The organism is Microbacterium sp. SCN 71-21, assembly GCF_001725695.1.
GTDB lineage: Bacteria > Actinomycetota > Actinomycetes > Actinomycetales > Microbacteriaceae > Microbacterium > Microbacterium ginsengisoli.
Genome location: NZ_MEGA01000037.1, coordinates 1 through 51,259, shown reverse-complemented (window position 1 = coordinate 51,259; position 51,259 = coordinate 1). Strand labels below are relative to the sequence as shown.

Genomic DNA, 51,259 nt, shown 5'->3' with positions numbered 1-51,259 from the left:
CGGCCCGCCGACGTCCACCTCGGGCTCGCAAGCCCGACCATCCCCAACTTCGAAATCGAAGAAACCCTGCCAACTTCTTGACGCGGGACAGGGGGAGAGAGGGGGGAGAGGGGGAGAAGGGGGGATGCCGCGGCATCCGCCCGATCAGAGCGAGATCTCGGCGATCGTCTCGCCGAACTCGGTCTCGCCCACGGGGGTGAAGCCGACGCGGCGGAAGAAGGCCTCGGGGCCGCCGTCGCCCGGCTCGTAGATGACGGTGAGACGGCTCGAGCCGCGCGTGCGCGCCTCGGCGAGCAGGCCGTCGACGGCGAACCGCCCGATGCCCTTGCCCTGGTCGTCGGCGTCGACGTTGATGCGCCAGAGCACCGAGCGGAAGTGGTCCTGGAGGGCGTCCGGGTCGAAGTTGCCGCTCACGAAACCGACCACATCGTCACCCTCGAGCACGACGCGCTGCCAGGTGGTGGTGGGGTTCACGACGGTCGCGGCGATGCCGTAGCTCACCGGTGCGAGGAACTGCTCCTGCCCGGGTTTCAGCGACAGATTGTTCACGGCCACAATGGTGGCGGCGGAGAGCTCTTCCAGACGGAGGTCGGCCATGGTCACAGGCTAGCCCCTGTGCGGGTGCGTCCCAACGCCTGTGTGCGAACCTCACAAGAAGCCCATGGATGCCGCCGCCACCGGGGGTCGCGGCATCCATGAATTCTCTTGATATCGAGATACTTTCTCCGTGCGATAGGCTGGTCCGCGGTCTGAGAAGCGCACGAGAAGTGAGGATCCACCGGTGGAGAAGATCAAGGTCGAGGGAACGGTCGTCGAGCTCGATGGCGACGAGATGACCCGCATCATCTGGCAGTTCATCAAGGACTCCCTCATCCACCCGTACCTCGATGTGAACCTCGAGTACTACGACCTCGGCATCGAGCACCGCGATGCGACCGACGACCAGGTCACGATCGACGCGGCGCACGCGATCCAGAAGCACGGCGTGGGCGTCAAGTGCGCCACCATCACCCCCGACGAGGCCCGCGTCGAGGAGTTCGGCCTGAAGAAGATGTGGAAGTCGCCCAACGGCACGATCCGCAACATCCTCGGTGGCGTGATCTTCCGCGAGCCGATCATCATCTCCAACATCCCGCGTCTCGTTCCGGGCTGGAACAAGCCGATCATCATCGGCCGCCACGCCTTCGGCGACCAGTACCGCGCGACCGACTTCCGCTTCGCGGGCAAGGGCACGCTGACCGTCGAGTTCACCCCCGAGGACGGCAGCGAGCCGCTGAAGTTCGAGGTCTACCAGGCGCCCGGCGACGGCGTCGCCCAGGTGCAGTACAACCTCGACGCGTCGATCCGCGACTTCGCCCGCGCCTCGCTGAACTACGGTCTCGCGCGCAAGTTCCCGGTCTACCTCTCGACCAAGAACACGATCCTGAAGGCCTACGACGGCCGCTTCAAGGACCTGTTCCAGGAGGTCTACGACGCCGAGTTCAAGCAGGCGTTCGAGGCCGAGGGACTGCACTACGAGCACCGCCTCATCGACGACATGGTCGCCTCCTCGCTCAAGTGGGAGGGCGGCTACGTCTGGGCGTGCAAGAACTACGACGGTGACGTGCAGTCCGACACCGTCGCGCAGGGCTTCGGCTCGCTGGGCCTCATGACCTCCGTGCTCACCACCCCCGACGGCAAGATCGTCGAGGCGGAGGCCGCGCACGGCACCGTCACGCGTCACTACCGCCAGCACCAGCAGGGCAAGCCCACCTCCACCAACCCGATCGCCTCGATCTTCGCGTGGACGCGCGGCCTGCAGCACCGTGGCGTGCTCGACGGCAACCAGCCCCTCATCGAGTTCGCGGCCACCCTCGAGGACGTCGTGATCACCACGGTCGAGTCGGGCGCCATGACCAAGGACCTCGCGATGCTCGTCGGCCCTGAGCAGGCCTGGCAGACCACCGAGGACTTCCTCTCGACGATCGACGCGAACCTCAAGGCGCGCCTGGGCGCCTGAGACGTCACGACGAAGGGGGCGGATGCTGCGGCATCCGCCCCCTTCGTCGTGACAGGGGTCTACCCGGGCTCAGTAGTGCACGCTGACCTGCGTGCCGATCGGCGCCCAGGTGTAGACGAACTTCGCGTCGGGGATGCGCATGTTCACGCAGCCGTGGCTGACGCCGCGGATGCCGAACTCGTTGTGCCAGTAGGCGCCGTGCAGCGCCTCGTCCCCGTTGTAGTAGGAGACCCACGGCACGTTCTTGGTGCAATAGGTCGAGGTCGCCGTGCACCCCATGTCCTGCAGTGCGATGTGCGCGTAGATGCGGAAGTTGCCCGTCGAGGTCGGCGTGGACGGCTTGCCGGGGGAGACCGGGTAGCTCGCGACGACCTGCCCGTTCTCGTAGAGCGTCGTGGTGAGGGTGGTCAGGTTGACGTCGATGTTGCGGCTCACCGTCTCGGTCTGGAACGCGGTCTCGGCGACCTGGAGACGGTAGACGCCGGCGTCGGGGGATGTGGTGGCCGACCCGAGCTGCGACGCGAAGGCGGCGGCGATGCCGGTGGTGTCGCCGATCGAGCGGCCATTCGTGCCGTCGTTCTCGGTGCCCAGCTGCTTGCCCTGGAGGTCGGTGATGATCTTGGCGTTCACGGGCGCGGTGTCGACCGCCGCGGCGAGTCCGTCGACGGCCTTCTGGATGCCGGTGCGGTCGGCGGTCACCGTGAGGGCGCCGTTCGCGTCGCTGACCGTCAGCCACGAGGCGACCGTCGCGGCGTCGAGCGGGACCGTGCGCTCCTCGCCGACGTAGAAGCCGGCCGTGGAGAGCACATGGTTGAGGTTCGAGGCCACGGCGGTGGCGGCATCCGTGGTCACCGCGGGGCTGAGCGGCACGCGCTGGCCCGAGATCGTCGTCGCTGAGCGACCGTCGGTGAAGGCGCTCACGAGGGCGGCCGTCACGGCGGTCGCGTCGAGGCCGGAGCCTGCGACCGCCGGGGTCACGGTGTAGGCGCCGGATGCGCTGTCGAAGCCGACCGATGCATCGGTCGGCTCGGTGTTCTGGTCGGGGGCCGCGGCCGCGAGCACCTTGTGCACGGCTGCCGCGTCGACGGTCACGTTGACCGCGACCGGGGTGCCGTTCCACTGGGTGACGTTCCATGCCGGGCGGGTCTCGAACACCGACGAGGCGATCTCGGTGGCGTTCACCGTCGCACCCAGATCGGCACCGGTGACCGAGACGGTGCCCGCCGACGTCGTGATGTCGACCGTGGTCTCGGCGAGTCGCTGGGTGATGGCGGCGGCGGCGGACCCCGGCGTCATCCCGCCGACGGTGACACCGGCGACGGCGGTGCCCGGAGCGATGAGCACGAGCGATGCGGCGACGACCGCGACGACGGCGAGCGCGACGGCCGGCGCACCGATCCACCAGCCCAGGCGACGGCGCGCACGCGGCGGCTCGGCTGGCGCCCAGGCGTACTCGGGCTCCGGCGTGTGCGCGGACTCGTTGGACATCGGCAACCCCCTGCGATTCGTGCCTCCATGGTACGCGTGGGGCTGGAGGGGAAATGCCCGGTGAGGTCACATTCGCATCACACCGGGCAGGGGGTCAGGACACGCCGCAGACCTCGCCGAACCGCCCGAGCGCGCCCTGCATGTCGGCGGAGAGTCCGGCGAGGTCGTCGAGCTTGCTCGCGTCTCCGGCGGCCATCGCGGTCATGGCGTCGCCGACCGACGCGTAGAGCTCGATGAGTGGCACCACGGCCGCCGCGACCGCGTCGTTCGTGATCTGCGGCTGGGTGTCGCGCAGGCGCGCCGAGGCGTCGGCGAGAGCGGATGCCGCGGCCTGCGCGTCGCTCTGCTCGGAGACTCCGCTCCCCACGTCGGCGATCGTCGACGCGACGAGCGCGCAGGCCTCGGCGGTCGACTGGCCCGCGTCGCCGGGCTGGTCGACAGCGGTGCCGGAAGAGGCGGGCGCTGCGGCTCCGGTGCACCCGGTAGCGAGGAGGGCGACCACGAGGAGGAGTGCGGCGACCGCGCCGTTGCGGGCGCCGCGGCGGGGGGAAGCGGGCATGTCTCTGACCTCCAGACCGGGTCAGGCTACGGGCTGGCGCGGGAGCGTGTGCATCGTTCCCCACAGGACCGTGGCGCCGGCACGGCCACGTAACGGTTGTGTTAATCGTCGGCGGCGCGGGAAGGAAATGCTTGCGTCAAGTTTGTTCGTAAGGTGTACTAACAAACATGACGACGACGGATGTCCCGCGCAGCCCCTCCGGGCACGAGGGAGCAAGTGCTCTCGCCTTCGCCCCCGGTCGTGCCCTCCGGTCGGGCGTCAAGGTGCTCCCCGAGCACGCGCGCGCCCACAATCGATCCCTCGTCCTCCAGACGCTCTACCACCAGGGCGCGATGAGCCGGGCCGACCTCTCGCGGGAGACCGGCCTCACCCGCGTCACCATCTCCGACCTCGTCGCCGAGCTCATCGGCGACGGGCTCATGATCGAGAAGGGCGTGCGGGAGGACTCCCGGCCCGGAAAGCCCGCGATCCTCGTCGACATCCACCGCGACGGGCACCGCATCGTCGGCCTCGACCTCTCCGGTGCCGACGTCTTCCTCGGTGCGGTGCTCACCCTCGACGGCGACATCGTCGCGCGCGCCGAGCGGCCGCATCCGTCCGACCCCGCCGAGGTGCTCCCCACCGTCATCGACCTCGCCCGCCAGCTCGTCGGCGAGGCCCACGCCCCCGTGCTCGGCGTCGGCGTCGGCACCCCGGGCGTCGTCGACGACCGCGGCGTCGTGCTCACCGCCCCCAACCTCGGATGGGCCGGCTTCGACCTCGAGGGCGCCCTGAACGCCGCCCTCGACCTGCCCGTGCTCGTCGCCAACGACGCGAACGCCGCCGTGCTCGCCGAGTACACGTTCGGCGGCGCGGGCGACGACGTGCTGCTGGTCAAGGTCGGACGCGGTGTCGGCTCGGGACTGCTCGCGGGGGGCCAGCCCATGCGCGGCGCCCGCTTCGCCGCGGGCGAGCTCGGACACGTCACCGTCGGCACCGACGGCGGCCCCGTGTGCGCGTGCGGCAAGGTCGGCTGCCTCGAGGCGTGGCTTGCCGTGCCCGCGATCGAGGCGCGCATCGCCGCCGACCCGGCCGCGGGCGACACCGTGCTGCGTGAGGCGGGCGAACGGCTCGGCATCGCGCTCGCCCCCGTCGTCGGGGTGCTCGACCTGTCGGAGATCGTGCTCTCCGGCCCCACTGAACTCCTCGGCGGTGTGCTTGCGCAGGCCACCGCCGAGGCCCTCCGCACCCGAACGCTCGCGCCCTTCCATGAGGGCGTGCGGGTGCGGATGACGGCGCAAGGCGCGGACATCGTCCTGCGCGGCGCCGCCGTCATGGTGCTGACCGCCCGGCTCGGAGTCTCGTAGCCGGCGGTCGACCAGGAAGCAGGCGGCATCCGTCGCCACCACCCACCACACCAGAGAGAACACAGAAGGACACCCATGAAGAAGTCCCTCGGAGCGGTCGCCCTCCTCGGCGCCGCGGCCCTCGCGCTCAGCGGCTGCGCCGGCAGCGGCAGCGGCGGGTCGACCTCCAGCGGCCCTGCGCAGATCCGCGTCTGGCTCGTCGGAACGGACACCCCCCAGGAAGCCCGCGATTACCTCGTGAAGACGTTCGAGGCGCAGAACCCCGGTTCGACGCTCGTCATCGAACAGCAGCAGTGGACGGGCCTCGTCGACAAGCTCACCACGAGCCTGTCGTCGAACGACACCCCCGACATCGTCGAGATGGGCAACACCCAGGCCGCCGCCTTCACCTCGAGCGGCGCCCTCGCCTCGCTCGACGACATCAAGGACCAGCTGGGCGGCAGCGACCTGCTCCCCGGCTTCGTCGAGGCCGGGACGTACGACGGCACGCTCTACGCCGCCCCGTACTACTCCGGTGCCCGCGTCGTGTTCTACAACACGGCCCAGTACCAGCAGGCGGGCGTGTCAGTGCCGACGACGCTCGATCAGTACATCTCGAACGCGCAGACCCTCGCCCAGAAGCTCCCTGGCGTCTCGGGCGTGTACTTCCCCGGGAAGGACTGGTACAACGCGCTGCCGTTCATCTGGGCCAACGGCGGCGACATCGCCACGCAGGACTCGAGCGGCAAGTGGACCGCCCAGTTCGAGAGCGACGCGTCGGTGAAGGGCCTCCAGCAGGTGCAGGAGCTCATGAAGACCTCGCTCGCCCCCAAGGACGGCGACGAGACCGACGGCTGGGTGCCCTTCCGCACCGAGAAGGCCGCGACCTACTCCGCCCCCAGCTGGGCGTACTGGTCGATCGTCGCCGACGAGAACAAGGCGCCCACGGCTCTCGCCAACACGACCGGCTACTTCGCCCTCCCGGGCGCCGGCGGCGGTGTCGCCCCCGTCTTCGCGGGCGGCTCGAACATCGGCATCGCGGCGAAGTCGCAGCACCAGGACCTGGCCAAGAAGGCGCTCGAGATCATGCTCGGCACCGACTACCAGGGCCTGCTCGCCAAGGCCGGGCTCGTGCCGGCGCGCACCTCGCTCGGCGGCCAGGTCGCCGCGGCCACGCCCGAGCTCGCGAAGGTGATCGCCTCGGCGGCCGCCAACGCGAAGCTCACCCCGGCCTCGCCCAAGTGGGCGGATGTCGAGGCCAAGGGCATCCTGCAGGACTTCTTCGTGCAGCTGGCCAACGGCGGCGACGCGAAGACCCTGGCGACCGCGCTCGACCAGCAGATCGACAGCATCCTCAACGGATGACACACCCCGGGGCGCCCCGCATCGCGGGGCGCCCCGTTCCCTGCCCGGAATCCCCCCGACCCCCCGACGAGAGGAGGCGCGCGATGACCACCCAGCTCGCCCCGACGGCGACGGATGCCGCGCCCGGCCGCTCCGCCCGCCCCGCGCCGCCCGTCCGGCGCCGCCGTTCCCGCACCCCGTGGGTGCTGCTGCTGCCGGCGTTCATCATGCTGGCCGTGTTCATCGGCTGGCCGCTGGTGCAGCTGATCGTGATGTCGTTCCAGAAGTTCGGGCGCGAGCAGATCTTCGGGAAGCCCCCGCTGTTCGTGGGCCTCGAGAACTACGGGCGGGTGCTCAGCGACCCCGAGTTCTGGACCGTGCTCGCCCGCAGCGTCGTGCTGTGCGTCGTGAGCGTGACCGCCACCATGATCCTCGGCGTGCTGATCGCGGTGCTCATGACGAAGCTGCGCGCGGTCATGCGCACCGCCGTCTCGGTCGCACTGCTGCTCGCCTGGGCGATGCCGGCCCTCACCGCCACGATCGTGTGGGGCTGGATCTTCGACACCCAGTACGGTCTCGTGAACTGGGTGCTCACCCGGGTGACGGGCCAGGACTGGACGGGCCACAGCTGGCTGATCGACCCGGTGAGCTTCTTCACGGTCGCCGCCATCATCATCACGTGGGGCGCCGTGCCGTTCGTCGCCTTCACCGTCTACGCCGGTCTCACCCAGGTGCCCGATGAGGTGCTCGAGGCGGCCGCGCTCGACGGGGCCGGCGGGCTCCAGCGGTTCCGCCTCGTGGTCTTCCCCTACCTCCGCTCGATCCTCACGGTGCTGCTGATCCTGCAGATCATCTGGGATCTGCGCGTGTTCGCGCAGATCTACGCCCTGCAGACGGTGGGCGGCGTGCGCGCCGACACGAACACGATCGGCGTCTACATCTACAGCGTCTCGATGGCCTCGGGCGACCTCGGCGCGGGCGGGGCGATCAGCGTCATCCTCGTCGTCATCATGCTCGCCCTCTCGGCGTACTACATCCGCTCCATGCTCAAGGAGGACCGCGCGTGAGCGCCCTCGCCCGCCGACGCACCTCCCGCGTGCTGTTGAACGCCGCCGCGGTCGTCGTGATCGCGTTCTCGATCTTCCCGGTCTACTGGATGGTCAACACCTCGCTGCTGCCGGGGTCCGCCATCAAGAGCGACACCCCGCACCTGTGGCCCGACCTGTTCACGGTGCAGAACTACGTCACCGCGCTCGGCTCCAGCGGCTTCGGCGCGGCCCTGCTCACGAGCGTCGTCGTGACGGTCGTGACGGTCGCCGCCGCCCTCGTCTTCGCCTTCCTCGCGGCGATCGTGCTGTCGCGGTTCCGCTTCCGCGGGCGCACCGCGATCATCGTGACGGTGCTCGTCGTGCAGATGATCCCTGCGGAGTCGATGATCATCTCGACCTTCCGCGTGCTCGACGGCTGGCACCTCGTGAACACGATGATCGGGCTGTCGCTCGTCTACATCGCGCTCGTGCTGCCGTTCACGATCTGGACCCTGCGGGGGTTCGTCGCCGGCATCCCCGCCGACCTCGAGGAGGCGGCGATGATCGACGGCTGCAGCCGTACCGGCGCGTTCTGGCGGGTGACGTTCCCCCTGCTCGCCCCGGGACTCGTCGCCACCGGCGTGTTCGCGTTCATCCAGGCGTGGAACGAGTTCGTGTTCGCGCTCGTGATCATGACCCGCCCCGAATCGCAGACGCTGCCGATCTGGCTGCGCAGCTTCGTGCAGGCCACGAAGGCGACCGACTGGTCGGTCGTGATGGCCGCGTCCACCCTCATGGCTATCCCCGTGATCGTGTTCTTCCTGATCGTGCAGCGGCGCATGGCCGCGGGCCTCGTGTCGGGGGCGGTCAAGGGATGACCCGGATGCCGCGCAGCGCCCCTCCTCGCGGGGGAGGCGCCTCATGAGGGTGGGCCTCGACGTCGGCGGTACGAAGACCGACGCCGTCGCCGTCGACGACGCGACCGGGGAGGTGGTCGTGCGGGTGCGCCGCCCGACGCGAGTGGGCCCGGAGGGCGTCGTTCGCACGATCGTCGACACGGTGCACGACCTCGCCGGCGAGCTCGGCGTCGCCGTCGCGTCGTTCGCCTCGGTGGGGGTCGGGCTTCCGGGCCAGGTGGACGACCGCGGCGAGCGGGTCGCGCACGCGGTCAATCTGGGGCTCGAGCGGCTGGAGGTGGCATCCGTCGTCGCGTCTGTGCTCGGCACGCCGGTGCGGGTAGAGAACGACGTGAAGGCGGCCGCGCTCGGCGCCTACGCGATCGAACGGCTCGACCGCAGCATGGCCTACCTGAACCTCGGCACGGGCGTGGCCGCCGGCATCGTCGTCGACGGCGACCTGTGGCGCGGTGCACGGGGGGCGGCGGGCGAGGTGGGCCACGTGTCCATCGATCCGCGCGGGCCCGCGTGCCGTTGCGGCCAGCGCGGATGCATCGAGGCCCTCGCCGGAGGCGGGGCGATCGCCGAGAGGTGGGGGCGCGCGGCCGTGCTGCCGGTGCGCGACGTGTTCGACGCTGCCGACGCCGGCGATCCGCGGGCGGTCGAGCTGCGCGACGGCCTCGCGCGCGGCGTCGCCGCCGCCGTGCGCCTGCTGGTGCTGACGTGCGACGTCGACACCGTCGTGCTCGGCGGCGGGCTGACCGCCCTGCGCGAGCGCCTCACCGTGCCGGTGCAGGCGGCGCTCGACGAGGGCACCGCGGCATCCGGATTCCTCCGTTCCCTCGACGTGCCCGCCCGGCTGCGTCTGCTGCCCCCGGCCTCGCCGGCGCCCGCCTTCGGTGCGGCGCTCGTCGGCGCCGCCGCGACCCGGAGGGCGATGACCCATGGCTGAGATCGTGATCCTCCCCGACGCGGATGCCGCGGGCTCCCTCGTCGCCCGCGAGATCGCCGCCCTCATCGCCCGCACGCCCGACGCGGTGCTGGGGCTCGCGACCGGTTCCACGCCGCTGCCGGTCTACCGCGCCCTCGCGCGGCTCGTTGCCGACCTCGACGTGTCGCGGGTGCGCGGCTTCGCGCTCGACGAGTACGTCGGGCTCGAGCCGGGGCATCCCGAGTCGTACCGCGCGGTCATCACGCGCGAGGTGGTCGAGCCGCTGGGCCTCGACCCCGACCGGGTGCGCACGCCCGACGGGGCGCTCGAGGGCATCGCGCACGCCGGCGCCGACTACGAACGGGCGATCGCCGAGGCGGGCGGGGTGGATCTGCAGATCCTCGGCATCGGCTCCGACGGGCACATCGGCTTCAATGAGCCGGGCTCGTCGTTCGCCTCGCTCACGCGCGTGAAGACCCTGACGGCGCAGACGCGGCGCGACAACGCGCGCTTCTTCGCGTCCCCGGACGACGTGCCGATGCACTGCATCACGCAGGGACTCGGCACGATCCTGCGGGCGCGCCACCTGGTGCTCCTCGCGTTCGGCGAGGGCAAGGCGGCGGCGGTCGCCGGCGCGGTCGAGGGACCGCTGTCGGCCTCGGTGCCCGGGTCGGCGATCCAGCTGCACCCGCACGCCACGGTCGTGATCGACGAGGCCGCGGCGTCGGCGCTGGGCGACGCCGACTACTACCGCTACGCCTGGGCGAACAAGCCGGCCTGGCAGGGTCTGTGACCGGAGCCGCTCACTCCCACGCGAGTCGCAGCAGGTGATTGCGGCTGAGGTTCGCGAGCGGGGTGGATGCGGCATCCGCCGCGGTCAGCCAGCGCAGCTCCTCGATCTCCCCGCCGCGCGCGACGTCGGCATGGCGCACCCGCACCCGGAACGCGTCGGCCACGACCGTGTGGCCGGGCTCGTTCGCCGCTAGATCGCGGAACACTCCGAGCGGCTCGACCTGCGCCGGGTCGACGTGCACGCCGATCTCCTCCGCGATCTCCCGCACGAGCGCCGTCGTGGCGTCCTCGCCGGCCTCGGGCTTCCCGCCCGGCTGCTGGAACACGACCGCACCGGCCTTGCGCACCACGACCGCCCGGCCGTGCTCGTCGATCACGACGCCGGCGCTCACCCGGATCTCGGGGGCCGGCTCGAACACCTTCCCCGGGTTGAGGATGCCGGCCGGATCGAACGCCTGCCGCACGCGCTGCTGCAGCTGCCACTGGGCGTCGCCGAGCTCGTCGCGCAGCCACCGGCGCTTCAGCACTCCGACGCCGTGCTCGCCGGTGAGGGTGCCGCCGAGCCGCAGCGCCGCCTGGAACAGCGCGTCCGCCGCCTCCCAGACCGCCGGGGGCACCTCGGGTCCGTCGAAGATGAAGTTGGGGTGCAGGTTGCCGTCACCGGCATGCGCGACCGCGGGGATGCGCAGTCCGTAGCGCGCCTCGACGGCCGCGATCTCGTCGAACATCGCCGCCAGCTGCGAGCGGGGCACCGAGACATCCTCGATGAGGGTCGTGCCGAGCCGCGCCATCGCGGGGTGCATCGACCGGCGGATGCGCAGCAGCTCCTCGCCGCGGGCGGCGTCGGTGGTCACCTCGACCTCGCCGCCGTGCGCCGCGAGGATCTGCGCGACCTCGGCGGCCTCGGCGGCGGCCGCGGGGCCGTCGGTCTGGATGGTCAGCTGCGCGGCGCCCGCGGGCGGCGGCGCGAGCTCGAGCAGGTCGTGCACGGCCGCGAGGCTCGCGGCATCCATCAGTTCCATGATGGCGGGCTGCACTCCGGCGGCCGTGACGGCGGCGGACGCCGCGGCAGCGGTGCGCACGTCGGCGAACACCGCCGCGATCGTCGAGACCTCGCCGGGCACGCGACGGCGCAGCTTCAGGGTCGCGCCGACGATGACGCCGAGGGTTCCCTCCGACCCGATGAGCAGCGATGTGAGGTCGTAGCCGGTGACGCCCTTCACGGTGCGGTGGCCGAGGTGCAGCAGGGTGCCGTCGGCGAGCACCGCGTCGACCCCGAGTACCGCGTCGCGCACGACGCCGTACTTCGCGCACAGCAGGCCGCCGGCGCCGGTCGCGATGTTGCCGCCCACGGTCGAGATCGCGCGGGAGGCCGGGTCGGGCGCCCACCACAGGCCGTACGGGGCGAGATGGGCGTCGAGGTCGGCGTTGACGATGCCCGGCTCGACGACGGCGATGAGGTCGTCGGGCCGCACCTCGAGCACCCGGTCCATGTGGCGCACCGACAGGGCGATCTCGCCGCCGCCGGCGTTCGCGCCGCCCGCGAGACCCGTGCCGGCGCCACGGGTGACGACGGGGGTGCCGGTGGCGCTCGCGATGCGCAGCACCTGCTGCACGTCGGCGACCGATCGGGCCTCGACGACGCACAGCGGCGGGGCGGATGCCGCGTGGCCCGACGCGTCCGCACGGGCGGCCTCACGGGCGGCGACGCTCACGTCGACGCGGCCGGGCAGCGTCTGCTGCAGCCGGGCGACGACGTCGGCCGCGCTCATCCCAGGCGCCGCAGGCCCGCGATGAGTCCGACCGTCACCGCGACGATGCCGTAGCCGAGGCCGACCCACGCGAGCCCCATCGACCAGAAGGCGATCGTGGCGCTCACGTAGACGAGCAGCTCGACGGCGGCGCGCACGAACGGGTGCACCCGCAGCACCGCGCGGGGGCTGACGAAGAGCGCCCACAGCAGGATCGCCACGACGGGCGCGCCGATGCCGACGACGATGTTCCACGGGAACGGCCAGGCGGCGAAGCCCCAGAAGGCGAGCACGACGAACGCGATGATCTCGCACAGGAACGCCAGCAGGTCGAGCGGCGTCAGGGCGGGGCGGGTGCCCGCGGGAAGCGGCGCGTCGGTCGGAGAACTCACGCCGTCAAGTCTAGATTCGCGCCCGCCGTCCAGACGCCGCGCACGGTGAGGCGCGCATCGAGCAGCACAGCATCGGCGAGGCGGCCCGGTGCGAGCGCGCCGAGGTCGTCGCGGGCGATCGCGCGGGCGGGCGCCCCGGTGAGGGCCTCGACCGCGACGGGAAGGGAGACGCCCGCGGCGACAGCGGTGCGCAGCGCGGCGTCCTGCGTGAGGGTGGAGCCGGCGATCGTGCCGTCCCCGGCGAGGCGTGCGACGCCGTCGGTCACGTCGACGTCGAGCGCGCCGAGCAGGTACCGCCCGTCGCCGGAGCCCGCGGCCGCCATCGCGTCGGTGATGAGCGCGACGCGTCGGGGCGCGGCATCCATCAGCACGCGGATGAGTGCCGGATGCACGTGCACGCCGTCGGCGATCGCCTCGATCGTGACACCGTCGCGGGCCAGTGCCGCCCCCAGCGGCCCCGGCGCGCGGTGGCCGAGCCCGGGCATGGCGTTGAACGCGTGGGTGACGAGGCTCGCCCCGGCGTCGAAGGCGGCGGATGCCTCATCCCATCCGGCCTCGGTGTGTCCGACGGCGACCGCGACCCCCGCTGACACGAGGCGTCGCACGGCGTCAAGCCCGCCGGGGAGTTCGGGGGCGAGCGTCACCTGCACGATCGTGTCGTCGCCCGCGGCGAGGAACGCGTCGAGCAGATGCGGGGTCGGCGGCGTGAGGAGGGCCGCTTCGTGGGCGCCGCGCCGGGCGGGCGCGAGGAAGGGACCCTCGAGGTGCGAGCCGAGGATGTCGGCATCGGTGCGGGTCAGCTCCGCCACCATCGCGGCGCGGCGGGCGAGCAGCGGCGGCGGCGCGGTCACGAGCGAGACCACCGCCCGGGTCGTGCCGTGCGCACGGTGCAGGGCGCGTGCCGCCCGCACGTCGTCGGGGCCGTCGTCGTAGGCGTGACCCGCGCCGCCGTGCCCGTGCAGGTCGAGGAACCCGGGCGTGAGCACGGCACCGGGGCCGGCGGCATCCGTCGCGTCGACCACGCGCTCTGCGGGTTCCCACCCGTCGCCGGTGCCGATCGCGACGACCTGCGCGCCCTCGAACCGCACCCACGCGTCGGCGGTCTCGACTCCGGCCGTGACGAGCCGGGCCGAGTGGATCACCGTGCTCGTCATGAGACGCCTCCGAGCGGACGCCACGCGATGCGCGCGACCCGCCCGTGGAAGTCGGCCGCGTCGATGCCGCGCGGTGACCACGCCTTCTCGGCCGCCGACGCGAGCCGCGGCCAGATGAGGCGGTCGATGTCGGCGGCGGTGCGCACCGTCTCGGTCCACATCGCGGCCTCGACCCCGAGGATGTCCGCTTCGGCGACGCCGGGGACGACCTCCGCCGGGTCCCAGTCGTACGAGCGTTCGAGGCTCGTCGGGCCGTCAGCCCAGGTGAGGCCGAGCGGCTCGTCGGCGTCGGGCTTCATGTCGAGGTAGATCGCGTCGGCCGGAGAGAGGATGACGCGGCCCCCGCGTCGCACGAATCCGCGGGCCTTCTCGTCCATCCCCTCGATCGGGGTGCGGAAGCCCCAGTACTGCCCGATGGTGCCTTCGGGCAGGTCGGGCGTGGCGCCCGCCTCGTGCCAGGTCACGGGGATCTTGCCGGCCTCGATCACGAGCCGGGCGGCGCGTGCGACGAATCGGTCGAAGTCGGCGCGGTCGGTGCCGAGCGCCTCGTCGCCGCCGAGGTGCAGGTAGGGGCCGGGGGTCAGCGCGGCGAGCTCGCCGACGACGTCGCGCACGAAGTCGTACGTCTCCTCGAGGTCGGTGCGCAGCGACGAGAACCCCACCGCGAACCCGGTGTACGGCTCGTCGCGTGTCGGCACCCCGCCGCCGTAGGCGGCGACGACCTCGTCGATGTGCGGGCTCAGTACGGGGTCGCACGCGATGTCGGGGTAGGCGAGCGAGACGGCGTGGGTGTGTCCGGGCATGTCGATCTCGGGCACGACGGTCATGTGCCGGGAGGTCGCGTGGGCGACGATCGTGCGGTAGTCGTCGGCCGTGTAGAAGCCGCCCGCATCGCCGAGGGCCGCTGTCGCGCTCGCGCGCTCGGTGAGGAGGGGCCGCGTCGCCATCGCCAGGCGCCAGCCCTGGTCGTCGCTCAGATGCAGGTGCAGCACGTTGAGCTTCAGGTCGCTGAGCCGGTCGATGAGGGCCGTCACGACCTCGACCGGGAAGAAGTGGCGCGCGACGTCGAGCATGAACCCGCGGTGCCGGAACCGCGGGGCATCCTCGATCTCGATGGCGGGCACGACCCAGCCCTCGCCGTCGCGGGTGGCGAGCTGCGCGAGGGTGCGACCGGCGTAGAACACGCCCGCGTCGTCGGCGGCGGAGATCTCGATGCCGGACTCGTCGACCCGGAGCCGGTACGACTCCGCGGCCCCCGGGTGGCGCGTGACGATCACCCCGTGGGCGCCCGGCTCGGGCGCCGCGACGCCGCGCCACGGCGCGGTGCCGGCGACCCGGGTGACGAGCGGGCGGGGGAGCAGCGCGGCATTCGTCATGTAAGGAACCCTAACAAACTACGGATGCCTCGCCCAGACCCTCCGATCCGATATGCTCGACCCGTCGCGACTGGCGTTGAGGTGGGACACCACCGGGGAGCGACCGACACGGTTATCGACCGCACGCCTGGGCCGATACGGAACCCCTTTTTTCCGAACCGTCGTCAGGAGATCGCCATGACCGATTCGTACTTCAACGCCCCGCTCGCCGAGGTCGACCCCGAGATCGCGCAGGTGCTCGACCGAGAGCTCGGGCGTCAGCAGGGCTACCTCGAGATGATCGCCTCCGAGAACTTCGTTCCCGTCTCGGTGCTGCAGTCGCAGGGCTCGGTGCTGACCAACAAGTACGCCGAGGGCTACCCCGGACGTCGCTACTACGGCGGCTGCGAGGAGGTCGACGTCGCCGAGGAGCTGGCGATCGCCCGCGCCAAGGCGCTCTTCGGTGCCGAGTTCGCCAACGTGCAGCCCCACTCGGGCGCCACCGCGAACGCCGCCGTGCTGCACGCGATCGCCCGCCCCGGCGACACGCTGCTCGGCCTCTCGCTCGACCAGGGCGGCCACCTCACTCACGGCATGAAGATCAACTTCTCGGGCCGCCTCTACAACATCGTCGCCTACGGCGTCGACCCGGAGACCTCGCTCATCGACATGGACGAGGTGCACCGTCTCGCGGTCGAGCACCAGCCGAAGGTCATCATCGCCGGCTGGTCCGCCTACCCCCGCCACCTCGACTTCGCGCGCTTCCGTGCGATCGCCGACGAGGTCGGCGCACTCCTCTGGGTCGACATGGCCCACTTCGCCGGGCTCGTCGCCGCGGGCGTGCACCCCTCGCCCGTTCCGCACGCGCACGTCGTCTCCTCGACCGTGCACAAGACCATCGGCGGCCCCCGCTCGGGCTTCATCCTCACCAACGACGCCGAGCTCGCGAAGAAGATCAACTCTGCCGTCTTCCCGGGCCAGCAGGGCGGCCCGCTCATGCACGTGATCGCCGCGAAGGCCACCGCGTTCAAGCTCGCCGGCACACCGGAGTTCAAGGACCGCCAGGAGCGCACCGTGCGCGGTGCGGCCCTCATCGCCGACCGGCTCAGCCAGGCCGACGTCGCCGGCGCCGGCATCACCGTGCGCTCCGGCGGCACCGACGTGCACCTCGTGCTCGTCGACCTCCGCAACGCGGAGCTCGACGGCAAGCAGGCCGAAGACCTGCTGCACGAGATCCACATCACCGTCAACCGCAACGCGGTGCCCAACGACCCGCGTCCGCCGCTGGTCACCTCGGGCCTGCGCATCGGCACCCCGGCGCTCGCGACCCGCGGCTTCGGCGACGCCGAGTTCACCGAGGTCGCCGACATCATCGCGCTCGCGCTCGTGCCCGGCGCCGACCTCGAGGCGCTGCGCACCCGCGTCGCTGCCCTCACCACGGCCTTCCCGCTCTACGACGGCCTGCAGCAGTAAATCCGCTTCCGGGCGCGGGGGCTGTGGCCCCAGCGCCACGAAAGGACGACCCGTGACAGCAGAACGACTCGACGGCAGGGCCACCGCCGCCGCCATCAAGGACGAGCTGCGGGTGCGCGTGGCCGCGCTCGCCGTGCAGGGCGTGGTGCCCGGCATCGCGACCGTGCTCGTCGGCGCCGACCCCGCCTCCCAGCTCTACGTCGGCATGAAGCACCGCGAGGCGGAGGCGATCGGCATGGCCTCACTCCACGTCGAACTGCCGGGCGACGCCACGCAGGACGATGTGGAAGCGGCGATCGACGCGCTCAACGCCGACCCGGCGTGCCACGGCTACATCGTGCAGCTCCCGCTCCCCGGGCACCTCGACACCGAGCGGGTGCTCGAGCACATCGACCCCGCGAAGGACGCCGACGGGCTGCACCCGACCAATCTCGGCCGACTCGTGCTCAACGTCAACGGCACGATCACCAGCCCCCTCCCGTGCACGCCGCGGGCGGTCATCGAGCTGCTGCAGCGCAACGGCTACGACCTGAACGGCAAGGATGTCGCGGTCGTCGGCCGCGGCGTCACGATCGGCCGGTCGATCGGTCTACTGCTCACCCGCCGCGAGATCAACGCGACGGTGACCCTCACCCACACCGGCACGCGGGACCTCGGAGCGCACCTGCGGCAGGCCGACGTCATCGTCGCCGCGGCGGGCGTGGCCCACCTCGTGCGGGCCGAGCACGTGAAGCCGGGCGCTGCGGTGCTCGATGTCGGCGTCACCCGCGAGCGGGATCCCGAGACCGGCAAGTCGATCGTCTACGGCGATGTGGCCCCGGATGTCGCGGACGTCGCCGGCTTCCTCTCCCCGAACCCCGGCGGGGTGGGACCGATGACCGTGGCGCTGCTGCTGACGAACGTCGTCGAGGCCGCCGAGCGGGCCGTCGCATCCTGACGCAACCCTACGGTCGGCTCCCTCCCGGGTGCGCGTGGCAGAGTGGTCCCACGCCGCGGGCGGAAGGACAGCAGTAATGAGTGAGGTCGCCACCAAGCGGGCCTACGACTCGTCGGGCCGGCGCAAGGCAGCCGAAGAGCGCAGCAGACGGATCCTCGAAGCCGCGGCGCGCCACTTCGACGAGTTGGGCTGGCCGGGCACGACGATCGCCGCGATCGCCGCCGAGGCGGATGTCTCCGAGAATCTCGTGTTCCAGAGGTTCTCGTCGAAGTTCGATCTCCTGATGGCGGTGATGAGGGCCGGTGCATTCGGCCGCGCCCCCGACCTGCGCGGCGCGCTCGCCGAGCTCGACATGTCCGCCATCGCCGACCCCGGTGAGCGCCTCGAGCGCTTCCTCGACCTCGCGTGCGCCGCCGTGCCGCACTTCGCGCATTACGCGATCGTGTGGGCGCAGGCGTCCGCGTCCGATGACCGGGCCCGGGATCAGATGGATGCCGCGGCCCGCGCCCATCGCGACAACGTCCTCACTGTCGTGCGGGGCCTCACGGGAAGGCCGGACACCCCGGCGGATCTCGTGGACCGGGTGACCGTCGCGACCTCGGCGGAGACCTACCTCCAGTTCGCCCAGCTCGGGTGGGAGATGTCGTCGTACCGGGTGTGGCTGCGTGCCACGCTGCGGGGCATCCTGGCACTCGATCGAATCGTTACGTAAGCACCTTCCCTCGGGCCGCCTGCGCTCGTATATTCAGAGGAGTCCGCTCGTGTCAATTCGCGGCGGACCGTCGACCCGGGGGTAGCGGGGTGGCGGGGGGTGTCGAGAGCGCCGGGGGTTCTCGACACCCCCGTCGACAACCCCCGGGGGTTCTCGACACCCCCCGCCCTTTCCGTCAGCGACGCGTCAGTAGCCGGCGCGGGGCGCCGCGTCGTCGCCCGGCACGAAGCGGGCGGCGAGGGCCTCGGAACCGCGGGCGAGCAGGGTGACATCGGCGCCCACGAGCACGAACGACGCGCCCGTGGCGATGTAGGCATCGGCGACAGCCGGGTCGAACGCGTTCACGCCGACCGGCTTCCCGGCCGCGCGGACCGCGTCGAACGCCCGGTGCACGGCCGCCACGACATCGGGATGCGTCTGCTGGCCGAGCACGCCCATCGATGCCGCCAGGTCGCTCGGACCCACGAACACACCGTCGACGCCGTCGACCGCTGCGATCTCGGCGGCCGCGGCCACGCCCTCGGCCGTTTCGATCTGCACCAACAGCGAGACGTGCCGGTCGGCGTCGGCGAGATAGTCGTCGACGCGGTTCCAGCGTGCCGAGCGGGCGAGCGCCGAGCCGACGCCGCGGCGACCGCGGGGCGGGTAGCGCACATCGGCGACGAGCTCGGCGGCCTGCGCGGCCGAGGACACCATCGGCACGAGCACCGTCTGCGCGCCGAGATCGAGCACCTGCTTGATGGTGACGGTGTCGCCGATCGGCACCCGTACGACGGATGTCACGGGGTACGCCGCCACCGCCTGCAGCTGCGCGAGCACATCGGCGAGCCCGTTGGGGGAGTGCTCCATGTCGATGAGCACCCAGTCCAGGCCCGACCCCGCACAGATCTCGGCGACGAGCGGCGAGCCGGTGCAGGCCCAGATGCCCGCCAGTGCGCGCGGCGACGAAGAGGCGCGCTGCGCCGCGAGCACATCGCGCAGGGTCGGGGTCAGGCGAAGCGGCACGAGATGACCCCCAGCGGTCCGTAGTCGGCGAGCACGGTGTCGCCGCGCGAGATCCACGTCGGGCGGGTGAACGAGCCCGCCAGGATGATCTCCCCCGCCTCGAGCCGGGCGCCGTGCTGGTGCAGCTTGTTCGCGAGCCACGCCACCCCGAGGGCGGGGTGGCCGAGGATGCCGGCCGCGACACCGGTCTCCTCGATCGTCTCGTTGCGGTACAGCAGGGCCGAGATCCAGCGAAGGTCGACAGCGTCGGGGGCGACCGGCGACCCGCCCAGCACCATGCCGCCGTAGGCGGCGTTGTCGCTGATGGTGTCGACGATCGTGCGCCCGTCGAGCTCGATGTGGGAGTTCAGCACCTCGAGTGCCGGTGTCACGTACTCGGTCGCCCGCAGCACGTCGAACACCGAGCAGTGCGGACCCTCGAGAGGGGCGGCCAGCACGAACGCCAGCTCGACCTCGATGCGCACGTTCGAGAACGCGTCGAACGGGATCGTCGCGCCGCTCTCCCACACCGTGTCGTCGAACATCACTCCGTAGTCGGGCTCGGTGATGCCGGTCGCCTGCTGCATCGCCCGCGACGTCAGCCCGATCTTGCGGCCGACGAGGCGACGGCCCGCCGCAAGGCTGCGGTCGCGCCATACGCCCTGGATCGCGTACGAGTCCTCGACGGTCGCGTCGGGGTGGCGCGCCGTGATGCGCGGCACGACACGCTTCTCGCGGTCGGCGACCGCGAGCTCCTCGGCGAGCGAGGCGATGACCTCGGGGGGCAGCATCCGGATGTCTCCTCTCGCCCTGAACGCTACAGCTGCGCGCCGAGCTTGAACTCGCCTGCGGCGACGCTCTCCTCGTCGCGTCGCGTGTAGGAGAAGCCGTCGGCGCCGATCGTGACCGCCATCTCCGAGGCGTCCGTGCGTGCCACGACGGGCTTCGGGTTGCCGTCGAGGTCGAGCACGAGCGACGCATCGGTGTACCACGACGGCACGACGGGGTTGCCCCACCAGTCGCGGCGCTGGTTGTCGTGCACGTCCCACGTCACGACCGGGTTGTCGGGGTCGCCCGTGTAGTAGTCCTGCGTGTAGATCTCGACGCGGTGGCCGTCGGGGTCGCGCAGGTAGAGGTAGAACGCGTTCGAGACGCCGTGGCGACCCGGTCCCCGCTCGATCGCGTCGGAGCGGCGGAGGGCACCGAGCTTGTCGCAGATCGCGAGGATGTTGTGCTTCTCGTGGGTCGAGAAGGCGACGTGATGCATGCGGGGGCCGTCGCCGCCGGTCATGGCGGTGTCGTGCACGGTGGGCTTGCGGCGCATCCACGCGGCGTAGACGGTGCCCTCGTCGTCCTGGATGTCCTCGGTCACCCGGAAGCCGAGATCCTGCATGAACGCGACCGCGCGGGGCACGTCGGGGGTGACCTGGTTGAAGTGGTCGAGACGCACGAGCGCGCCCGGGGTGTACAGGTCGTAGCGCCAGGCGAGACGCTCGACGTGCTCGACCTCGTAGAAGAACTCGTACGGGAAGCCGAGCGGGTCCTCGACGCGCACCGACTCGCCGATGCCCCTCGTGAAGCCCTCCGCACGACGCTCGACGCGGCATCCGAGCTCGGTGTAGAACGCGACCGCGCGGTCGAGGTCCTCGGGCGTGCGCACGCGGTACGAGAACGCGGCGACGGCGGCGACCGGGCCCTGACGCAGCACCAGGTTGTGGTGGATGAACTCCTCGATCGAGCGGAGGTAGACCGTGTTCTCGTCCTCCTCGGTGACCACGAGGTCCAGCACGTCGACGTAGAACTCGCGCGACGCGGCGAGGTCGGTCACGACGAGCTCCATGTACGCGCACCGCAGGATGTCGGGTGCCGGCGAGGTCGGCGTGGGCACCGGGTTGTCGGTGCGGATCGGCGCCTCCTGGGAGACGTAGAAGCCCGACGAGGTCAGGGTGCGGTCTTCGGGATTGGTCATGTCAGCGTCCTTGCTCGATGGTGGGAAGAAGAAGGGATGCCGCGGCGACTGCCCGCGGCATCCGGGTCAGTGGTGGGTGCTCGCGCCCTTGCCGAAGGTCGGGTTGTGCACCTCGCCGAGAGTGATGTGCACGGCCTGCTGCTCGGTGTAGAAGTCGATGGAGCGGTAGCCGCCCTCGTGGCCGAGGCCGGACGCCTTCACGCCGCCGAACGGAGTGCGCAAGTCCCGCACGTTGTTGGAGTTCAGCCACACCATGCCGGCGTCGATCGCCTGCGCGAAGTTGTGGGCGCGCTTCAGGTCGTTCGTCCACACGTAGGCGGCGAGTCCGTAGCGCACGCCGTTGGCGAGGGCGAGGGCCTCCTCGTCGGAGTCGAAAGGCGTGATCGCCACGACCGGGCCGAAGATCTCCTCCTGGAAGATGCGCGCGTCGGGGGCGACGTCGGCGAACACCGTCGGCGACACGAAGTTGCCCGTCTCGAAGCCCTCCGGACGGGACCCGCCCGCGACCAGGCGCCCCTCGGACTTGCCGATCTCGACGTAGCTCATGACCTTCGCGTAGTGCTCCGGGTGCACGAGCGCGCCGACCTCGGTGGCGGGGTCGTGCGGGTAGCCCACCGTCACGCGCTTCGCCTGTGCCGCGTAGCGCTCGACGAACTCGTCGTAGATCCCGCGCTCGACGAGGATGCGGCTGCCGGCCGTGCAGCGCTCGCCGTTGAGGGAGAACACCCCGAAGATGGTCGCGTCGATCGCGGCATCCAGATCGGCGTCGGCGAACACGATCGCCGGGCTCTTGCCGCCGAGCTCCATCGACAGGCCCTTGAGGAACGGGGCCGCGTTGCCGAAGATGATCTGGCCGGTGCGGCTCTCGCCGGTGAAGGAGATCAGCGGCACGTCCGGGTGCTTCACGAGGGCGTCGCCGGCGTCCTCGCCGAGACCGTTCACGAGGTTGAAGACGCCCTGCGGCAGGCCGGCCTCTTCGAAGATGCCGGCCCACAGCGATGCCGACAGCGGCGTGAACTCGGCGGGCTTGAGCACCACGGTGTTGCCGGTGGCGAGCGCGGGGGCGAGCTTCCACGACTCGAGCATGAACGGGGTGTTCCACGGGGTGATGAGACCCGCGACGCCGATCGGCTTGCGGTTCACGTAGTTGATCTGGCGCCCCGGGACCTTGTAGGTGTCATCGGCCTGGGCGACGATCAGGTCGGCGAAGAAGCGGAAGTTCTCGGCGGCGCGGCGCGCCTGGCCGAGCGCCTGCGTGATCGGCAGCCCCGAGTCGAACGACTCCAGCTCGGCGAGGCGGGCGTCGGGCGATGCGGGTGAGCACGCGGGCGCGTTCGCGCGGCAGCATCCGCGGCCACGGACCCTCGTCGAATGCGCGGCGCGCGGCGGCGACGGCGCGGTCGATGTCGGCCTTCTTGCCGGCGGCGGCCTCCAGGTACACCTCGTTCGAGACCGGGTCGAGCACGTCGAACGTGTCGCCGTCGATCGAGTCGACGAAGGCGCCGTCGATGTAGTGCTGAATGCGCGTGGGCAGATCGGCGGGCACGTGGTGGGTGTCGAGTGCGACGGTGGTGTCGGACATGGGACCTCCTCGAAGGGTCAGAAGGCGGGAAGCCCGAGGGCTTCGTCGGGGTGTTCGTGGATCATGTAGGCGTCGAGCGTGGCGGAGCGGTGGCGGCGGGCCGCCTTCTCGATCTCGCCGAGCGGGGCGCCCTGCTCGATGAGCAGCACGATGTTCTCGTGCTCGTGCACCGACTCCTGGGCGCGGCCCGGGACGAAGCTGAAGGTCGAGTCGCGCAGATGGCCGAGCCGGCCCCACTCCGCCTCGACGAGCTCGAGCATGCGGGGGTTCGCGCACTTCGAGAACAGCGTCGAGTGGAACTCGTGGTTGAGGCTCGTGAACGCGCGGGGGTCGAAGCTGTCGAGGGTCTCGATCATCAGTTCGTTGATGCGGCGGGCCCGGCGCAGGTCGTCGGCCGTGAGCCGGCGGGCGGCGAGGGCCGTGGCCGTCCCCTCGAGGATGCTCAGGGCCTGCATGCTGTAGCGGTACTGCGTGTCGTCGACCATCGAGACCCGCGCGCCGACGTTGCGCTCGAAGGTCACCAGCCCCTCGGCCTCGAGCTGCCGGATCGCCTCGCGCACCGGCACCACGCTCATGTCGAGCTCGCCCGCGATGCCGCCGAGCACCAGGCGGTGGCCGGGCGCGAACAGCCCGCTCGCGATGCGCTCCTTGATGAAGTGGTACGCCTGCTGCGACTTGCTCAGGTCGGCGAGGCGCTCGGCGCCCCGCTCGCTCGTCAGTTCGTCTCGCGCCATGCGCGGTACCTCGCCTTCCACTCCTCGTTGGGCGGGAAGAGGCCGTCGACGGGATGTCCCTCCCGCACGCGGTCCGCCACCCAGGCATCCTCCTCCTCCTGTGCGAGGGCCGCCTCGACGACCTCCGCGACCAGGGCGGGCGGGATGACGATGACGCCGTCGGCGTCGCCGACGATGACGTCTCCGGGCTGCACGACGGTGCCGCCGCAGGCGATCGTGACGTCGATGTCCCAGGGCACGTGGCGGCGTCCGAGCACGGCGGGGTGGGCGCCCACCGTGTAGACCGGGATGCCCACGGCGGTGACGGCGTCGGCGTCGCGCACGCCGCCGTCGGTGATGACACCGGCCGAGCCGCGCGCCTGTGCGCGCAGCGCCAGGATGTCGCCGAGCGTGCCGGATCCGCTCTCGCCACGGGCCTCGATGACGATGACCTCACCCGGTCGCACCTCGTCGAAGGCGCGCTTCTGCGCGTTGTAGCCGCCGCCGTGCGAGGCGAACAGGTCTTCGCGATGCGGGAGGAAGCGGAGCGTCTTGGCGAGTCCGACGAGCTTCTGATCGGGATGCAGCGGCCGCACGCCGTCGATCGTCACGTTGTTGAGCCCGCGCTTGCGCAGCTGCGCCGAGAGGCCGGCGACCGGGGTGAGGGCGAGCTTCGCCCGCAGGTCGTCGTCGAGGGCGAACGGGCGGGGGAGCGGCGGGAGGCCCGCCTCCTCGCGCGATCCCCAGGCCTCGGCGCGCTGGGTGTCGTCGACCGCCGGAAGCGAGCCGAGGGTCTCATCGAAGACGTCGTCGCCCTCGACCACGCGCGAGCGCAGGCGGCCCGACGTGGGGGAGCCCGCGGCATCCGGGGCGTCGACCTCGACCTCGACGACGGACCCCGGGCGCACGACGGACGAGCCCGCCGGGGTGCCGGTGAGGATGACGTCACCGCGCTCGAGCGTCATGTGCTGGGCGAGGTCGGCGACGATCTGGGCCAGGGGGAAGATGAGGTCGGCGGTGGTGTCGTCCTGCGCGAGGACGCCGTCGACCCAGGTGCGCACGCGCAGCGCGGCGGGGTCGACGGTGCGCGCGTCGATGAGGCCGGGCCCGATCGGGGTGAAACCGTCGCGGCCCTTGGAGCGCACGTTGGATCCCTTGTCGACGGCGCGGAGGTCGTACACGCCGACGTCGTTCGAGGCGGTGACCCACCCGACGTGCGCCCAGGCGTCGGCGAGCGTCACCCGGTGGGCGGGGGTGCCGATCACGAGCGCGATCTCGCCCTCGAAGGCGAGCAGCTCGGTGCCGGCGGGGCGCACGAGCACGCCGTCGGTGGGGGCGAGGGTGCTCGACGGCTTCAGGAAGTAGCTCGGCTGCGCAGGCCGGCGGCCCCGCTGGTCGGCGCGGGACGCGTAGCTGAGGTGCACGGCGATGACCTTGCCAGGCCTCGTCGGCAGTGCCGCGAACCGCGGATCGGCCGCGGTATCGGTGTCGTGAGTCATGAGCTCCCTCGCTCTTGCGTCGTATTCGAAATCGTATATGATCAACCGCACACCGGCAAGCCGCACCATCACGCTGCCGGAGACGATGAAGTCCCCTTGACGAAGGAGTCACCGCGCATGAGCGCAGAAGCACAGCAGGGCTTGACGCCCACCGGAACCATCGCGTCGGCGGTCGACCGTCGACGCGTCGTCTTCGCCACAGTCGTCGGCACCACGGTCGAGTGGTACGACTTCTTCATCTACGCCTCGGCCGTCGGACTCGTGTTCGGCGAGCTGTTCTTCAAGCCGGCCGGTGCCGGCGTCGCCACGATCCTCTCGTTCCTCACGGTGGGGATCAGCTTCCTGTTCCGTCCGCTCGGAGCATTCCTCGCGGGCCATTTCGGCGATCGCATCGGCCGTCGCCGCGTGCTCGTGCTCACGCTCATCCTGATGGGCGCCGCGACGGCGCTCATCGGACTTCTGCCGACGTACTCGGCGATCGGGATCGGCGCGCCGCTCATCCTCATCCTGCTCCGCGTCCTGCAGGGCATCTCCGCCGGAGGCGAATGGGGTGGCGCCGTCCTGATGGCCGTCGAGCACGCGCCGCGCACGAAGCGCGGTCTCTTCGGGGCCTCGCCCCAGATCGGCGTGCCGATCGGGCTTCTGCTCGCCTCCGGCGTGATGGCCCTGATGGCGCTCATCGCACGCGGGGACGCATTCCTCGCGTGGGGATGGCGAGTGCCGTTCCTGCTCAGCATCGTGCTCATCTTCATCGGCTACTGGGTGCGTCGTCGCGTCGAGGAGAGCCCGGTCTTCGTCGAGATCGCCGAGCGCAAGGAGCAGACGCGCATGCCCATCGTGCAGCTGTTCCGGCGTCACGCCCTGCTCGTCATCATCGCGGCGCTCGTCTTCGCCGGCAACAACGCGGTCGGGTACATGACGACCGGCGGCTACATCCAGAACTACGCCACCGACCCGAAGGGTCCGATCGCGCTCGACCGTGAACCGGTGCTCTGGGCGGTCGCCGGATCCGCTGTCACATGGCTCATCGCCACGTGGGTCGCGGGATGGCTCAGCGACCGCATCGGGCGTCGCACCACCTACATCATCGGATGGGTCGCCCAGCTTGTCGGCGTCTTCACCCTGTTCCCGCTCGTGAACAGCGGCAGCGTGGGCGCTCTGTTCCTCGGACTCGCCATCCTCACGATCGGACTGGGGTTCACCTACGGTCCTCAGGCGGCCCTGTACTCCGAGCTGTTCCCCGCCTCGATCCGTTTCTCCGGGGTGTCGATCTCGTACGCGCTCGGCGCGATCCTCGGTGGCGCGTTCGCTCCGACCATTGCGACGGCGCTCGTGCAGGCCACCGGCTCGACCCTGTCGGTCACGGTCTACCTCGCCGGCATGACGGTGATCGGCCTGATCGCGACGCTCCTCTTGCGCGATCGCAGCGGCATCCCACTCGGCCCCGAGCATGAGGCCGAGCAGGCGAAGAGCCCGATCTACGGAGCGGCGCGCGGCTGACGCGTTTCGCGACGAGGCCCGCACGTCCGAGGAGTCGGGGTGCGGGCCTCGTCGTCGCGCCCGACCGGGCGTCGTCGAGGTGTTCCGCCTGGTGACTCCCGCCGCGCGCTGATCCGTCAGCCGTCGAGGGCCGAGCGGATCGCCGCGGCGCACCGCTCGAGGCGCCGGGCGATCGGCTCGGGGTCGTCGGGGCTGGCGACGTGCACGACGGCTATGGCAGCGGCGGGCCGTCCGCGCAGGGCGAGCGGCACGGCGACGGCCTGCACGGTCGGGATGACCTCGTCGGCGCTCGTCGCGTATCCGCGTTCTCCGGCGGTGCGCACCTGGGCGCGCAGGGCGTCGGAGGCGCCGGGGGGCCATTCGCCGGGGGCGAGCTGCGCGAGGATCGCCTTGCCGGGTGCGCCGACGGTCACGGCGTGACGGGCACCCGGTCGCTGGGCGACCGAGGCGACGGCGTGGCGCGGTTCGACGCTGGCGAGGGTGACGCACTCGTCGCGGTCGTGCACCGCGAGGAAGCACGTCATGCCGAGCTCGTTGGCGACGGCGGTGAGCTCGGGCAGTGCCTCGGCCTGCAGGTCGGCGGAGACCCGCGAGGCGAGCGCGGCGAGCCGGGCGCCGAGGGCGAGCCTGCCGCCGGCGTCCCGCACGACGAGTGCGTGGTCCTCGAGGGTGCGCACGAGCCGGTAGGCGACCGAACGGTGCACGCCGAGTCGCGCGGCGACCTCGTCGATCGAGAGCGGACCGGTCGCCTCGGCGAGCACCTCGAGCACGCGGATGCCGCGGCTGAGGGTCTGCGAGGCGGGCTGATCGCGGGCGCTCTCGGGGGGCATGCGGCATCCTCTCGTCGCCGTTCCCTTGTGGGCGCCGGACGTCGTCGTATACGATCCATTCAATAGTAGAACGGCGTGTTCGAATATAGAACATAGCGCGCGAGCGCCCCGCCGTCCACACCCTCGACGTCGATGTCGCAGGAAGGGATCGAAGACGATGCAGTTCCACCACCACGGTTACGTGTCCACCGACCCGCGGGTGCAGCCCGCCGCCGGCATCGGCCTCGACCGGCCCGCCGATCTCCCCGACGCCGTCGACGTGCTCATCGTCGGGTCGGGCCCCGCGGGCATGCTCCTCGCCGCCCAGCTCTCGCAGTACCCGAGCGTCGTGACCCGCATCGTCGAGAAGCGGGAGGGACGCCTCGTGCTCGGCCAGGCCGACGGCATCCAGCCGCGCAGCGTCGAGACGTTCCAGGCCTTCGGGTTCGCCGAGCGCATCGTGGCCGAGGCCTACAACATCGGCTGGATGAACTTCTGGGGACCCGACCCCGACGATCCCACCCGCATCGTGCGGCGCTCCCGCACGGCCGACTACGCCTTCGACATCAGCGAGTTCCCGCACCTCATCGTCAACCAGGCGCGCGTGCTCGACTACTTCGCCGAGGCCGCCGCCGCCGGCCCCGGCCGCATCGTTCCCGACTTCGGCGTCGAGTTCGCCGGCCTCACCCGCGACGACGCCGAGGAGTATCCGCTCGCCGTCGAGCTGCGTACCGCCGAGGGCGCCCGCACCGTGCGCGCGAAGTACGTCGTCGGCTGCGACGGCGCCCGCAGCCAGGTGCGCGAGGCGATCGGCCGCCGCCACCTGGGCGGCATCTCGGCCCACGCCTGGGGGGTCATGGACGTGCTCGTCGAGACCGACTTCCCCGACTGGCGCGTGAAGTGCGCGATCAACTCCGAGGCCGGCAACATCCTGCACATCCCGCGCGAGGGCGGCTACCTCAGCCGCATGTACATCGATCTCGGCGAGGTCGCCGCCGATGACGACCACCGCGTGCGTCAGACGCCCATCGAGGACGTCATCCGTCGGGCCAACGAGATCCTGCATCCGTACTCGATCGACGTGAAGGATGTCGCGTGGCACAGCGTCTACGAGGTGGGCCACCGCGTCACCGACCGGTTCGACGACGTGCCCGACGACGGGTCGCGCTCGCCGCGGGTGTTCCTCACCGGTGACGCGTGCCACACGCACAGCGCGAAGGCCGGGCAGGGCATGAACGTGTCGATGCAGGACGGCTTCAACCTGGGCTGGAAGCTCGGCTCCGTGCTGACAGGCCTCAGCCCCGAGACGCTGCTCGACACGTACTCGTCGGAGCGGCAGCCCGTCGCCCAGCAGCTCATCGACTTCGACCGGGAGTGGTCGTCGCTCATGGCGCGCAAGCCCGAGGAGATCTCCGACCCGGGCGACCTCGCGACCTACTACCTCGCCACCGCCGAGTTCCCGTCGGGGTTCATGACCCAGTACCCGCCGTCGTCGATCGTCGCCGCCCACGCCCGCCCCGAGCTCGCCACCGGGTTCCCGCTCGGCAAGCGCTTCAAGTCCTCGCCCGTCGTGCTGGCGAGCGACGGCAACGTCGTCCACCTCGGGCACCACGCGCGCGCCGACGGCCGCTGGCGCATCTACGCGTTCGGCGACGCCGACGGGCTCGCCGAGGGGGCCGCGCTGTCGCGGTTCGCCGACTGGCTGCTCACGGCCGACGCGTCGCCGGTGCGGCGCTTCACCCCCGCGGATGCCGCGCTCGACGCCGTGTTCGACGTCAAGGCGATCGTGCCCCAGAGCTTCGAGGACGTCGACGTCACGGCCGCACCGCGGGTGTTCCGTCCGCGCAACGGCGCGCTCGGGATCACCGACTGGGAGAAGGTGTTCGCCGCCGGCGCGAGCCGCTGGAACGACACCGACATCTACGCCGAGCGCGGCATCGACCGGGCGGGCGCGGTCGTGGTCGTGCGCCCCGACCAGTACGTCGCCGACGTGCTCTCGCTCGCCGACACCGACGCGCTCGCCGCGTTCTTCGAGGGCACCCTGCGGCCCCAGCGGCAGCCGGCCGCCGTCTGACTCACCGCGGCGCGCGGGCGCCGTCGAGCCGCAGCTCCTCCAGGTCGAGGCCCGACTGCAGTCGCCGGGCGACGAGGTCGTCGATCGTGCCCTCGCGCCGCAGGCGCAGCAGCACCTCGCGCTTGCGTCCGAGCAGGGCGAGCCGCAGTCGGGATGCCTCGTCGAACCGCACGATCGGGGAGCGCTGCGCGACATCCACGTCGGTGCTCGACGCGAGCATCTCGAGAGGCGCCGCCGCCGCGGCACCGCTCGGCGCGACGAACGACGTCGTCGAGGTGTCCGCGCGCACCGCGTCGTCGTCGGTCGTCGCGATCACGATCTCGAGCTCGGCGATCTCGCGGTTGAGCAGCGTCTGACGCTGTCGTTCGAGTGCACGGGCATTGGCGAGCTCGAGGTGCTCGTAGCCGTCGCGCCGCGCGCGGTCGCGCACGTCGTCGCTGATGCCGTGCTCGAGGGCGAGGTCGTCGAGGGCCGCGAGGGCGGCCGCCGAGATCGCCCGCTGGGCGATCTCGATCTCGTCGAGGTCGGCGTCGTCCTGCGGCAGGCGCGCCCAGCGCACGACGCCGACGAGCAGCGGCCCCTGCACGAGCAGGCTCAGCACGATGACCCCGGCGGTGACGAACACGACGGCGTCGCGTCCGTCGAGGGGCGCGCCCGCCGCGGTCACCGTCGGCACCGAGAGGGCGATCGCGAGCGAGACCGCGCCGCGGAATCCGGCCACCGTGCTCACGAGGCGCGACCGGTGCCGGGGACCGGCGGCCGCGCCCGCGGGCGGGCGCGAGAACGGGGCGAACAGCAGTTGGAAGAGGTAGCGCACGACCAGGAGCGCGAGCCAGGCGCCCACGGTCACGAGCGAGAGCCACCCGATCTGCGCGGGGGAGATCTCGTGCACCACGTGCTGCACCTCGAGACCGATGAGCACGAACAGCGCACCGTTGAGCAGGTAGACGCCGAGCGGCCACGCGGCATCCGCCTGCCGTCTCGACGAGGCTGTCGTCACCCGCGGCGAGACCCAGGCCACGATGATGCCCGCGAACACGACCGCGAGCACGCCCGACGCGTCGATCAGCTCGGCGATGAGGAAGGCGGTGAACGGCACGAGCAGCAGGGTCAGGTTGATCGCGAGGGTTCCCGACAGGCGCCGCAGCAGCAGATACGCGGCGGCCGCCACGACGATACCGGCCGCGGCTCCGCCGACGTACGACACGAGCACCGTGAGGGTGACGCTCCACGGCGTGATCTGGCCGCCGAGGGCGAGGGAGAGAGCGATCGCGTAGAGCACGAGGGCCGTGCCGTCGTTCGTCAGGCTCTCCGCCTTGAGCTTCATGAAGGTGCGCGCGGGCAGCAGGCGTCCGAGCGCCGCGACCGCCGTGGCATCCGGCGGGGCGACCGCCGCCCCCAGCAGCAGGGCCGCCTCCCACGGCACACCCATCGCCGCGGCGATGCCGGCGACGGCGAACGCGGATGCCACGACCAGCAGCGTGCTCATCGGCACGATGTAGCGCAGCGACCGGCGCACCGCCCGCAGCGACGTGGTGAGGCTCTCCCAGAACAGCATCACCGGGAGGAACAGCAGCAGCACGGTCTCCGGCGGGAGCTCCACACCGCGCAGGGCCGGCACGAATCCGAGCGCGAGCCCGATGATCAGGAGCACCAGCGGGGTGGCGAGCCGCAGCTTCGGCGCGAGGAGCGTCCCGGCGAGGATCGAGACCCCCAGCAGCACGGTGAGTTCGAGGCCTTCCATGGCGGCTCCCTTCGTCGCGCTCCAGTGTGCGCCCGCACCACAACGCTGCGCCAGGGACCGGCATTCCCCCTCTCGGTGACGGTCGTCTGCGTCAGGAGTTCACGCGGATGATCTCCCGCTGGTAGGGCGCGATCACGTCGGGCGAGATGCGCAGATCGAGCATGAGGAACCGCCGCTCGCCGACCGGCTCCGCCGCCCACGTGCCGAGCCGGTCGAGGTCGGCGAGCGAGCGCACCACGACTCCCTCGGCACCGACGGCCGTCCCGAGGGCCGCGAAGTCGACGTCGGGGATGAGCATGGGCTCCGTCGCGAGGCCCTTCAGGCCGTAGAGGTTCACCTCGGCGCCGTACGCGCCGTCGTTCCACACGACCGCGACCCCCCGGCCGCCCGCCACCCGCACCGCCGACTCGAGGTCTGCGAGCGCCATCAGTCCGCCGCCATCGCCGGTCGTGAGCACCACGGTCGAGTCCGGCCGCGCGAGGGCTGCGCCCGGCACGCTCGCGAGCCCCAGTCCGATCGACTGGTAGGCGGTGCCGACCATCATGGCGCGGTCGGGGGAGGCGACATCCCAGTACATGTTCGACCAGCCGAGGAAGTGTCCGCCGTCGCTCACGACCACCCGGTCGCGCGGCAGCAGCTCACCGATGCGCGCCGCGGCCGAGCGGGGATCGAGGCGGCCGTCCGGCGCGAGTGCGTCGCCGGCCTCCCGCGCCCGCCAGCCGGCGACCTCGTCGGCGGACGCCCAGGGCGCTCGCGACGCGGAGCCGATGGCGTCACGCAGCACCTCGGCGGCGAGCCGCGCGTCGGCGCGCACGTACACACCGACATGAGGATGCGTCGCCGCCGGCGCCACATCCACCTGCACGACATGCGTGCCCGGGGAGAACAGCTCGCCGAAGCGCATCGTGAACTGGTTGAGCGAGGCGCCGAACACGACGGCGACGTCGGCCCGGGCGATGGCGGCCATCGCGCCGTCCGCACCGAAGCCGCCTGTGACGCCGAGGTCGCGCGCCGGGTCGGCGAACAGGCCGCGCCCGAGGGCGGTCGTGGCGGTGAGCGCGCGTCGAGGGCCGGGCCCGCCCCCGCCAGCCAGGCACCGCGCCCCGCGATCAGCACGGGCCGCGACGCCCCGGCGAGCAGCTCGCCGACACGACGCAGGGTCACCGTGTCGAAGCCGGGCTGCACGGCCAGCGGTGCGGGCACCGCGGGGGCCGCGGCATCCGGCACGTCACCCGCGTCGCGCCGCGCGACGTCGTAGGGGATAGCGAGCACCGCGGGTACCCGGTAGGCGAGGGCGTGCTCGATGGCGATCGCCGTGGTGGCCGCGGCATCCGTGCGCCCGACCGTGTACGTGCGTGCGCCGACGGCCGACGCGAGGGCGATCTGGTCGACGTCCCACGGACGTGGCCCCGATGTCGGCTCGTCGCCGACGACGAGCACGAGCGGCACGTGGGCCTGCACCGCCTCGGCGAGGGCGGTGAGGGTGTTGGTGAAGCCGGCGCCGTAGGTGGCGGTGGCGGCGGCGATGCGTCCGGACGCGCGGTAGTGCGCGTCGGCGGCGACGACCGCGCCCGCCTCGTGCCGCAGCGCGGTGTAGGTCGCGGCGGTGCCGGTCACGAGGGCATCGAGGAAGTAGGCGTTGCCGTTGCCCATCACGCCGAAGACGTGATCGACGTGTCGGGCGAGGGTGTGGGCGACGTGGGCGGAGACGGTGGGCATGGCGAAGCGCTTTCGACAGGAACGGAACTGAGGCCGTGTGTGTCTCGCGCGCCGGCAGGCGGCTTCGTGCCCTTTTTTCGAGCACCGGGGCGTCGATGCCCGCGGACACGGTGAGTATACGACGCGTGCGGAGACCGTCGTCAGCGACCGCCGATGCGCCGCGCTGTCGAGGTGACGTTCGTGTGATCGCCGTGATGGCGAAACGTCCCGCGCACGACGGCGTGAGAATGGGACCGAACCACCGATTGATCGTATACGATCCATACCAGGGCGCCCGCGCGGTCGCCCGTGACGAGGGAGTCCCATGAGCGAGAACCGCGAGCGCGACCTGCTGGCCGCCGTCCCCGACAGCCTGTTCATCGGCGGCGAATGGCGTCGCGGCGAACGCGAGAGCACCGTCAAGGTCTACGACCCGGCGACCGGGGAGCTCATCAAGGAGATCGCGGATGCCTCGCCCGCCGACGGCATCGCGGCACTGGATGCCGCGGCCACCGCGTTCGAGACATGGTCGCGCACGCCGTCACGTCAGCGCGCGGAGATCCTGCGCCGCGCGTTCGACCTGCTGCAGGAGCGCAAGGAGGACTTCGCGCTGCTGATGACCCTCGAGATGGGGAAGCCCCTCGCCGAGGCCCGCGGAGAGGTCGCGTACGGCGGCGAGTTCCTGCGCTGGTTCAGCGAGGAGACCGCCCACGTGCAGGGCCGGTACGGCGCGAACCCCGAGGGCACCGGCCGCATGATCGTCTCGCAGCACGCCGTCGGGCCCTGCTTCCTCATCACCCCCTGGAACTTCCCGCTCGCGATGGCGACCCGCAAGATCGCGCCCGCGCTCGCCGCCGGGTGCACGGTGGTCGTCAAGCCCGCCGAGCTGACCCCGCTCACGACCCTCGCCTTCGCCAAGCTGCTCGAAGATGCGGGCGTGCCCGCCGGTGTCGTCAACGTCATCACGACCTCCACCTCGGGCGCCGTGTCGGAGCCGATCATCCGCGACCCGCGGCTGCGCAAGCTCTCGTTCACGGGTTCCACCCCGGTGGGCCAGCGTCTGCTCGAGCAGGCCTCGCAGGGCGTGCTGCGCACCTCCATGGAGCTCGGAGGCAACGCGCCGTTCGTCGTGTTCGACGACGCCGACCTCGACAAGGCCGTCGACGGCGCGATCGCCGCGAAGTTCCGCAACATCGGCCAGGCCTGCACGGCCGCCAACCGCTTCATCGTGCACCGCTCGGTCGCCGACGAGTTCGCCCGCCGGGTCACCGAGCGGGTCGAGGCGTTCGGCATCGGACGCGGAACCGAGGACGGCGTCACCATCGGCCCGCTCATCGACGACCGTGCGGTCGCCAAGGCGCAGAGCCTCGTCGCCGACGCCGTCGGGCGCGGCGCGAGCCTGCGCACCGGCGGCTCGCCGATCGACCGGCCCGGTACGTTCTTCGAGCCGACGGTGATCTCCGACGTGCCGGCGGGAAGCGACATCCTTCGGGAGGAGATCTTCGGACCGGTGCTCGCCATCGTCCCGTTCGATGACGAGGACGACGCGGTCGCGCTCGCCAACTCGACCGAGTACGGACTCGTGTCATACGTCTACACCGAGAACCTCGCCCGCGGGCAGCGCATGATCGAGCGCCTCGAGACCGGGATGATGGGCCTGAACATCGGCGTCGTGTCGAACGCCGCCGCCCCCTTCGGCGGGTGGAAGCTCTCCGGGCTCGGTCGCGAAGGCGGCGCCGAGGGCATCCACGAGTACCTGCAGACCAAGTACACGCTGACGCCGAACCCTTTCGCCTGAGTTCGCCGATGTCGACGGGTGCCGCCAGACTGACGCGGTGGCATCCGTCGACCTGATCGAGCACCGCCTGCGCTCGCACCTGCTCGCCGCGCCCGAGGGCGGGGTGGTGGCGGCGGCACGTCACATGGTCGCGACCCAGGCGCAGGAGTGGTGGGCCGGGCGGTGGGGACTCGCACTGCGCACCTCGGGCACGCCGGGCGCGGCCGCGGTCGACAGTGCGTTCGACGACGGCCTGCTCGTGCGCTCGTGGACGCAGCGCGGCACCCTTCACATCGTCGCGGCGGGCGACCTGCGCTCGTTCCTCGCCCTCACCGCCGATCGTCAGCATGCCCAGGCCGCGAGCGTGCACCGCAGCCGCGGGATCGACGCGGCTGTGATCGCCCGCGTCGAGCGCTCCGTGCACCGCGCGCTCGCCGATGCGGGCCGCCTGTCGCGCGCCGAGCTGTTCGACGTGATGCGTGCCGACGGCCTCGACACGGGCGACATGCGTGGCTCGCTCCTCCTTCAGGCGCTGAGCCTGCGCGGTCTGATCTGCCAGGGACCGACCCGCCCGGAGCCCGATGGGCTGTCCCGCGAGCAGTGGTTCGTGCTCGTCGACGACGTCGTCCCCGACGGGAAGGCCGCCGACCTCGCGACGCTGTTCACCCGCTTCGTCCACGGGCACGGTCCGGCGTCCAGCCGCGATTTCGCCTGGTGGATGGGGCTCACACGCACCGCCGCGCGCGCCGCCGCGCTCGCGGCGATCGATGTGGAGAGGCTCGACGACGACTTGTGGGCGCCGCTGCTCACACCCCGCGACCCCGCGGCGCCCGACCTCGTCGCCCTCCCCGCCTTCGACGAGTACGTGCTGTCGTACGTCGATCGCAGCGCGGTGTGCGCGCCGGAGGATCTGAGCGCGGTGGGACCCACGGCCAACGGCGTGCTGAGTCCCGTGCTGCTGCATCGGGGCCGCGTCATCGGCACGTGGACCCACTCTCGCGCCCGCGGTCGTCTCGCCCAACGCCCGGTCGCGACGCTCTTCGCCACCGCCGCCGATCAGGTCGCGCCGGGCGAGATCGAGGCCGCACTCTCCCGCTACACCGGGTTCCTCGGCGGGTGAGGGGTCCGCCGTCTGACACACTGATCGCGTGAGCACCGAGACCGGCGCGGACGCGCCCGCGGCCCCCGCCCCTGCGCCGCGCCGACGCCGCGGGCTTCTCTGGATCGCCGTCGGCGCGGTCGTGGTGGTCGCGGTCTACGTGACCGTCGCCGTGCTCTACGCGATCAGCGCGGCCGGCTCGACGTCGACCCCGATCAGCGCGGCGAACCCGCAGGCGGTCGTGGTGCTCAGCCCGCAGTCGATGGATGCCGCCGGCAACCGTCTCACCCTGTCGATCGACGTGCAGCCGGGGGAGTCGCTCACCGGCGGCGGCCTGTTCCTGACGAAGCCGCTCACGCTGCTCATCAGCGATGTCGACGGTCCGCGCACGATCACCTTCGCGGCGGGGCAGGCTCCGTCTGTCGTGAGCGTCAAGGTGATCACGTCCGGGCTCGTCGAGCAGTGGCCCTTCGATCGATACGCGGTGTCGCAGATGAACATCGCCCTCGCGCAGACCGCCGACGACGGCACGACACTGCACACCGTGCCGGTCAGCTGGCAGGTGTCCGACCGGGTGCCCGGCTGGAACGTCGAGTTCCGCGGTCAGCCCGATTCCACGAACGACGAGGTGTTGGTGACGGATGTCGCCGCCTCCCGTTCCGCGTCGACGGTGGCGTTCGCGATCGTCCTGATCACCCTCATGCTGGTGCTGCCCGCTCTCGCCCTCACGGTCGCGATCTCGGCCTTCCGGGGGCGTCGCAAGACGGAGGCGACCCTGCTCAGCTGGATCGGCGCGATGCTGTTCGCGATCGTGCCGCTGCGCGGCTTCTTCCCCGGCTCCCCTCCGATCGGGTCGTGGGTCGACTACCTCGTCGTGCTGTGGGTGGTCGCGGGGCTCATCGCCGCGCTCGTCGTGTTCGTCGCGGCATGGATGCGCTGGGTGCCGGGGGCCGGCGAGCGACCGGTGCGCTAAGGCATCCTGGTCGTCTCCGGCGGGTACGCTCCCGGGTCGGGGTGATCAGCCGCCCGCGTGCCGTTCGAGGAATGCATACACCTCGGAGTCGTCGATGCCGGGGAACAGGCCCGTCGGCAGCGGCGAGAACATCTGCATGTGCACGCGTGCGCTCGGCCAGGCCTTGCCGACCCAGCGGGCGGCGACCTCGTCGGCCGGGCGGCGGCAGCACGACTCGTCGGGGCAGCGCGACACGGCGCGCTTCTGCGTCTCACGGCCGCGGAACCAGCGGGCGTCGTCGAACGGCACGCCCACGGTGATGGAGAACTCGCCATCGGAGGTGGACCCCGTCTGCGTCGAGCACCAGTAGGTGCCGGCGGGGGTGTCGGTGTACTGGTAGTGCTCGACGGTGCGGTTCTGCTCGGCGAACGCCGACCGTGCCGAGAACCACCGGCAGACGACCTGACCCTCGACGGCGCCGGTCACGTCCATCGGCAGCGGCAGGTCGTCGTTCTCGTAGACGCGGGAGACGGCGCCGGCGCCGTCGACGCGCAGGAAGTGCAGCGGGATCTCGAAGTGCCGCGTGAGGAGGTTGGTCATGCGCATCCCGGCGGCCTCGTGGGTGACGCCGAACGCATCGCGGAAGTCCTCGACGGCGAGGTTCCGGTCCTTCTTCGCCTGCTGCAGGAACGCGACCGACTGCGTCTCGGGCATGAGCGCGCACGCCGCGTAGTAGTTGATCTCGAGTCGCTGCTGCAGGAAGTCGGCGTAGTCGGTGGGCGGCTTGTGGCCGAGCAGGCGGTGCGCCATGGCCTGCAGCGCCATCGACCGCAGGCCGTGGCCGCCCGGGATCGAGGCGGGCGGCAGGTAGATGCGGCCGTTCTCGAGGTCGGTGACCGAGCGCGCCGAGTGCGGCAGATCGCTCACGTAGATCAGCTCGAAGCCCAGCTGCTCGGCCATGATGCTCACCGTGCGGTGGGTGAGGGCGCCGCCGTGGTGGCCCGCCGCCTTGAGCTGCTTCTCGGCGAGACGCTCGATGTCGCCGAGATAGTTGTCCTGGTCCCGCATCCGCAGGCGCAGGTCGGTGTTCGCGCGCCGCGCCTCCTCGGGGGTGGCGATCGTGGCGCGCTCACGGCGCTGCAGCTCCCGGTGGAGGCCGAGGATCGTCTCGATCGTCTCGTCGGGGAGCCCCTTGGACACCTTCACCGGCGGAATGCCGAGCTGGCGGAACAGATGGCCTCCCTGCGCCCGCTCCAGCTCGATCTCGAGCGCTGCCCGTCGGTTCGGCGGCTCGCTCGAGAGGAGGTCGGAGAGCTGGCTGTCGGTCGCGTCGGCGATCTGCTGCAGCAGGGAGAGCTTGGGCTCGCGCTTCCCGTTCTCGATGAGGCTGAGGTGGCTGCCGGCGACGCCGACGAGTGCGCCGAGCTCGTCGAGGGTGAGCCCCTTCTCGGAGCGACGGTGTCGGATGCGGTGCCCCAGGGTGGACAGCTCGATCGAGGTCGCCATTGTTTGAGTATACGGAAAGAACGCATCTTCTTTCGCCGAAAACGTGGGAAAAGAGTGCGCGCTCCTCCGTGAGAGTGGAGGCACGACCCGTCCACGACACCGACCGTCACGACACGAGGAGCGCGCCATGGCCCTGGCTGAGACCTTCACCCCGACCGCATCCGGCACCCGCGCCGGCGGCGTCGCCGCCTTCGGGCAGCGACCCGAGGCATCCGGCCCCGCCGTCGAGAAGCTCTATGCCTGGGTCGACGAGCTCACCGCGCTGCTCAAGCCCGAGCGGGTGCACTGGGTCGACGGATCGCGCGCCGAGAACGAGGCCCTGCTGCGCGAGCAGGTCGCCGAGGGCAAGCTCATCAAGCTCAACCCCGAGTGGCGGCCGGGCTCCTACCTCGCCCGCTCGCACCCCAGCGATGTCGCCCGCACCGAGGGGCGCACCTTCATCGCCTCCGAGAAGGAGGAGGACGCCGGACCCACGAACAACTGGGTCGCGCCGGCCGAGATCCGCACGACCCTCACGGGCCTGTTCGACGGGGCGATGCGGGGCCGCACGCTCTACGTCGTGCCGTTCTCGATGGGTGCCGTCGGCGGACCCCTCTCCCACATCGGCGTGCAGCTGACCGACAGCGCCTACGCGGTCACCTCGATCGGCATCATGACCCGCGTCGGCGCGGAGGTCGTCGAGCAGATCGCCGCCGGCGCTGCGTGGGTCAAGACGGTGCACTCGGTGGGTGCCCCGCTCGAGCCCGGTCAGGCGGATGTCGCGTGGCCGTGCAACGACGACAAGTACATCGTGCACTTCCCCGACACCCTCGAGGTGTGGTCGTACGGCTCGGGGTACGGCGGCAACGCGATCCTCGCGAAGAAGTGCTTCGCGCTGCGCATCGCCTCGGTCATCGGACGCGACGAGGGCTGGCTCGCCGAGCACATGCTGCTCATCCGCGTCATCAGCCCCGAGGGCAAGGCCTACCACGTGGCCGCCGCGTTCCCGTCGGCCTGTGGCAAGACGAACCTCGCCATGCTGCGGCCGACGATCCCCGGCTGGCGCGTCGAGACCCTCGGCGACGACATCGCGTGGCTGCGTCCCGGGGAGGACGGCCGGCTCTGGGCGATCAACCCCGAGGCGGGCTTCTTCGGTGTCGCGCCGGGCACCGGCGAGTCGACCAACGTCACCGCGGTGGAGACCCTGTGGGGCAACACGATCTTCACGAACGTGGCGCTGCGTCCCGACGGCGACGTGTGGTGGGAGGGTCTGACCGACCAGCCGCCGGCAGAGCTGACCGACTGGGAGGGCAACGCGTGGACCCCGGCGTCGGGCCGGCCGGCCGCGCACCCGAACTCGCGTTTCACTGTCTCGGCCGCGCAGTGCCCGCAGATCGCCCCCGACTGGGATGCTGCGGAGGGCGTGCCGCTCGACGCGATCCTGTTCGGCGGGCGCCGGGCGACGAACGTGCCGCTCGTGGTCGAGGCCACCGACTGGACGCACGGCGTCTTCCTCGGCTCGACGATCTCGTCGGAGCGCACCGCCGCCGCCGAGGGCACCGTCGGCGAGCTGCGCCGCGACCCGTTCGCGATGCTGCCGTTCTGCGGCTACAACATGGCCGACTACTTCGGCCACTGGATCGAGGTGGGGCAGAAGCTCCGCTTCGACCGTGCGCCGCGCATCTTCCAGGTGAACTGGTTCCGTCGGGGCGCCGACGGCCGGTTCCTGTGGCCGGGCTTCGGAGACAACGCCCGTGTCATCGACTGGATCATCCGTCGCGTCGAGGGCAGCGTCCCCGCCGTGTCGAGCCCCATCGGTCGCCTCCCGCGCACCGATGACCTGAACCTCGAGGGCATCGAGGTGCCCGATGAGGACCTGGCCGAACTGTTCTCGATCGACCGCGACTCGTGGCTGACCGAGGCCGATCTCACGGAGCAGTTCTACGCCACCTTCGGTGGCCGGGTTCCGGCGGCGCTCCAGTCGGAGCTGTCGTCGCTGCGCTACCGCCTCAAGAGCGCGTAGCTCTCGCCCTCCCGGGCACGAACGGACCCCCGTCGATCGCGCGACGGGGGTCCGTTGCGTCCGTGCCGCCCGGGTGGTCGGCGCGGTGATCGTTCAGGCGGCGGGCTCGAGCGTGGCGGCCGGAACATGCATGCCGGGCCGCGAGCGGAAGTGGCCGGCGACCGTCAGCACGACGCCGAGCACGACCCACCCGCCGAGCACCAGCCACTGAGCGGTGGCGTCGGCATCGGGGAAGTAGCTGAGCCCGCGCAGCAGCCAGGACGCCGCGCCGGGCACCAGGTACTGCCCGATCGCGCCCCAGGGGGCCACGAGGAACTGCCACGGCATGGTCGCGCCCGAGATCGGGTTCGCGAACAGGATGGTGACCACGGCGCCGATGCCGATGCCGGCGGGGCCGAAGAGCGATGCGCACCCGACGACGAAGGCGGATGTCGCGGCGATCGCGAGGGCGATGGCGGCGGCGTTGAGCAGGAAGTCGCCCTGCAGGTAGCCGAACCAGGTCTGCAGCACCACGGCGAGGAGGAGCCCGACCCCGACGCCGTACGCGAGGAGCGCCGTGAGGCGGCGGAGAGGACCGACCACGAGCAGCGAGATGAGCACGCCGCCCAGCATGCCGCCGAGGGTCAGTGGGAACGCGGCGGCGGCGAGGCCGGTGCCGGACGGGTCGCTGTCCGACAGCGGCACGACGGCGGTCACGGCGACCTGCGGCACGGTGGGCGCGCCGGCGGCGTGCGCCTGCTGGCTGAGCTGGGCCTGCAGCTGCGCCGCGAGGCCGGTGAGCAGCTGGGTGGGCACGGCTCCCGCGGCGGGGGCGGTCAGCACCTCGGGGGCGGCGGTCGCCGACAGCACGATCGCACCGTAGGTCGCCCGCGTCTCGATCTGGTGCACGGCGTCCTCGCGCTCGGTCGCGGCCACGAAGGTGATGCTGTCGCCGCGGGCGGCCACGGCGTCCTCGATCGCGGTGACCGCGGCGTCCGGGCCGCTGATGCCGATCGGGAGGTCATGGGCGCTGGCGGTCTTGGTGGGCCAGAGGAAGGCGAGCACGACGACCCCGACGACGAGGGCGCCGATGAGCCCGAAGGCGAGCGAGAGTGTCCAGCGGGTGTGCGGACGGACCGGAGCGGCCATGGGGATCCCCTCTAAAAAGAACATCTGATCTGTTTGAGATCACCATAGCAGAACGCCTATTCTGTGTACGTGCCCCGCTTGAAAGAGGAGACCCGCCTCGCCCGCCGCCGCGAGATCGCCGAGGCGGCCCTGCGGTGCTTCGCCCGTCAGGGGTTCGCCGCGACATCCATGGCCGACATCATCGCCGAGTCGGGGCTGTCCGCCGGATCCATCTACTCGCACTACGACAGCAAGGCGGCGCTCGTGCATGAGGCCGCCAAGGAGATCCTCGACGACAGGTTCCGTCAGGTCGTCGCGGCGATCGACCTCGACGGCACCGCGACGATCAGCCCCGGCCGGCTCTTCCTCGCGGTCGTGGAGACGATGTTCGTCGCGAGCGCGGGGCCGGTGCTGCTGCGTGTGTGGGCCGAGATGCCCGTCGACCCGGAGCTCGCCGCGGTCGGCGTGAAGAACGTCGGGTTCATGCGCGCCCGCGTCTCCGAGCTGCTCGTGCCCTGGGTCGGCGCCCGCGCCGGCGCTGAGCTCACCGCCGACGATCCCCTCGTCGGCCGCACCGCCGACCTCGTCATCGCCGCCGTGCAGGGACTTCTCGTCCGTGCCGCGTTCGACGAGCCCGAGACGCTCGCCGCACTGCGTCAGACCCTGGCGCGCGCGCTCGACACCGCCGAGGTGTGAGGCGGCTGCCGCTCAGACCAGCAGCTGGTGCTTCGCCAGGTCTCGGTAGAGCGGCGTGGACGCCACGAGCTCCGAGTGGGTGCCGACCCCGACGACCTCGCCGCGATCCATCACGACGATGAGGTCGCTGTCGACCACCGTCGACAGGCGGTGCGCGATGACGACGAGCGTGCGACCGGTGGCGACCGCGTCGATGGCCTCCCGCATGCGCTGCTCGTTGAGACCGTCGAGCGACGACGTCGACTCGTCGAGCAGCAGGATCGGGGGAGCGGCCAGCAGTGCGCGGGCGATCGCGAGGCGCTGGCGCTCGCCGCCCGACAGCATCACTCCCGCCTCGCCGACCTGCGCATCGAGCCCCTCGGCACTGCGGTCGAGCACGTCGCCGAGGTTCACCGCCCGCAGCACCGCCTCGCACGCCTCGTCGGTCGCGTCGGGGGAGGCGAGGCGCAGGTTGTCGCCGATCGAGCCCGCGAGGGTCGGGGCATCCTGCTCGACATAGCCGAGCCGCGCGCGCAGCGCGGTGCGATCGTGCAGGCGCACATCCACCCCGTCGACCAGCACCGCACCGCCCGTCGCGTCGTAGAACCGCTCGATGAGCGCGAGCGTCGTCGACTTCCCGGCGCCCGAGGGGCCGACCAGCGCGACGCGCGATCCCCGCGGCACCCGGAAGCTCACCCCGCGCAGCACCTGCGCGCCCGCCTCGTCCCCCTCGTCCTCGATCGCCGACGCATCCACCCGCACGCTCGCCAGCGCCCGCCGTGCCTCGCCCTCGGCCCGGCGGCGGGTCGCGACGACGGCATCGGGATAGGAGAAGTGCACGTCGCGGAACTCGACGGCGGGGGCGGATGCCGCGGCATCCGCATCATCGACGACGACGCCCGCGGCGCGCTGCGCGTCGTCGGCGTCCTCGGTGGGGAGGTCGAGCACCTCCTGGATGCGTCCGAGGGCGCCGAGCGCTTGGTTGATCGACAGGATCGCGCCCACGAACGTGCCGAGGGGAGCCACCAGCAGGAAGAGGAACATGATGAACGCCACGAGGTTGGCGATGCCGAGATCGCCGGAGGCGACGCGCAGGCCGCCGACCCCGAGCACCACGAGCAGGGAGACCTGCAGCGCGATGCCCGCGACCGGAACCACGAGCGCCGATACCTTCGCGATGCGCACCCCCACGGTGTACGCCTCGTCGGCGAGGCGGGTGACGCTCGCCGTCTCCCGCTCGGTCGCGCCCGCCGCCCGCACGGTGCGGATCGACCCGATCGCGCGCTCGACGCCCGAGGCCAGCTCGCCGACCTTCGCCTGCTGCGCACGCGTCGCGACCCGGATGCGCCCCGAGAGCACCACGACAGCGCCGATCGACGCGCCCAACACGATGACGATCAGAAGCAGCAGCACCGGGTCGATGACCGCCATCGCGATGAGCGCCCCGAGGAAGATGAGGGCGTTGCCGACGGCGTCCGCGAGGCCCTGCGTGAGCACCGCATAGAGAAGAGTCGTGTCGGTGCCGACCCGCGAGACGAGATCGCCGGTGCGGCGGGCGTCGAACTCGGCGATCGGGAGCCGCAGGATGCGGGCGATGAGCCGGCGGCGGCTGGATGCGACGACCGCGGTGCCGGTGCGCTGCAGCAGATAGTGCTGGTACCCGGAGATGAGCGACGTCACGACGACGAGCGCCACGATGGCCCAGACGAGCGGGCCGAGCCCGGTGCCCGACTGCACCTCGGCGATCACCTGCTGCACGACGAGCGGCTGGGCGAGCGTGGTCACCGCGCCGACGACGCTCAGCAGCGCGACGGCGATGAGGGTGCCGCGGTGGTCGGCGAGGAAGGGGAGGAGCTGCCGCACGCTCGCGCGCGGACCGTCGTCCTTCGACGGACGGGTGAACGGGCTGCGACGCGGGGTGGCGGGTGCGGACATGACTTCCTCATCGGTCTCGGCCGGCGCCCCCACGCGCCCGACGGGCGCCTCGGGGGATGCGGCACCGCTCACGAGTATCGCCCCGCACCGGGTCCCGCTCACAATCGACCCGGCGATGTCGCCGCCGCGGGCTACGGTGGATCGCGTGCCAACCCCCGTGATCACCGCTCAGAACCTCGCCAAGTCCTACCGCGTCAAGGGCAAGCCCGACTTCGTCGCCGTCGACGGACTCAGCTTCGAGGTCACGGCCGGGGAGTCGTTCGGGTTGTTGGGGCCGAACGGGGCGGGCAAGTCGACCACCATGAAGATGGTCGGCGCCGTGTCGTCGCGCACCGGGGGGAGTCTCAGCATCCTGGGGCTCGATCCCGACCGCTACGGACCCGAGATCCGCTCGCGCCTGGGCGTCGTGCCCCAGCAGGACAACCTCGACGCCGAGCTCAACGCGCGCGAGAACCTCTACATCTACGGCCGCTACTTCGGCCTGCCGGGAAAGGTCTGCCGCGAGCGCGCCGAGGAGCTGCTCTCGTTCGCGCAGCTCGAGGACAAGGCCACCGCCAAGGTCGATCAGCTCTCCGGTGGCATGAAGCGCCGCCTCACCATCGCCCGGGCTCTTATCAACGAGCCGCGCATCCTGCTGCTCGACGAGCCGACGACCGGCCTCGACCCGCAGGCGCGCCATGTGCTGTGGGACCGGCTGTTCCGGCTGAAGGAGCAGGGCACGACTCTCGTGCTGACGACCCACTACATGGACGAGGCCGAGCAGCTGTGCGACCGCCTGGTCGTCGTCGACAAGGGCCGCATCATGGCCGAGGGGTCGCCCGCGACCCTCATCCGCGAGCATTCGAGTCGCGAGGTGCTCGAGGTGCGCTTCGGCTCGGACCGCAACGAGCAGGTCGCGCCGCAGCTGGCCGGCATCGGCGATCGCGTCGAGGTGCTGCCCGACCGCATCCTCATCTACGCCGACGACGGCGAGGCGGCCCTCGAGCGCATCCACGCCCTGGGACTCGAACCCGTCACCTCGCTCGTGCGCCGCTCGTCGCTCGAGGACGTCTTCCTGCGCCTCACCGGACGGTCGCTGGTCGAATGAGCGAGCTGAGAACCACCCCGACCCTCGACGAGCTGCGCGACGAGGCGCTCGCCTGGGGGCGCACGCCCCGGCGGGCGGGCACCCTGTTCGTGCTCGAGCACTGGCTGCGCGCCATGCGCGCGTACGGCTGGACGATCGTCGTCAACGCGATCGGGCAGCCCATCGTCTACCTGCTCGGCCTCGGCCTCGGCCTCGCCGCGCTCATCGCGGTGCCGATCGACGACGGCACGCAGCACGTGCGCTACGTCGTGTTCGTCGCGCCCGCCCTGCTGGTCACCGCGGCCGTCGCCGTGGCATCCGAGGAGTCGACCTATCCGGTGATGGCGGGCTTCAAATGGCGTCGCTACTTCTTCGGGTTCAACGCCGCGCCGCTCTCGCCCCGGCAGATCGTGAACGGCGTCGCCGCCGGCGCCTGCGTGCGCATGTTCATCGTCGTTGCCGCGTACTACGTGATCATCTGGGTGTTCCAGGCCGTGCCGCACCCCGAGACCGGGTGGCTATCGATCATCGCCGGCGTGCTCGGCGGGCTCGCCTTCGGCGCCCCCCTCATGGCCTACGCGGCCTCCATCGAAGACGACCGCGGCCAGTTCGCGCTCGTGCAGCGGTTCATCTTCATGCCGCTGTTCCTGTTCTCCGGCACGTTCTACCCGCTCGGTAACGTCGGCTGGCTGCAGTGGATCGGGTGGCTCTCGCCGGTGTGGCACGCCTCGGAGCTCTCCCGCATGGTGACCTACGGGCGGGCGATCGAGCCGTGGCTGATCGCCGTGCATCTCGGCTACCTCGTGGTGCTGGCTGCGGTCGGCCTGCTCGCGGCGCACCACTTCTTCGGACGGAGGCTCTCGCGATGACCAGCACCGTCGCCTCCGCACCCGTGCGCGCCGGCAGCGTGCGGGCCCTCTGGGCCGGCAACCCGCAGTCCGTCGTGCAGCGCGGTCTGCTCTCGGCGCGGTCGTCGAGCTGGGTGGTCGTGCTCTCCGGCTTCTTCGAGCCCGTCTTCTATCTGCTCGCGATGGGCGTCGGACTCGGCTCCCTCATCCCGGGTGTCACGGTCAACGGCCAGAGCGTCGCGTACGCCGCCTACATCGCCCCGGCACTCCTCGCGGTGTCGGCGATGAACGGCGCCATCTACGACTCGACGTGGAACGTCTTCTTCAAGATGAACTACGGCAAGCTCTACGAGGGCATGCTGGCCACATCTCTCGGCCCGCTCGACGTCGCGCTCGGCGAGATCCTCTACGCGCTGCTGCGGGGGCTCCTCTACGCCTGCGGCTTCATGGTGATCATGCAGGTGCTCGGGCTCAATCTCTCGTTCACCGCGCTCCTCGCCCTCCCCGCGGTGCTGCTGATCGCGTTCGGGTTCGCGAGCGTCGGCATGGCGGTCACGAGCTACATGAAGACCTTCCAGCAGATGGACTGGATCAACTTCGTGCTGCTGCCGATGTTCCTGTTCTCGGCGACGTTCTTCCCGCTGTCGGTCTACCCCGAGCCGGTGCAGTGGATCGTGCAGGCGTTCCCGCTGTGGCACGGCGTCGAGCTCATCCGCGGGCTCACCACCGGCATCCTCACCCCGGCGATGCTCATCCACGTCGGCTACTTCGTGGCGATGATCACCGTCGGGCTCGTCTTCACCACGACGCGACTGCGCGCGCTGTTCCTCGACTGACGTCGCACAGAACGCGGATGCCGCGGGGCGCCCGGCCCCGCGGCACCCGCGTTCTGTCGTGGTGTGCGGTTCAGAGGGAACCCGTCGATCCCACGCCGATGTTGTCGTCGTACGAGGCGTCCTTCGTCTCGCGCGACAGGAGCAGCGCGATGAGGGTGAGCACGGAGCATCCGGTCAGATACAGCCCGACGAGCCACGGCGAACCGCCCGCCGCGGCCCAGAGGGCCACCGCCACGATGGGGGCGAGCGCGGCGCCGAGGATCGACGACACGTTGTACGAGATCGCCGAGCCCGTGTAGCGCACGTTCGTGGGGAACAGCTCCGGCAGGATCGCGCCCATCGGGCCGAAGGTCGAGCCCATCAGCACGAAGCCGAACACGAGGAACGCCTGCGTGAGCGCCCCGGTGAGCTTCGGGTCGGCGTACGGCGCGAGGAACACCGAGAAGGTGAGGCCGAACACGATGATGCCGACCGTCACCCAGATCAGCAGCTTGCGGCGTCCAATCGCGTCGGCGAGGGGGCCGGAGATCAGCGTGAAGATGCCGAAGAAGACCACGCCGATGATCTGCATGATGACGAAGTCGGTGTAGGCGAAGCCTTGGCCGGGCACATAGCTCGCGGCGAACGCCGCGGGATCGAACACCTTGCCGGCCGCCTCCGCGGCCTTCTGTGCGGCCGCGCTCGCCGTCGCGAGAGTGGCCTTGGTGCCGTACGAGAGGGTGAAGCTCGTCATCAGGTAGAAGAGCACGTAGGTCGCCAGCATGATGAACGTGCCGAGCACCAGGTGCCACCAGTGGCGCCGCAGCACCTCGCCGAGCGGGAACTTGCGGATCGCGCCGGTCTTCTCGGCCTTCGTGAACGTCTCCGACTCGACCAGACGCAGACGCACCCACAGGCCGATGATGACCATGACGGCGGAGAAGAGGAACGGCACGCGCCATCCCCAGCTGAGGAAGGCCTCCGAGCGCTGCGCGCCGCCGTCGGGGTGGGGCAGGGCGAAGTTGATGACCAGGAACACGCCGTTGGCGATGATGAAGCCGATGGGGGCGCCCAGCTGCGGGAAGGTGCCGTACCAGGCACGCTTGCCGGCGGGTGCGTTCTCGGTGGCCACGAGGGCAGCGCCCGACCACTCCCCGCCGAGCGCGAAGCCCTGCGCGAGGCGGAGGATCAGCAGCAGCACGGCCGCCCAGACGCCGATCTGGTTGAAGGTGGGCAGGCAGCCGATGAGGAACGTCGCGATGCCCATCGTGAGCAGCGACGTGACGAGGGTGGCCTTGCGGCCGAACCGGTCGCCGAAGTGGCCGAACACGACGGCGCCGATGGGTCGTGCGACCATCGCGGCGCCGAAGACGCCGAACGAGGCGAGCAGCGACGCGGTGTCGTTGCCGGTGGGGAAGAACAGCACCGGGAACACGAGCACCGCCGCCGTGGCGTACGCGTAGAAGTCGTAGAACTCGATCGTGGTGCCGATGAGGCTCGCCGTGATGACGCGCGAGCGCGGATTGGCGGGTGCGGGAGCGGAGGAAGGTGCGGACGAGACAGCCGTAGACATGCAAAACCTGCGTACAGAGAAGGGAGGAGGGGAGCGGTGCCGGAGGCGACGCACCTCGCGGGTGTGCGAGGGCCGGGACCGGGGCGCCACGGGATGGGTGACGCGGACCAGGTGTTCAGCCTACTCTTCGGCGACACCTGTCGGATTCGCGGTCCCCACCGTCCGGGGAGCGGCTCCAGCGATACCTTCACCTACGATGAAGGTATGGACACGCTTCTCGGAATCCTGCACGTCGGCACGGCCGTCTTCATCGTCGGACCGCTCGCGATCCTCCCGCACACCGCCCTGCGGGCGCTGCGCATCCGCAACGTCGACTCGGTGCGCACCCTCGCCACTTCGACGATGGTCTTCGCATGGCTGTCGTTGCTTACGTTCGTCTTCGGGTTCGGCGCCATGGGCATGGCCGATCCGAAGTATCAGCTGACGTTCACGACCCCGTGGATCCTGATCTCGATCATCCTGTACGCCGTCGCGTTCTTGCTGGCGGTGTTCCTGCTCGTCCCGCGCCTGCGCGCCGGGGCCGACGCCATCGAGGCGGCGGGGGCGGATGCCGCGGCGAAGCCCGCCGGCTACGGCGCGATCGCCGGCGTCAGCGGTGTGGTCACCCTGCTGCTCGTCGCGATCGTCGTGCTGATGATCTGGAAGCCCTGAGGCCCGTTCGGCGTCGCGCCCCTCGGCGCGCGACGCCGATCCGTGTCAGGCCCCGCGCAGCTCGCGCAGCGTGAGCGCGGTGCGCAGCGCGGCATCCGCCGCCTCGGCGCCCTTGTCCTCGGTCGACCCGGGGAGGCCCGCGCGGTCGATGCCCTGCTGTTCGTCGTCGAGGGTGAGCACCCCGAACCCGACCGGCTTCCCGGTGTCGAGCGCGACGCGGGTGAGCCCGTCGGTCGCGGCCGACGCGACGAAGTCGAAGTGCGGGGTCCCGCCGCGGATGATCACCCCGAGGGCGACGACCGCGTCGGCTCCGCTCGTGAGTGCGGCCTGAGCGACCACGGGAAGCTCGAACGACCCGGGCACCCGCACGAGGCGCCAGGTGGCGCCGGCGGCGTCGAGCGTGCGGGCCGCTCCGGCGATGAGTCCGTCGGTGATCGTCTCGTGCCACGTGCCGGCGATGACGACGACCTCGATGCCGGTCGCGTCGATCTGATCGGCGGTGCGCGGGGCGCCGTGTCCGCTCATCGGGCGTTCTCCTCGGTGCTGGGGGCCGCCTGGTGGGCGGCGGTGGTGGCGAGCGCCTCGGCGAGAGCGCCGTCGGCGATGATGTGACCCATGCGGTCGCGCTTGGTCTCGAGGTAGCCCTGGTTCGCGGGCCCGACCCCGACGATCAGCGGAACCTGCTCGACGACGTCGACGCCCAGGCGGCGCAGCTGCGCGACCTTGTCGGTGTTGTTCGTCAACAGCCGTACGCGCGCGACGCCGAGGTCCGAGAGGATGCCGGCGGCCGCCGCGTAGTCGCGGGCGTCGGCCGGGAGCCCCAGGGCGAGGTTCGCGTCGACGGTGTCGAGTCCGCGCTCCTGCAGGCTGTACGCGCGCAGCTTGTTGATGAGGCCGATCCCGCGACCCTCGTGGCCGCGCATGTAGATGACGATGCCGCCGTCCTGCTCGATGACGTCGAGGGCGGCGTCGAGCTGCGGGCCGCACTCGCACTTGAGCGAGCCGAACGCCTCGCCCGTGAGGCACTCGGAGTGCACGCGCACCAGCGGGGCCTCCTCGGTGAGCTCGCCCGAGACCACGGCGAGGTGGTCGGTGCCGCTGATGCGGTCGCGGTAGGCGAGGAAGCGGAACACGCCGTGTGACGTCGGCACGAGCGCCTCGGCGCGCAGACTGACGCGACGGCGCGGGCCGGAGGCCGCGGCATCCGTCGGCTCGACCTCGTCGAGATAGGCGATCAGCTGCTCGATCGTGATCACCGGCAGACCGTCGGTCTCGCCGAGCTCGAGCAGCCCGGGCAGTCGCATCATGCTGCCGTCGTCGGACACGATCTCGCAGATGCCGCCGACCGGGGGGAGCCCGGCGAGGCGCATCAGGTCGACAGCTGCCTCGGTGTGACCGGCGCGCTCGCGCACGCCGCCGTCGACGGCGCGCAGCGGCAGGATGTGGCCGGGGCGGATGACGCTCGACGGCGTCGACGCGGCGTCGGCCAGCACGTTGAGGGTGTGCGCGCGGTCCGAGGCGCTGATGCCCGTCGACTGGCGGTCTGCGGCGTCGACGCTGACCGTGTAGGCGGTGCCGCGGGCGTCCTGGTTGACCGGCACCATCGGGGGCAGGTCGAGGCGGTCGGCCCACTCGCCGGGGAGCGGGGCGCAGATGAATCCGCTGGAGTGGCGCACGATCCACGCGATCCACTCCGGGGTCGCGAGGGCGGCGGAGATGATCGCGTCGCCCTCGTTCTCGCGGTTCTCATCGTCGGCGACGATGACGGGCTTGCCCTGACGCAGGGCTTCGAGGGCTTCGGGAATGGTCGACAGGCTCATCGGGAGCCTCCTTCTTCGGGGGACGCAGCGGGGGTGATCGGGGCGCCGGCGGCCGGGAAGGCCAGCAGTCGGCGCACGTGGCGGGCGAGGATGTCTGTCTCGAGGTTCACCGCGTCGCCGACCGCGCGGCGGCCGAGCGTCGTCGCCTCGAGGGTCTCGGGGATGAGCGAGACCTCGAACCAGGGGACGGATGCCGCGGGCTCGCTGACCGCGCTCACGGTCAGGGACGTGCCGTCGACCGCGATCGATCCCTTGTCGACGACGAGGGGCGCGAGCTCGGTGGGCAGCGAGATGCGCAGCACGCGCCACTGGGCGCCCGGGCGCACCTCGAGCAGTGCGCCGGTGCCGTCGACGTGGCCCTGCACGATGTGGCCGCCCAGGCGTCCGCCCGCGCTCGTCGCGCGCTCGACGTTGACGGGGGTGCCGGCGCCGACGCCCGCGAGGGTCGTGACGTCGAGCGTCTGGCGCATCACGTCGGCGGTGAACCAGTCGTCGCCCTGGTCGATGACGGTGAGGCAGACGCCCGAGATCGCGATCGAGTCGCCGTGGTGCGCGTCGGACACCGCCGCGGGCGCCCGCACGGTGAACCGTGCGCCGTCGCCCGAGGGCGAGACATCCGTCACGGTGCCGATCTCTTCCACGATGCCGGTGAACATCAGCTCTCCTTCTCAGAGGTGGTCTCGGATGCCGCGGGCACCGCGACGACCAGCAGGTCGTCGCCGAGC

42 protein-coding genes, 3 pseudogenes and 1 riboswitch are annotated in these 51,259 nt (G+C 71.4%); of the genes and pseudogenes, 21 read left to right on the top strand and 24 right to left on the bottom strand.

Going from position 1 to position 51,259, the window contains the following annotated elements:
* Positions 1–144 precede the first annotated feature (144 nt).
* Positions 145–597, bottom strand: coding sequence for a GNAT family N-acetyltransferase (locus tag ABT08_RS07445; RefSeq protein WP_056207851.1), 453 nt, complete (start codon positions 595–597; stop codon positions 145–147).
* 184 nt (positions 598–781) lie between these two features.
* On the opposite strand from ABT08_RS07445, the gene ABT08_RS07440 reads away from it, so the two are divergent.
* Positions 782–1,999: an NADP-dependent isocitrate dehydrogenase gene (locus tag ABT08_RS07440; protein WP_045245731.1), complete on the top strand. Its 1,218-nt coding sequence runs from the start codon at positions 782–784 to the stop codon at positions 1,997–1,999.
* 69 nt (positions 2,000–2,068) lie between these two features.
* Here ABT08_RS07440 and ABT08_RS07435 read toward each other — a convergent pair whose 3' ends face one another.
* Positions 2,069–3,487, bottom strand: a complete 1,419-nt coding sequence (locus ABT08_RS07435) for a L,D-transpeptidase family protein (protein WP_056518632.1) — start codon at positions 3,485–3,487, stop codon at positions 2,069–2,071.
* 94 nt (positions 3,488–3,581) lie between these two features.
* Entirely contained in the window at positions 3,582–4,046 is a 465-nt protein-coding gene (locus ABT08_RS07430) for a hypothetical protein (protein ID WP_288114445.1), read from the bottom strand.
* Positions 4,047–4,213: 167 nt separating this feature from the next.
* Here ABT08_RS07430 and ABT08_RS07425 point away from each other — a divergent pair, with 167 nt between their 5' ends.
* The 6 genes from ABT08_RS07425 to ABT08_RS07400 all read left to right on the top strand — a co-directional run bounded on the left by ABT08_RS07425 (position 4,214) and on the right by ABT08_RS07400 (position 10,363).
* Positions 4,214–5,392, top strand: coding sequence for an ROK family transcriptional regulator (locus tag ABT08_RS07425; protein WP_288114443.1), 1,179 nt, complete (start codon positions 4,214–4,216; stop codon positions 5,390–5,392).
* 75 nt (positions 5,393–5,467) lie between these two features.
* Positions 5,468–6,736 (top strand): extracellular solute-binding protein, encoded by a 1,269-nt coding sequence (locus ABT08_RS07420; protein ID WP_056207861.1) that lies wholly within the window; start codon positions 5,468–5,470, stop codon positions 6,734–6,736.
* Positions 6,737–6,819: 83 nt separating this feature from the next.
* Positions 6,820–7,782: a carbohydrate ABC transporter permease gene (locus ABT08_RS07415; RefSeq protein WP_288114439.1), complete on the top strand. Its 963-nt coding sequence runs from the start codon at positions 6,820–6,822 to the stop codon at positions 7,780–7,782.
* Positions 7,779–8,621, top strand: coding sequence for a carbohydrate ABC transporter permease (locus tag ABT08_RS07410; RefSeq protein ID WP_137878290.1), 843 nt, complete (start codon positions 7,779–7,781; stop codon positions 8,619–8,621). Before ABT08_RS07415 ends, ABT08_RS07410 begins: the two co-directional genes overlap by 4 nt.
* Positions 8,622–8,664: 43 nt before the next feature.
* On the top strand, positions 8,665–9,591 hold the full coding sequence (locus ABT08_RS07405) for an ROK family protein (protein ID WP_288114436.1): 927 nt from the start codon (positions 8,665–8,667) through the stop codon (positions 9,589–9,591).
* A complete protein-coding gene (locus tag ABT08_RS07400; protein ID WP_056207866.1) occupies positions 9,584–10,363 on the top strand; it encodes a glucosamine-6-phosphate deaminase in 780 nt (259 codons plus the stop codon). The genes ABT08_RS07405 and ABT08_RS07400 overlap by 8 nt, the downstream gene beginning before the upstream one ends.
* Positions 10,364–10,373: 10 nt before the next feature.
* On the opposite strand, the gene ABT08_RS07395 is transcribed toward ABT08_RS07400, so the two are convergent.
* The 5 genes and pseudogenes from ABT08_RS07395 to ABT08_RS07375 all read right to left on the bottom strand — a co-directional run bounded on the left by ABT08_RS07395 (position 10,374) and on the right by ABT08_RS07375 (position 15,035).
* On the bottom strand, positions 10,374–10,739 hold the full coding sequence (locus ABT08_RS07395) for an NUDIX hydrolase (RefSeq protein ID WP_273189867.1): 366 nt from the start codon (positions 10,737–10,739) through the stop codon (positions 10,374–10,376).
* 30 nt (positions 10,740–10,769) lie between these two features.
* A pseudogene (locus ABT08_RS07390) lies at positions 10,770–12,134 on the bottom strand (FAD-binding oxidoreductase); the annotation flags it as partial.
* Positions 12,131–12,505, bottom strand: coding sequence for a YrdB family protein (locus ABT08_RS07385; protein WP_045245874.1), 375 nt, complete (start codon positions 12,503–12,505; stop codon positions 12,131–12,133). The pseudogene ABT08_RS07390 and the gene ABT08_RS07385, both read right to left, overlap by 4 nt.
* Complete coding sequence (nagA, locus tag ABT08_RS07380) at positions 12,502–13,659, bottom strand: N-acetylglucosamine-6-phosphate deacetylase (protein ID WP_288114431.1); 1,158 nt, start codon at positions 13,657–13,659, stop codon at positions 12,502–12,504. The genes ABT08_RS07385 and nagA overlap by 4 nt, the downstream gene beginning before the upstream one ends.
* The gene (locus ABT08_RS07375; protein WP_288114430.1) at positions 13,656–15,035 is read right to left on the bottom strand and encodes a beta-N-acetylhexosaminidase; all 1,380 of its coding nucleotides are present in this window, start codon (positions 15,033–15,035) and stop codon (positions 13,656–13,658) included. The genes nagA and ABT08_RS07375 overlap by 4 nt, the downstream gene beginning before the upstream one ends.
* 56 nt (positions 15,036–15,091) lie before the next feature.
* Positions 15,092–15,175, top strand: a riboswitch (ZMP/ZTP riboswitch).
* A 37-nt stretch (positions 15,176–15,212) separates the two neighbouring features.
* Between ABT08_RS07375 and glyA the strand changes: the two genes are divergently transcribed.
* The 3 genes from glyA (at position 15,213) to ABT08_RS07360 (ending at position 18,136) form a co-directional block, all read left to right on the top strand.
* The gene (gene glyA, locus ABT08_RS07370; RefSeq protein ID WP_288114428.1) at positions 15,213–16,487 is read left to right on the top strand and encodes a serine hydroxymethyltransferase; all 1,275 of its coding nucleotides are present in this window, start codon (positions 15,213–15,215) and stop codon (positions 16,485–16,487) included.
* Positions 16,488–16,539: 52 nt separating this feature from the next.
* Positions 16,540–17,424 carry a bifunctional methylenetetrahydrofolate dehydrogenase/methenyltetrahydrofolate cyclohydrolase gene (locus tag ABT08_RS07365; protein WP_288114426.1) on the top strand — a complete coding sequence of 295 codons (885 nt, stop codon included), beginning with the start codon at positions 16,540–16,542 and terminating at the stop codon, positions 17,422–17,424.
* Positions 17,425–17,500: 76 nt separating this feature from the next.
* Complete coding sequence (locus ABT08_RS07360; protein ID WP_288114424.1) at positions 17,501–18,136, top strand: TetR/AcrR family transcriptional regulator; 636 nt, start codon at positions 17,501–17,503, stop codon at positions 18,134–18,136.
* A 186-nt stretch (positions 18,137–18,322) separates the two neighbouring features.
* On the opposite strand, the gene ABT08_RS07355 is transcribed toward ABT08_RS07360, so the two are convergent.
* From ABT08_RS07355 to ABT08_RS07330, 6 genes and pseudogenes are all read right to left on the bottom strand, one after another.
* Entirely contained in the window at positions 18,323–19,141 is an 819-nt protein-coding gene (locus ABT08_RS07355; protein WP_288114421.1) for an aldolase/citrate lyase family protein, read from the bottom strand.
* A complete protein-coding gene (gene hpaH / locus ABT08_RS07350) occupies positions 19,126–19,911 on the bottom strand; it encodes a 2-oxo-hept-4-ene-1,7-dioate hydratase (protein ID WP_045248198.1) in 786 nt (261 codons plus the stop codon). The genes ABT08_RS07355 and hpaH overlap by 16 nt, the downstream gene beginning before the upstream one ends.
* Before the next feature lie 26 nt (positions 19,912–19,937).
* On the bottom strand, positions 19,938–21,089 hold the full coding sequence (hpaD, locus tag ABT08_RS07345) for a 3,4-dihydroxyphenylacetate 2,3-dioxygenase (RefSeq protein ID WP_288114419.1): 1,152 nt from the start codon (positions 21,087–21,089) through the stop codon (positions 19,938–19,940).
* Between the two features lie 66 nt (positions 21,090–21,155).
* Positions 21,156–22,671: pseudogene (gene hpaE, locus ABT08_RS07340) on the bottom strand (5-carboxymethyl-2-hydroxymuconate semialdehyde dehydrogenase).
* Between the two features lie 17 nt (positions 22,672–22,688).
* Positions 22,689–23,405: a GntR family transcriptional regulator gene (locus ABT08_RS07335; RefSeq protein WP_045248201.1), complete on the bottom strand. Its 717-nt coding sequence runs from the start codon at positions 23,403–23,405 to the stop codon at positions 22,689–22,691.
* Positions 23,387–24,883 carry a fumarylacetoacetate hydrolase family protein gene (locus ABT08_RS07330; protein WP_056518642.1) on the bottom strand — a complete coding sequence of 499 codons (1,497 nt, stop codon included), beginning with the start codon at positions 24,881–24,883 and terminating at the stop codon, positions 23,387–23,389. The genes ABT08_RS07335 and ABT08_RS07330 overlap by 19 nt, the downstream gene beginning before the upstream one ends.
* Before the next feature lie 117 nt (positions 24,884–25,000).
* Here ABT08_RS07330 and ABT08_RS07325 point away from each other — a divergent pair, with 117 nt between their 5' ends.
* Positions 25,001–26,383: an MFS transporter gene (locus ABT08_RS07325; RefSeq protein WP_288114417.1), complete on the top strand. Its 1,383-nt coding sequence runs from the start codon at positions 25,001–25,003 to the stop codon at positions 26,381–26,383.
* Between the two features lie 116 nt (positions 26,384–26,499).
* Here ABT08_RS07325 and ABT08_RS07320 read toward each other — a convergent pair whose 3' ends face one another.
* A complete protein-coding gene (locus ABT08_RS07320) occupies positions 26,500–27,213 on the bottom strand; it encodes an IclR family transcriptional regulator (protein WP_288114414.1) in 714 nt (237 codons plus the stop codon).
* Between the two features lie 157 nt (positions 27,214–27,370).
* On the opposite strand from ABT08_RS07320, the gene ABT08_RS07315 reads away from it, so the two are divergent.
* Positions 27,371–29,266, top strand: coding sequence for an FAD-dependent monooxygenase (locus ABT08_RS07315; RefSeq protein ID WP_056518643.1), 1,896 nt, complete (start codon positions 27,371–27,373; stop codon positions 29,264–29,266).
* Between the two features lies 1 nt (position 29,267).
* On the opposite strand, the gene ABT08_RS07310 is transcribed toward ABT08_RS07315, so the two are convergent.
* Both ABT08_RS07310 and ABT08_RS07305 read right to left on the bottom strand, forming a co-directional pair.
* Complete coding sequence (locus ABT08_RS07310) at positions 29,268–31,010, bottom strand: Na+/H+ antiporter (protein WP_056207889.1); 1,743 nt, start codon at positions 31,008–31,010, stop codon at positions 29,268–29,270.
* Between the two features lie 91 nt (positions 31,011–31,101).
* Positions 31,102–32,729, bottom strand: a pseudogene (locus tag ABT08_RS07305) (thiamine pyrophosphate-binding protein).
* Between the two features lie 304 nt (positions 32,730–33,033).
* Here ABT08_RS07305 and ABT08_RS07300 point away from each other — a divergent pair.
* Genes ABT08_RS07300 through ABT08_RS07290 form a run of 3 tightly spaced genes read left to right on the top strand, consistent with a single transcriptional unit; the run spans position 33,034 to position 36,557 of the window.
* Positions 33,034–34,506: an NAD-dependent succinate-semialdehyde dehydrogenase gene (locus tag ABT08_RS07300; protein WP_056207891.1), complete on the top strand. Its 1,473-nt coding sequence runs from the start codon at positions 33,034–33,036 to the stop codon at positions 34,504–34,506.
* Positions 34,507–34,543: 37 nt separating this feature from the next.
* Positions 34,544–35,605, top strand: a complete 1,062-nt coding sequence (locus tag ABT08_RS07295) for a winged helix DNA-binding domain-containing protein (RefSeq protein ID WP_288114412.1) — start codon at positions 34,544–34,546, stop codon at positions 35,603–35,605.
* A 28-nt stretch (positions 35,606–35,633) separates the two neighbouring features.
* Positions 35,634–36,557, top strand: coding sequence for a DUF4436 family protein (locus ABT08_RS07290; protein ID WP_056207893.1), 924 nt, complete (start codon positions 35,634–35,636; stop codon positions 36,555–36,557).
* A 45-nt stretch (positions 36,558–36,602) separates the two neighbouring features.
* Here ABT08_RS07290 and ABT08_RS07285 read toward each other — a convergent pair whose 3' ends face one another.
* Positions 36,603–38,042 (bottom strand): helix-turn-helix transcriptional regulator, encoded by a 1,440-nt coding sequence (locus ABT08_RS07285; protein ID WP_045248211.1) that lies wholly within the window; start codon positions 38,040–38,042, stop codon positions 36,603–36,605.
* Between the two features lie 127 nt (positions 38,043–38,169).
* Here ABT08_RS07285 and ABT08_RS07280 point away from each other — a divergent pair, with 127 nt between their 5' ends.
* Positions 38,170–40,044, top strand: coding sequence for a phosphoenolpyruvate carboxykinase (GTP) (locus tag ABT08_RS07280; protein ID WP_056207895.1), 1,875 nt, complete (start codon positions 38,170–38,172; stop codon positions 40,042–40,044).
* A gap of 93 nt (positions 40,045–40,137) precedes the next feature.
* Here the strand turns inward: ABT08_RS07280 and ABT08_RS07275 are convergent, their stop codons facing one another.
* The gene (locus ABT08_RS07275) at positions 40,138–41,172 is read right to left on the bottom strand and encodes a hypothetical protein (RefSeq protein WP_056207898.1); all 1,035 of its coding nucleotides are present in this window, start codon (positions 41,170–41,172) and stop codon (positions 40,138–40,140) included.
* 69 nt (positions 41,173–41,241) lie between these two features.
* Here ABT08_RS07275 and ABT08_RS07270 point away from each other — a divergent pair, with 69 nt between their 5' ends.
* On the top strand, positions 41,242–41,847 hold the full coding sequence (locus ABT08_RS07270; protein WP_162237836.1) for a TetR/AcrR family transcriptional regulator: 606 nt from the start codon (positions 41,242–41,244) through the stop codon (positions 41,845–41,847).
* A gap of 12 nt (positions 41,848–41,859) precedes the next feature.
* Here the strand turns inward: ABT08_RS07270 and ABT08_RS07265 are convergent, their stop codons facing one another.
* A complete protein-coding gene (locus tag ABT08_RS07265; protein WP_288114409.1) occupies positions 41,860–43,761 on the bottom strand; it encodes an ABC transporter ATP-binding protein in 1,902 nt (633 codons plus the stop codon).
* A 145-nt stretch (positions 43,762–43,906) separates the two neighbouring features.
* Between ABT08_RS07265 and ABT08_RS07260 the strand changes: the two genes are divergently transcribed.
* Genes ABT08_RS07260 through ABT08_RS07250 form a run of 3 tightly spaced genes read left to right on the top strand, consistent with a single transcriptional unit; the run spans position 43,907 to position 46,511 of the window.
* A complete protein-coding gene (locus tag ABT08_RS07260) occupies positions 43,907–44,848 on the top strand; it encodes an ABC transporter ATP-binding protein (protein ID WP_056207900.1) in 942 nt (313 codons plus the stop codon).
* Positions 44,845–45,696, top strand: coding sequence for an ABC transporter permease (locus ABT08_RS07255; RefSeq protein WP_056207903.1), 852 nt, complete (start codon positions 44,845–44,847; stop codon positions 45,694–45,696). The genes ABT08_RS07260 and ABT08_RS07255 overlap by 4 nt, the downstream gene beginning before the upstream one ends.
* Positions 45,693–46,511, top strand: a complete 819-nt coding sequence (locus ABT08_RS07250; protein WP_056207906.1) for an ABC transporter permease — start codon at positions 45,693–45,695, stop codon at positions 46,509–46,511. Before ABT08_RS07255 ends, ABT08_RS07250 begins: the two co-directional genes overlap by 4 nt.
* A gap of 70 nt (positions 46,512–46,581) precedes the next feature.
* Here ABT08_RS07250 and ABT08_RS07245 read toward each other — a convergent pair whose 3' ends face one another.
* Positions 46,582–48,063 carry an MFS transporter gene (locus ABT08_RS07245; RefSeq protein ID WP_056518651.1) on the bottom strand — a complete coding sequence of 494 codons (1,482 nt, stop codon included), beginning with the start codon at positions 48,061–48,063 and terminating at the stop codon, positions 46,582–46,584.
* Between the two features lie 204 nt (positions 48,064–48,267).
* Here ABT08_RS07245 and ABT08_RS07240 point away from each other — a divergent pair, with 204 nt between their 5' ends.
* Positions 48,268–48,714, top strand: coding sequence for a DUF2269 family protein (locus ABT08_RS07240; protein ID WP_056207911.1), 447 nt, complete (start codon positions 48,268–48,270; stop codon positions 48,712–48,714).
* A 45-nt stretch (positions 48,715–48,759) separates the two neighbouring features.
* Here the strand turns inward: ABT08_RS07240 and ribH are convergent, their stop codons facing one another.
* The 3 genes from ribH to ABT08_RS07225 are packed head-to-tail and all read right to left on the bottom strand — an operon-like array spanning position 48,760 to position 51,190.
* Complete coding sequence (ribH, locus tag ABT08_RS07235; RefSeq protein WP_045248220.1) at positions 48,760–49,239, bottom strand: 6,7-dimethyl-8-ribityllumazine synthase; 480 nt, start codon at positions 49,237–49,239, stop codon at positions 48,760–48,762.
* Positions 49,236–50,534, bottom strand: a complete 1,299-nt coding sequence (ribA, locus tag ABT08_RS07230) for a GTP cyclohydrolase II (RefSeq protein WP_045248221.1) — start codon at positions 50,532–50,534, stop codon at positions 49,236–49,238. Before ribA ends, ribH begins: the two co-directional genes overlap by 4 nt.
* Positions 50,531–51,190: a riboflavin synthase gene (locus tag ABT08_RS07225; RefSeq protein WP_045248222.1), complete on the bottom strand. Its 660-nt coding sequence runs from the start codon at positions 51,188–51,190 to the stop codon at positions 50,531–50,533. Before ABT08_RS07225 ends, ribA begins: the two co-directional genes overlap by 4 nt.
* Positions 51,191–51,259: the final 69 nt, after the last annotated feature.

Coding starts and splice junctions, on each gene's coding strand:
- ABT08_RS07405 (WP_288114436.1), top strand. CDS start 8,665: ATGAGGGTGGGCCTCGACGTCGGCGGTACGAAGACCGACGCCGTCGCC.
- ABT08_RS07445 (WP_056207851.1), bottom strand. CDS start 597: ATGGCCGACCTCCGTCTGGAAGAGCTCTCCGCCGCCACCATTGTGGCC.
- ABT08_RS07300 (WP_056207891.1), top strand. CDS start 33,034: ATGAGCGAGAACCGCGAGCGCGACCTGCTGGCCGCCGTCCCCGACAGC.
- ABT08_RS07430 (WP_288114445.1), bottom strand. CDS start 4,046: ATGCCCGCTTCCCCCCGCCGCGGCGCCCGCAACGGCGCGGTCGCCGCA.
- ABT08_RS07330 (WP_056518642.1), bottom strand. CDS start 24,883: ATGACTCACGACACCGATACCGCGGCCGATCCGCGGTTCGCGGCACTG.
- ABT08_RS07240 (WP_056207911.1), top strand. CDS start 48,268: ATGGACACGCTTCTCGGAATCCTGCACGTCGGCACGGCCGTCTTCATC.
- ABT08_RS07265 (WP_288114409.1), bottom strand. CDS start 43,761: ATGTCCGCACCCGCCACCCCGCGTCGCAGCCCGTTCACCCGTCCGTCG.
- ribA (WP_045248221.1), bottom strand. CDS start 50,534: ATGAGCCTGTCGACCATTCCCGAAGCCCTCGAAGCCCTGCGTCAGGGC.
- ABT08_RS07275 (WP_056207898.1), bottom strand. CDS start 41,172: ATGGCCGCTCCGGTCCGTCCGCACACCCGCTGGACACTCTCGCTCGCC.
- ribH (WP_045248220.1), bottom strand. CDS start 49,239: ATGAGCGGACACGGCGCCCCGCGCACCGCCGATCAGATCGACGCGACC.
- ABT08_RS07245 (WP_056518651.1), bottom strand. CDS start 48,063: ATGTCTACGGCTGTCTCGTCCGCACCTTCCTCCGCTCCCGCACCCGCC.
- ABT08_RS07375 (WP_288114430.1), bottom strand. CDS start 15,035: ATGACGAATGCCGCGCTGCTCCCCCGCCCGCTCGTCACCCGGGTCGCC.
- ABT08_RS07325 (WP_288114417.1), top strand. CDS start 25,001: ATGAGCGCAGAAGCACAGCAGGGCTTGACGCCCACCGGAACCATCGCG.
- ABT08_RS07320 (WP_288114414.1), bottom strand. CDS start 27,213: ATGCCCCCCGAGAGCGCCCGCGATCAGCCCGCCTCGCAGACCCTCAGC.
- ABT08_RS07280 (WP_056207895.1), top strand. CDS start 38,170: ATGGCCCTGGCTGAGACCTTCACCCCGACCGCATCCGGCACCCGCGCC.
- ABT08_RS07285 (WP_045248211.1), bottom strand. CDS start 38,042: ATGGCGACCTCGATCGAGCTGTCCACCCTGGGGCACCGCATCCGACAC.
- ABT08_RS07335 (WP_045248201.1), bottom strand. CDS start 23,405: ATGGCGCGAGACGAACTGACGAGCGAGCGGGGCGCCGAGCGCCTCGCC.
- nagA (WP_288114431.1), bottom strand. CDS start 13,659: ATGACGAGCACGGTGATCCACTCGGCCCGGCTCGTCACGGCCGGAGTC.
- glyA (WP_288114428.1), top strand. CDS start 15,213: ATGACCGATTCGTACTTCAACGCCCCGCTCGCCGAGGTCGACCCCGAG.
- ABT08_RS07315 (WP_056518643.1), top strand. CDS start 27,371: ATGCAGTTCCACCACCACGGTTACGTGTCCACCGACCCGCGGGTGCAG.
- ABT08_RS07250 (WP_056207906.1), top strand. CDS start 45,693: ATGACCAGCACCGTCGCCTCCGCACCCGTGCGCGCCGGCAGCGTGCGG.
- ABT08_RS07425 (WP_288114443.1), top strand. CDS start 4,214: ATGACGACGACGGATGTCCCGCGCAGCCCCTCCGGGCACGAGGGAGCA.
- ABT08_RS07225 (WP_045248222.1), bottom strand. CDS start 51,190: ATGTTCACCGGCATCGTGGAAGAGATCGGCACCGTGACGGATGTCTCG.
- hpaH (WP_045248198.1), bottom strand. CDS start 19,911: ATGCTGCCCCCCGAGGTCATCGCCTCGCTCGCCGAGGAGCTCGCGGTC.
- ABT08_RS07360 (WP_288114424.1), top strand. CDS start 17,501: ATGAGTGAGGTCGCCACCAAGCGGGCCTACGACTCGTCGGGCCGGCGC.
- ABT08_RS07310 (WP_056207889.1), bottom strand. CDS start 31,010: ATGGAAGGCCTCGAACTCACCGTGCTGCTGGGGGTCTCGATCCTCGCC.
- ABT08_RS07435 (WP_056518632.1), bottom strand. CDS start 3,487: ATGTCCAACGAGTCCGCGCACACGCCGGAGCCCGAGTACGCCTGGGCG.
- ABT08_RS07255 (WP_056207903.1), top strand. CDS start 44,845: ATGAGCGAGCTGAGAACCACCCCGACCCTCGACGAGCTGCGCGACGAG.
- ABT08_RS07420 (WP_056207861.1), top strand. CDS start 5,468: ATGAAGAAGTCCCTCGGAGCGGTCGCCCTCCTCGGCGCCGCGGCCCTC.
- ABT08_RS07415 (WP_288114439.1), top strand. CDS start 6,820: ATGACCACCCAGCTCGCCCCGACGGCGACGGATGCCGCGCCCGGCCGC.
- ABT08_RS07400 (WP_056207866.1), top strand. CDS start 9,584: ATGGCTGAGATCGTGATCCTCCCCGACGCGGATGCCGCGGGCTCCCTC.
- hpaD (WP_288114419.1), bottom strand. CDS start 21,089: ATGACCAATCCCGAAGACCGCACCCTGACCTCGTCGGGCTTCTACGTC.